The sequence below is a fragment of the Sphingobacterium cavernae genome (genome assembly GCF_008520265.1).
GTDB classification, from domain to species: domain Bacteria; phylum Bacteroidota; class Bacteroidia; order Sphingobacteriales; family Sphingobacteriaceae; genus Sphingobacterium; species Sphingobacterium cavernae.
Map to the genome: position 1 here is coordinate 1 of NZ_VIQM01000021.1, position 57,671 is coordinate 57,671.

52 protein-coding genes and 1 tRNA gene (1 of these 53 running past the window's edge) are annotated in these 57,671 nt (G+C 35.8%); 47 read left to right on the forward strand and 6 right to left on the reverse strand.

Annotated elements, in window-relative coordinates; translation table 11 throughout:
* Window positions 1–574 precede the first annotated feature (574 nt).
* The 38 genes from FLS47_RS02765 (at window position 575) to FLS47_RS02950 (ending at window position 44,285) form a co-directional block, all read left to right on the forward strand.
* A complete protein-coding gene (locus FLS47_RS02765; RefSeq protein WP_149912872.1) occupies window positions 575–1,288 on the forward strand; it encodes a helix-turn-helix transcriptional regulator in 714 nt (237 codons plus the stop codon).
* A gap of 56 nt (window positions 1,289–1,344) precedes the next feature.
* Window positions 1,345–1,803: a GyrI-like domain-containing protein gene (locus FLS47_RS02770; RefSeq protein ID WP_149912873.1), complete on the forward strand. Its 459-nt coding sequence runs from the start codon at window positions 1,345–1,347 to the stop codon at window positions 1,801–1,803.
* A gap of 6 nt (window positions 1,804–1,809) precedes the next feature.
* Window positions 1,810–2,181 carry a DUF1801 domain-containing protein gene (locus tag FLS47_RS02775; protein ID WP_149912874.1) on the forward strand — a complete coding sequence of 124 codons (372 nt, stop codon included), beginning with the start codon at window positions 1,810–1,812 and terminating at the stop codon, window positions 2,179–2,181.
* Window positions 2,182–2,686: 505 nt separating this feature from the next.
* Window positions 2,687–3,256, forward strand: coding sequence for a DUF1990 family protein (locus FLS47_RS02780; RefSeq protein ID WP_223225103.1), 570 nt, complete (start codon window positions 2,687–2,689; stop codon window positions 3,254–3,256).
* Window positions 3,257–3,588: 332 nt separating this feature from the next.
* The gene (locus FLS47_RS02785) at window positions 3,589–4,674 is read left to right on the forward strand and encodes an SH3 domain-containing protein (protein ID WP_149912875.1); all 1,086 of its coding nucleotides are present in this window, start codon (window positions 3,589–3,591) and stop codon (window positions 4,672–4,674) included.
* Between the two features lie 158 nt (window positions 4,675–4,832).
* Window positions 4,833–5,357 carry a hypothetical protein gene (locus tag FLS47_RS02790; protein ID WP_149912876.1) on the forward strand — a complete coding sequence of 175 codons (525 nt, stop codon included), beginning with the start codon at window positions 4,833–4,835 and terminating at the stop codon, window positions 5,355–5,357.
* Window positions 5,358–5,795: 438 nt separating this feature from the next.
* Window positions 5,796–6,254, forward strand: a complete 459-nt coding sequence (locus FLS47_RS02795) for a GNAT family N-acetyltransferase (RefSeq protein ID WP_149912877.1) — start codon at window positions 5,796–5,798, stop codon at window positions 6,252–6,254.
* A gap of 175 nt (window positions 6,255–6,429) precedes the next feature.
* Complete coding sequence (locus FLS47_RS02800; RefSeq protein ID WP_013407824.1) at window positions 6,430–7,953, forward strand: glycosyltransferase family 39 protein; 1,524 nt, start codon at window positions 6,430–6,432, stop codon at window positions 7,951–7,953.
* Between the two features lie 762 nt (window positions 7,954–8,715).
* Window positions 8,716–11,244, forward strand: coding sequence for a hypothetical protein (locus FLS47_RS02810; RefSeq protein WP_223225110.1), 2,529 nt, complete (start codon window positions 8,716–8,718; stop codon window positions 11,242–11,244).
* A gap of 5 nt (window positions 11,245–11,249) precedes the next feature.
* On the forward strand, window positions 11,250–11,591 hold the full coding sequence (locus tag FLS47_RS02815) for a hypothetical protein (protein ID WP_149912880.1): 342 nt from the start codon (window positions 11,250–11,252) through the stop codon (window positions 11,589–11,591).
* A gap of 366 nt (window positions 11,592–11,957) precedes the next feature.
* Window positions 11,958–12,722, forward strand: a complete 765-nt coding sequence (gene map, locus FLS47_RS02820; RefSeq protein ID WP_149912881.1) for a type I methionyl aminopeptidase — start codon at window positions 11,958–11,960, stop codon at window positions 12,720–12,722.
* A 350-nt stretch (window positions 12,723–13,072) separates the two neighbouring features.
* Window positions 13,073–13,525 (forward strand): NAD(+)--rifampin ADP-ribosyltransferase, encoded by a 453-nt coding sequence (gene arr, locus FLS47_RS02825; RefSeq protein WP_149912882.1) that lies wholly within the window; start codon window positions 13,073–13,075, stop codon window positions 13,523–13,525.
* Between the two features lie 23 nt (window positions 13,526–13,548).
* Window positions 13,549–13,962, forward strand: a complete 414-nt coding sequence (locus FLS47_RS02830; RefSeq protein ID WP_149912883.1) for an ester cyclase — start codon at window positions 13,549–13,551, stop codon at window positions 13,960–13,962.
* Window positions 13,959–14,123, forward strand: a complete 165-nt coding sequence (locus tag FLS47_RS18210; protein WP_188347345.1) for a hypothetical protein — start codon at window positions 13,959–13,961, stop codon at window positions 14,121–14,123. The genes FLS47_RS02830 and FLS47_RS18210 overlap by 4 nt, the downstream gene beginning before the upstream one ends.
* Before the next feature lie 43 nt (window positions 14,124–14,166).
* Entirely contained in the window at window positions 14,167–14,526 is a 360-nt protein-coding gene (locus FLS47_RS02835; protein WP_149912884.1) for a DUF4180 domain-containing protein, read from the forward strand.
* A complete protein-coding gene (locus FLS47_RS02840; protein ID WP_149912885.1) occupies window positions 14,526–15,182 on the forward strand; it encodes a formylglycine-generating enzyme family protein in 657 nt (218 codons plus the stop codon). Before FLS47_RS02835 ends, FLS47_RS02840 begins: the two co-directional genes overlap by 1 nt.
* A 188-nt stretch (window positions 15,183–15,370) precedes the next feature.
* A complete protein-coding gene (locus tag FLS47_RS02845; protein WP_149912886.1) occupies window positions 15,371–16,498 on the forward strand; it encodes an FAD-dependent monooxygenase in 1,128 nt (375 codons plus the stop codon).
* The gene (locus FLS47_RS02850; protein ID WP_149912887.1) at window positions 16,499–16,927 is read left to right on the forward strand and encodes a DUF3995 domain-containing protein; all 429 of its coding nucleotides are present in this window, start codon (window positions 16,499–16,501) and stop codon (window positions 16,925–16,927) included. It abuts the gene before it with no gap.
* Between the two features lie 40 nt (window positions 16,928–16,967).
* Complete coding sequence (locus FLS47_RS02855; RefSeq protein ID WP_223225104.1) at window positions 16,968–17,777, forward strand: hypothetical protein; 810 nt, start codon at window positions 16,968–16,970, stop codon at window positions 17,775–17,777.
* Window positions 17,778–18,305: 528 nt separating this feature from the next.
* On the forward strand, window positions 18,306–18,746 hold the full coding sequence (locus FLS47_RS02860; protein WP_149912888.1) for a hypothetical protein: 441 nt from the start codon (window positions 18,306–18,308) through the stop codon (window positions 18,744–18,746).
* Between the two features lie 85 nt (window positions 18,747–18,831).
* A complete protein-coding gene (locus FLS47_RS02865; RefSeq protein WP_149912889.1) occupies window positions 18,832–19,263 on the forward strand; it encodes a hypothetical protein in 432 nt (143 codons plus the stop codon).
* A 148-nt stretch (window positions 19,264–19,411) separates the two neighbouring features.
* Entirely contained in the window at window positions 19,412–20,062 is a 651-nt protein-coding gene (locus FLS47_RS02870; RefSeq protein ID WP_149912890.1) for a two-component regulator propeller domain-containing protein, read from the forward strand.
* Window positions 20,063–20,255: 193 nt separating this feature from the next.
* Window positions 20,256–20,714 (forward strand): NAD(+)--rifampin ADP-ribosyltransferase, encoded by a 459-nt coding sequence (gene arr / locus FLS47_RS02875; protein ID WP_149912891.1) that lies wholly within the window; start codon window positions 20,256–20,258, stop codon window positions 20,712–20,714.
* A 263-nt stretch (window positions 20,715–20,977) separates the two neighbouring features.
* Window positions 20,978–21,898 carry an NAD(P)-dependent alcohol dehydrogenase gene (locus FLS47_RS02880; protein WP_149912892.1) on the forward strand — a complete coding sequence of 307 codons (921 nt, stop codon included), beginning with the start codon at window positions 20,978–20,980 and terminating at the stop codon, window positions 21,896–21,898.
* A 152-nt stretch (window positions 21,899–22,050) separates the two neighbouring features.
* Window positions 22,051–23,463: a sensor histidine kinase gene (locus tag FLS47_RS02885; protein ID WP_149912893.1), complete on the forward strand. Its 1,413-nt coding sequence runs from the start codon at window positions 22,051–22,053 to the stop codon at window positions 23,461–23,463.
* Window positions 23,464–24,183 (forward strand): response regulator transcription factor, encoded by a 720-nt coding sequence (locus tag FLS47_RS02890; protein WP_149912894.1) that lies wholly within the window; start codon window positions 23,464–23,466, stop codon window positions 24,181–24,183.
* A 312-nt stretch (window positions 24,184–24,495) separates the two neighbouring features.
* Window positions 24,496–27,597, forward strand: a complete 3,102-nt coding sequence (locus tag FLS47_RS02895; RefSeq protein ID WP_223225105.1) for a SusC/RagA family TonB-linked outer membrane protein — start codon at window positions 24,496–24,498, stop codon at window positions 27,595–27,597.
* Between the two features lie 71 nt (window positions 27,598–27,668).
* Complete coding sequence (locus FLS47_RS02900; protein ID WP_149912895.1) at window positions 27,669–29,474, forward strand: RagB/SusD family nutrient uptake outer membrane protein; 1,806 nt, start codon at window positions 27,669–27,671, stop codon at window positions 29,472–29,474.
* A 32-nt stretch (window positions 29,475–29,506) separates the two neighbouring features.
* Entirely contained in the window at window positions 29,507–30,466 is a 960-nt protein-coding gene (locus tag FLS47_RS02905; RefSeq protein ID WP_188347341.1) for a BT_3987 domain-containing protein, read from the forward strand.
* Window positions 30,467–30,504: 38 nt separating this feature from the next.
* A complete protein-coding gene (locus tag FLS47_RS02910) occupies window positions 30,505–31,464 on the forward strand; it encodes a hypothetical protein (protein WP_149912897.1) in 960 nt (319 codons plus the stop codon).
* A gap of 22 nt (window positions 31,465–31,486) precedes the next feature.
* Entirely contained in the window at window positions 31,487–33,793 is a 2,307-nt protein-coding gene (locus tag FLS47_RS02915) for a GH92 family glycosyl hydrolase (protein WP_149912898.1), read from the forward strand.
* 54 nt (window positions 33,794–33,847) lie between these two features.
* Entirely contained in the window at window positions 33,848–34,525 is a 678-nt protein-coding gene (locus FLS47_RS02920) for a basic secretory family protein (protein WP_223225106.1), read from the forward strand.
* Between the two features lie 388 nt (window positions 34,526–34,913).
* Complete coding sequence (locus tag FLS47_RS02925) at window positions 34,914–37,328, forward strand: glutaminase family protein (RefSeq protein ID WP_188347344.1); 2,415 nt, start codon at window positions 34,914–34,916, stop codon at window positions 37,326–37,328.
* Between the two features lie 465 nt (window positions 37,329–37,793).
* The gene (locus FLS47_RS02930; protein ID WP_149912901.1) at window positions 37,794–39,233 is read left to right on the forward strand and encodes a circularly permuted type 2 ATP-grasp protein; all 1,440 of its coding nucleotides are present in this window, start codon (window positions 37,794–37,796) and stop codon (window positions 39,231–39,233) included.
* 15 nt (window positions 39,234–39,248) lie between these two features.
* A complete protein-coding gene (locus tag FLS47_RS02935) occupies window positions 39,249–40,163 on the forward strand; it encodes an alpha-E domain-containing protein (protein WP_149912902.1) in 915 nt (304 codons plus the stop codon).
* Window positions 40,164–40,174: 11 nt separating this feature from the next.
* On the forward strand, window positions 40,175–41,152 hold the full coding sequence (locus tag FLS47_RS02940) for a transglutaminase family protein (RefSeq protein WP_149912903.1): 978 nt from the start codon (window positions 40,175–40,177) through the stop codon (window positions 41,150–41,152).
* Window positions 41,153–41,401: 249 nt separating this feature from the next.
* Window positions 41,402–42,466 carry a PLP-dependent cysteine synthase family protein gene (locus FLS47_RS02945; RefSeq protein ID WP_149912904.1) on the forward strand — a complete coding sequence of 355 codons (1,065 nt, stop codon included), beginning with the start codon at window positions 41,402–41,404 and terminating at the stop codon, window positions 42,464–42,466.
* A 106-nt stretch (window positions 42,467–42,572) separates the two neighbouring features.
* Window positions 42,573–44,285 (forward strand): protein-disulfide reductase DsbD family protein, encoded by a 1,713-nt coding sequence (locus tag FLS47_RS02950; RefSeq protein WP_223225107.1) that lies wholly within the window; start codon window positions 42,573–42,575, stop codon window positions 44,283–44,285.
* 58 nt (window positions 44,286–44,343) lie between these two features.
* Here the strand turns inward: FLS47_RS02950 and FLS47_RS18375 are convergent, their stop codons facing one another.
* From FLS47_RS18375 to FLS47_RS02965, 3 genes are all read right to left on the reverse strand, one after another.
* Window positions 44,344–45,024: a hypothetical protein gene (locus FLS47_RS18375; RefSeq protein ID WP_223225108.1), complete on the reverse strand. Its 681-nt coding sequence runs from the start codon at window positions 45,022–45,024 to the stop codon at window positions 44,344–44,346.
* A gap of 77 nt (window positions 45,025–45,101) precedes the next feature.
* Entirely contained in the window at window positions 45,102–45,560 is a 459-nt protein-coding gene (locus tag FLS47_RS02960) for an Lrp/AsnC family transcriptional regulator (protein ID WP_149912905.1), read from the reverse strand.
* 127 nt (window positions 45,561–45,687) lie between these two features.
* Window positions 45,688–47,658 (reverse strand): DUF3857 domain-containing protein, encoded by a 1,971-nt coding sequence (locus FLS47_RS02965; RefSeq protein ID WP_149912906.1) that lies wholly within the window; start codon window positions 47,656–47,658, stop codon window positions 45,688–45,690.
* Between the two features lie 133 nt (window positions 47,659–47,791).
* Here FLS47_RS02965 and FLS47_RS02970 point away from each other — a divergent pair, with 133 nt between their 5' ends.
* Together FLS47_RS02970 and FLS47_RS02975 are read left to right on the forward strand one after the other, a co-directional pair.
* Entirely contained in the window at window positions 47,792–48,796 is a 1,005-nt protein-coding gene (locus tag FLS47_RS02970) for a 3-keto-disaccharide hydrolase (protein ID WP_149912907.1), read from the forward strand.
* Window positions 48,797–48,871: 75 nt separating this feature from the next.
* Window positions 48,872–50,263, forward strand: a complete 1,392-nt coding sequence (locus tag FLS47_RS02975) for a M20/M25/M40 family metallo-hydrolase (protein WP_149912908.1) — start codon at window positions 48,872–48,874, stop codon at window positions 50,261–50,263.
* A 68-nt stretch (window positions 50,264–50,331) separates the two neighbouring features.
* On the opposite strand, the gene FLS47_RS02980 is transcribed toward FLS47_RS02975, so the two are convergent.
* The 3 genes from FLS47_RS02980 to FLS47_RS02990 all read right to left on the reverse strand — a co-directional run bounded on the left by FLS47_RS02980 (window position 50,332) and on the right by FLS47_RS02990 (window position 51,770).
* A complete protein-coding gene (locus FLS47_RS02980; RefSeq protein WP_149912909.1) occupies window positions 50,332–50,634 on the reverse strand; it encodes a Smr/MutS family protein in 303 nt (100 codons plus the stop codon).
* Window positions 50,635–50,638: 4 nt separating this feature from the next.
* Window positions 50,639–51,028, reverse strand: a complete 390-nt coding sequence (locus tag FLS47_RS02985) for a group III truncated hemoglobin (RefSeq protein ID WP_149912910.1) — start codon at window positions 51,026–51,028, stop codon at window positions 50,639–50,641.
* A 70-nt stretch (window positions 51,029–51,098) separates the two neighbouring features.
* Window positions 51,099–51,770: an ankyrin repeat domain-containing protein gene (locus FLS47_RS02990; protein ID WP_149912911.1), complete on the reverse strand. Its 672-nt coding sequence runs from the start codon at window positions 51,768–51,770 to the stop codon at window positions 51,099–51,101.
* Between the two features lie 237 nt (window positions 51,771–52,007).
* On the opposite strand from FLS47_RS02990, the gene FLS47_RS02995 reads away from it, so the two are divergent.
* From FLS47_RS02995 to FLS47_RS03025, 7 genes are all read left to right on the forward strand, one after another.
* A tRNA-Pro gene (locus FLS47_RS02995) sits at window positions 52,008–52,081 on the forward strand.
* A 169-nt stretch (window positions 52,082–52,250) separates the two neighbouring features.
* Complete coding sequence (locus FLS47_RS03000; RefSeq protein ID WP_149912912.1) at window positions 52,251–52,883, forward strand: Crp/Fnr family transcriptional regulator; 633 nt, start codon at window positions 52,251–52,253, stop codon at window positions 52,881–52,883.
* Window positions 52,884–52,982: 99 nt separating this feature from the next.
* Window positions 52,983–53,540 carry a YeeE/YedE family protein gene (locus FLS47_RS03005; RefSeq protein WP_149912913.1) on the forward strand — a complete coding sequence of 186 codons (558 nt, stop codon included), beginning with the start codon at window positions 52,983–52,985 and terminating at the stop codon, window positions 53,538–53,540.
* Between the two features lie 8 nt (window positions 53,541–53,548).
* Window positions 53,549–53,962: a DUF6691 family protein gene (locus FLS47_RS03010; RefSeq protein WP_149912914.1), complete on the forward strand. Its 414-nt coding sequence runs from the start codon at window positions 53,549–53,551 to the stop codon at window positions 53,960–53,962.
* Between the two features lie 145 nt (window positions 53,963–54,107).
* Entirely contained in the window at window positions 54,108–54,902 is a 795-nt protein-coding gene (locus tag FLS47_RS03015) for a sulfite exporter TauE/SafE family protein (RefSeq protein ID WP_149912915.1), read from the forward strand.
* Between the two features lie 103 nt (window positions 54,903–55,005).
* Entirely contained in the window at window positions 55,006–56,394 is a 1,389-nt protein-coding gene (locus tag FLS47_RS03020; RefSeq protein ID WP_149912916.1) for an MBL fold metallo-hydrolase, read from the forward strand.
* Window positions 56,395–56,399: 5 nt separating this feature from the next.
* Window positions 56,400–57,671, forward strand: the 5' portion of a protein-coding gene (locus tag FLS47_RS03025; protein WP_149912917.1) for an MBL fold metallo-hydrolase. Its footprint extends 186 nt past the window's final position; the window shows 1,272 of its 1,458 coding nt (coding positions 1–1,272); its start codon is at window positions 56,400–56,402; its stop codon lies beyond the right edge, outside the window.

Below are 57,671 nucleotides of genomic sequence, written 5' to 3' on the forward strand. Positions count from 1 at the left end.
TGAACTTTTTCGTTTATAAACGCCTCAATATCTGACAGTGGAATTTCTTCAAGGGAGGGATATTTGCTAACATGTTTAAGAAATATACTAGCGTAATCCTTGTACGATCTAATGGTATTGCCAGCATATCTCTGCATCAGCAATCTCTTTTCGAAGGTTTCAAGTATGATTTCGCTATTCATATCAGGGAAATAGTATTTTATAATATTTTGTTTCGCTATTTGTGCGGTTTTATTTTTTAAATACAAATATATCAATATCTTATGTAGAAAGAAAAGTCAAATAACGAAACACGTATATAGGGTTGGTTAAGCGAAATTTTCCGTATATTCGTTTCGTTAAAACAGATGTTGTTGTTAGCAATCCGCTGCGCTCCTTGCTAACAATGGCTCGGCGACTTACGTCGCTTGCCGTAAGCCGCCGCTGCGCGGACTGCTTACAACAAGCGACTTGGCTAAATAGCTCCGCTTTTGTATCTTCGATACAGCTTCGCTACTTCGCCAATTCGCCGAGCCATTAGGCGTAATGCTACCAGCGACCGTACAAACCTTAACCGTCAGACAGAAAACAACAAATGAATGACAACGATACTAAACGACTTTCAAGACTGACTGCAATTCTGACACAACTGCAAACAAAACGACTTTTGACAGCTACGGAACTTGCAGACAAATTTTCGGTTAGTATCAGGACAATATACAGAGACATCAGAGCTTTGGAGCAAGCCGGAGTTCCGATTGTAACAGAAGACGGAAAGGGTTATACGTTAATGGAAGGATACAGAGTTCCACCTGTAATGTTTACCGAAGCACAAGCCAACGCTTTGATTACCGCAGAGCAGTTAGTGCTTAAAAACAAAGACACTTCGTTCATTAAAGACTACAAAGAAGCTATTGATAAAATCAAAGCAGTTTTAAAATACAGCATAAAAGACAAAGCCAATTTACTTTCCGAAAGGGTTCAGTTCAGACAAAACAGCAATAACGAAAAAACAAGCAATTATTTATCTGACTTGCAATTTGCTCTGACCAACTTCCACCTGACAGAAATAAAATACACAAACGAAGCTAACCAAAACACAAACAGAACTATTGAACCTTTTGCTTTGTATAGCACACAGGAAAATTGGTTGCTTATTGCATTTTGCCGTCTGCGAAAAGAATATCGGGCTTTCAGACTTGATAGAATTAAGCAGTTGAGAATACTCAACGATACTTTCAAACCGCACAACATTACGTTGGAAGAATATTTTGAAATCTGTCGTGAAAAATATTCTTCACACCCCTGACATACTGTTGTCGCAACCCGATTTTAGCTTTGTGTCTCAACAAAAAATAAATCAAAATGGACAAAGTAAAAATTGAACCTTTTAAGATAATCGGAATTTCGGTAAGAACCACAAACGAAAACGGACAAGCTGCAAAAGAAATTGCGGACTTGTGGGGTAAGTTTATGAATGAAAAAGTTTTGGATGCAATCCCAAACAAAACTGACAACACGGTATATTCTATATACACCGACTATGAAAGCGACCATACAAAACCCTATACGGCAATTTTGGGTTGCAGGGTAGAAAACCTGAACGACATTCCTAACGGAATGATTGGCAAGTCGTTTGACGGTGGAAACTATGTGAAACTATCTGCCAAAGGGGATTTGATGAAAGGGTTGATAGTAAACAAATGGGCTGAAATTTGGGAAATGGATTTAGACAGGGTATTTACCACAGACTTTGAAGTTTTTGGAGCAAAAGCTCAAAATCCGACAGATGCAGAGATTGACTTTTTAATTGCCATAAAATAGCAAAGAATGTTAGAAGAACTTCATAACTATTATCTGAACAAAGAAGAACCAAACAAGAGTTGTTTACTTGCGTTGCGGAGTATTATCCTTGACCAAGACACAAACATTATTGAAACGCAAAAGTGGGGAATGCCCTGCTTTTGCTATAAGAAGAAAATGTTTTGCTATTTGTGGACAGATAAAAAAACGAACGAACCTTATATTCTTATGGTAGAAGGAAAATACCTTGACCACCCCGAATTGGAAGAAGGTGACCGTTCCCGAATGAAAATTTTCAGGGTTAATCCAAACAAAGATTTACCCATAAAGACAATTGAGAGCATTTTACAAAAAGCGTTAGACTTATACAGGAAAGGAACAATAAAAATCAAAGAATGACCGACAGAAAGCACATACGCCTAACGGCTCGGCGACTTGGCGAAGTAGCGAAGCTGTATCGAAGATACAAAAGCGGAGCTATTTAGCCAAGTCGCTTGTTGTAAGCAGTCCGCGAAGCGGCGGCTTACGGCAAGCGACGTAAGTCGCCGAGCCATTGTTAGCAAGGAGCGCAGCGGATTGCTAACAACAAGGGTTTGGCGTAATGGCGGGTGTAGTTCTTCGTATGAAACTTTTTGCTAAATTTGAACATTGGTGCTTCGTATCAAGTGTTGTGCTAAAAAGCCCCCACTACGCCAAGCCCCGAGCCATTGTTAGCAATCCGCTGCGCTCCTTGCTAACAATGGCTCGGCGACTTACGTCGCTTGCCGTAAGCCGCCGCTGCGCGGACTGCTTACAACAAGCAACTTGGCTAAATAGCTCCGCTTTTGTATCTTCGATACAGCTTCGCTACTTCGCCAAGTCGCCGAGCGGTTATGCCTCACCCTAAAGGACGACAAGACAAAAAATGAAGATATATCTAACAGACCAGAAAAATAAGTTCAAACAACACCTTGACTTTTTAAAGACAAAGGGTGTTATGGACTATGATAAAACTCGTCTGACAGAAAAAATTACAACCATTGAAATCAACACGACAAAGAAAATTGACCAACTAAATCTTGACTTTTTGTTCGACTACCAAATCTTTCCGGACAACATTATGACCTTTAAGAACCAGTGGACGGACGAGAATAGAAAAATGAGAATTGGCGACACAATCGCTCAACAAGTTTACATTCCACCGACAAAGACATTTTCGCAGAAGATAATTTTTGGTGTAAGAGTTAACGAAGTCATTGACCAACAAAACAAAAAAGGATTTAGCTACGAAACTCTTGAAGGGCACGTTGAGAAAGGTATTTCGACTTTTACAGTTGAGCAGTTTGACAACAAGCTTATTTTTAAAATTCAGACCTACTCGACACCAGGAAATATTTTGACAAAATTACTTGGACCAATTTTTTCTGTTCCATATCAGACATTTTGTACAAAGACTGCATTGAAAAACGTAAAACGACAATTAGAAAATCAATGAAACTAACGAGAGAAAAAGAAGGGCGAAGGCATAACACGGGTTTTGCGTCAGGCGGGCTGACGTGCAAACTTGGAACGTTGTGCTTCTAATGAACTTTAGTAATAAATTGAAACTTTGTGCTCCGAAACCCGCCCGAACGCAAAGCCCGAAACCGTTGTTAGCAATCCGCTGCGCTCCTTGCTAACAACCGCTCGGCGACTTACGTCGCTTGCCGTAAGCCGCCGCTGCGCGGACTGCTTACAACAAGCGACTTGGCTAAATAGCTCCGCTTTTGTATCTTCGATACAGCTTCGCTACTTCGCCAATTCGCCGAGCGGTTAGCTACAATATTAATGAAGACAATAATCAACATAATATTTTCGACATTGCTACTGATTTTTTACAGTTGTGGCAACAGCAATCAGACAAGTCAAGAGACAGAGCAAAATATCTCAGACAACTCTCAGACAATTGAGAATGAAGATGTTGGCAATAAGATTGACTATGACAATACCAAGGTAATTAGAAATGTTTACGTTACTGACAGAGAAGGAGTCGAACTAAAACAGGAAGCAAATGAAAACTCGACAACATTAGGAATTTATGAATACGGAACAAAGCTTGACGTAATTGAAGAGACAGATAAATGGCTTGGAGTTCGAGAGAGAATTACTAGAGATTTTATTAGAGATGGCAGTAAAATACAAAGTACAGGTTGGGAAAAAATCTATGTCCTGAAAAACAAGACAGGCATAATTAACGAAATAAGTTTGCTTCCTTCTGACTTGAATATAATTTCTTCCTTGACAAGGAACCAAAAAACAGAATATTTTGAGAATGGCAAGCAGCTCAAAGAGTTTCTCTCTCTCGAACTTATTGACAAAACGGTATTTGACAAAAACAAAAGCATTGCTGTTAACTTTATTATTGCTGATTCAAGTGTGATTAAAAAGAAAAATGGAATTATTGAATTGAAATGCCAAAATAAAGCTGTTAAGTTCATTGACAAACCAGACGCAGAAGAAGAAAGACAAGAATTTTATTACGCAGGACAAATTGATTTTTTAAACCAATATATAATCGGTGGTTCATATTGGGAAAGTTTGGACTATAGATTCATTGACAAAACAAGCGGAGAAGAAACTGCTATTTTTGGCGAGTTTCCATATATTTCACCTGATAAGAAGAACATAATCTGTATATACACCAATCCATATGAAACGACCGCTGATTTAGAACTTTACTCAATTTCCAACAATAAACCTAAACATATAATGAGTGTCAGTTTTAAAAATTGGATGCCTACAGTTGAGACAGGAGAAATGTATTGGGGTATTGACGGATATTTATATTTGACAGTTAATCACGTAAATTCATTTTGGACGGCAGACGGACACTTAAATGAGAAATGCCAATATATAAGAATAAAAATACTGTAGCTAACAGGCGTTTGGCTCAATGGCGGGTGAAGCGGGTAATTGAACATTCTGCCTCACATCAACTTTTGTGGTGTATTGACAGTTTTGTGCTACGAAATCCGCCACTGCGCCAAGCGCCAAAACGTTATAGGTAAGCGTAAAAGACGATACAACGACAAATGAGTATAGACTTTGACAACATATTTCAACATGTAATTCCTATGGACGACTTTCGACTGAAATGGCGTTTTACGGAAGAGAAATATGACAAGTTGCCCGACCAACATCTTGACCAACTAAAACCATTGGACAATGAAGCTGCCAAGTTTTTGTGGGACTATATCGCAAAGACAAATTTGCACAACGACACGCCATTTAAAAAAGACTTCTTTCGGACAATTGACAAGGCAAGAATTTTAGAGGGCAATGAAAAGGATATTAAAAAATGGCTTTATCAAAGAGGACTTCCATTTGAAAAACCTGTTTTCCTTTCCTGGCAACCAACAGACGCAATGATTGTTCCTTGGAAAATTTTAATAAAATACTTTGACAGCTTTTATTATGGTTCATCGGACGACCTGACTGTAATTGACCAAAGTTTAAACTGGGCATTGTTATTTTATCATGAAGACGAAATTTATTTTGGAACTAATAAAGACTTTAAACCAAGTGAAACTTTTGCGGACATTGATTTTATTTGGTAACATAGACACATTGGGCAGAACGCCTACCTATAACACGGGTTTTGCGTCAGGCGGGCTGACGTGCAAACTCGGAGCTTTGTGCTTCTATTCAAGTTCAATGCTGGTTGACAGTTTTGTCCTCCGAAACCCGCCCGAACGCAAAGCCCGAAAACGTTGTTAGCAATCCGCTGCGCTCCTTGCTAACAATGGCTCGGCGACTTACGTCGCTTGCCGTAAGCCGCCGCTTCGCGGACTGCTTACAACAAGCGACTTGGCTAAATAGCTCCGCTTTTGTATCTTCGATACAGCTTCTCTACTTCGCCAATTCGCCGAGCGGTTAGCGGTCAGGCTAGAAAACTACACAGAGAAAAATAATAACAGGAAAAACAATTTTAATTGAGTAATAAAATAAAGACTTCAGAACCGAATAATAAAACCATCGTACAAATTAGTTGAATTATGACAAATCAAAGTTTCAAAATAGAAAAATATACAGACAAAGACAGAGAACAAATTCTCAACATTTGGGAAAAATCAGTATTAGCAACTCACGACTTTCTAAATCAGACTGACTTTGAAGAAATCAAACAACTCGTACAGACATTCAATTTTAATGATTTTGAAGTATACTGTCTAAAACAAAATAACCAAGTTTCAGGGTTTATTGGTCTTGCTGAAAAAAAAATAGAAATGCTTTTCTTTTCACCTGAATATATTGGAAAAGGTCTTGGAAGAAAACTCACAGACTTCGCCATTACAGAATTGAAAGCAGACAAAGTTGACGTAAACGAACAAAACACAAATGCGGTTAAATTTTACAAAAAAATAGGGTTCAAAACATACGAACGAACAGAAAAAGATGACCAAGGAAGAGAATATCCTTTGTTGAGAATGAAACTTGAAACATTAGAAAACTAACAACGAAAAAAAGCCCGAACCGCTAACAGCAGTTTGGCAAAATGGCGGGTTCAGTGCTAAATTGAACATTTGGTTTTCAAATCAACATCAGTGCTAAAATGAAAGTAAATGCTTCTAAATCCGCCACTTCGCCAAGCTGCAAAACGTTAGCGGTAATTTTAACAGACACTTCTCAATGACAAAAAGGACAACAATTTTAATAGGTTTCATAGGACTTAAATTCTTGCTGCAATTTTTGCTATTAAGCAGTGAATATGACTTGCAACGAGACGAATATTTGCATCTTGACCAAGCAAATCATTTGGCTTGGGGTTATCTTTCGGTCCCACCCTTTACATCTTGGACATCTTATATTATTCAATTACTTGGCAATTCAATTTTTTGGATTAAGTTCTTCCCAGCCTTGTATGGGGCATTGACAATTTATATCGTTTGGAAAGCCATAGAAGAATTAAATGGAAATCTTTTTGCATTGATTTTAGGGGCAACTTGTGTTTTATTTTCTGCTCTTTTGCGATTGAATACTTTATATCAACCCAACTCATTTGACGTACTAAGTTGGACAGTTTTATACTTTATATTGCTAAAATATATCAAAACAAATGATTTCAAGTGGCTTTGTATAGGAGCAATAGCTTTTGCAATTGGCTTTTTAAATAAGTACAACATTGTTTTTTTATTAATTGGACTAGTACCTTCATTATTGATTACGGAGCATAGGAAAATATTTTTAAAACCCACTTTGTATTTTGCCATTTTATTAGGTTTGGTTTTAGTCTTACCTAATCTTGTTTGGCAATACAATAATAATTTCCCAGTCTTACACCATTTAAAAGAATTGGCAGAAACGCAATTAGTAAATGTAAATAGATTTGATTTTTTGAAAAATCAGTTGCTCTTTTTTTTAGGTTCACTAATAGTAATCTTTGCATCATTCTATGCATTGCTTTTTTACACGCCTTTCAACAAGTATAGACTATTTTTTTTCTCTATCCTCTTTACTTTAATAGCTTTTATTTACTTTAAGGCAAAAGACTATTATGCTATTGGCATTTATCCAATTTACATTGCTTTTGGTTCTGTTTATATTGCAGATATTTTAAAAGATGGTTGGAGTAAATATTTACAACCAGTTGCAATTGCTGTTCCCTTACTAATATTTATTCCCATTTTTAATGTTGCGTTTCCTAATAAAAGCCCAGAATACATTGTTCAACATCCAGAAAACTACAAAAAATTAGGTTTACTGCGTTGGGAAGATGGCAAAGACCATTTATTGCCACAAGATTTTGCAGATATGCTTGGTTGGAAAGAATTAGCACAGAAAGTAGATAGCATTTATTTAAGATTACCTAACAAAAATAATACGCTTATTCTTTGCGATAATTATGGACAGGCAGGGGCAATAAATTATTATACAAGCCAAGAAATACAAGCAGTTTCTTTCAATGCTGACTACATAGATTGGTTTGATTTAAATAAAAAATATGAAAACTTAATTAGAGTTAAGGAAGCAGAAGAAGTAAATTTAGAATTACAAGAAACATCGCCCTTTTTTCAAAATTCAACCCTTGCAACCTCAATAACTAATCAATATGCAAGAGAGTTTGGGACAGGGATATTTCTTTTTACAGGTGCAAAAATTGACATTAGACAAAGAATTAAAGATGAAATTGCCGAAAAGAAAAACTACCGCTAACAGCCGTTTGCCGCAATGGGGGCTGACGTGGTTAAATCAAGTGCAGTGCTTCTATCAACATTTGTGCTTGGTTGACAGTGAAGTGCTCCGAAATCCCCTACTGCGGCAAGCGCCTGATCCGTTGTTAGCAATCCGCTGCGCTCCTTGCTAACAACCGCTCGGCGACTTACGTCGCTTGCCGTAAGCCGCCGCTGCGCGGACTGCTTACAACAAGCGACTTGGCTAAATAGCTCCGCTTTTGTATCTTCGATACAGCTTCGCTACTTCGCCAATTCGCCGAGCCGTTACAGGCAAGCATAAAGACGACACCGAACCAAGAAAAACAATTCACAAAAATGGCAGACAATGAGTATGATTCATAAAGGCAGTATAATATATTGGAATCCAACCTTTGGTTATGGCTTCATTGAATGTCCTGAGCTTTCAAGTAGTATTTTCTTTCATAAAAGTAATTGTAATTATGAAAACGTGCAGCTTTTTGACAGAGTATCATTTCAAATTTCAATAGCAAATTCAAAAAAGCACAAAGGAAAAAAGATTGCAGTAGAAATAAATCTGATTGGAAGAGGCGAATTCAAAGAAAACTACGATTTGCGCATCGGAACTATTCAGAATTGGAATGGCAAATTTGGTTTTATAGACTATCCCACGGATGGTAAAAAGATATTTCTATTTCACACAAGACTATTAAATTCAAAAAGCATACAAAATGATGATTTAGTTATTTTTAATCCAATTGTATCAAACAAAGACACAACACAATTGTTTGCTTTTTTCGCATATCCAATTTCCATTGAAAAGGACGTTGTTTTTTTAAAATCACAGTACGAAAATTACCAAATACCTGCATTAAAAGATTACATACTGAGTGTTTCTAATCAAAATGAATTAACTCTGACAGAAAGATTTGAACTAGAATTAATAAACCTTGGGTTTATATCAACAATTGAAGACTACTTGAAATTAGTAGACCTTTTAAAAAGATATAGCAAAGATTTTTCCTTTACGGTAGACTACAATTTATTGAATAAATATGTTTCAGCAACATATTTAATTCAACTATGGGAATCTGATATTATCAAGTCATACGACATAAATACAATTAAAGAGTATTTTATCAGAGTAAATGCCAACACAAAAAGAGCGATTATTCCAAAACTTACGGAAACGGATAAAGTTGTAATCATTGAATACTATTTCCTTCACATACAAAACTTAAAAAAACTTGAACGTATAAATAATGATTTAAAGACATTTTTAGACATCATATACCGAAATAAAGAAACAAGAACCAAAACCTTATATGAAAAGGTAAAACAATATTTGCTTTCAACTTTAACACCTGATGAGTTAATTGATTTGTGGTTACACGACTATATTGACGGGTTAAGTGAAAATTTTGTAGTAAATAATTTTAATATAGGTGACAGAAATTCTATAAAACTACTTCTACAAAAGAAAGACGAAAACGGAAAACTAAAATATGTAGAATTAATGTCCAAAATTTACGAGCAGTATTTTATTGATATTGCAAAGGGCAATTTAGACTTTGAACAAGAATATCCGAACTTAGTTAGGTATTTGAAAATATTTGAGGAAGAGTTTAAAGACCGTTATGTAGAAATAATTAACATTCTTCAAAAAACATTAAAGACATATCAGCAATTTGTATTGTGGATTTTAGGAATAAACTTAGAGTTTAATGCGTATTCTTTCGTTCACAAAAACATTGAAGATATAAACCATTATTATAGATTAAAGTTTCTTTTACGGTATTCGAATGAAAATCAAAATATTGATATTCAAAATTTAGATTTCGTTCATATTGATTTAAACGGATTGAAAGATTTCGCAATCCATTACAAATGGAATGATGTAATTTATCCAACAAAAATAATAGGAAGAGAAGAAATTCATAGTTTCTTGAATGATGTAATTGATTACAATTCAAAATTCGAAAAAGATTTAGACCAATTTGATTTGGCTGTTGCTATATACAATTCAATTGAAAAATATAGCGAAGTTCATATACGGTTGTGGTTGAATTTTCTCTTTCTTGATAAAATGTACTATGACTATGTAGGATATAGTAATTGCTTTAAGAATTTGACAAACGAAGAACGAAAGGAATTTCGTTTAAAGGCTAATGAAAGAGAATTTTCAGAAATAATTGAGCAGGAAATTTCGGAAGTAAAGCCTTGTAAAAATTTTGAATTGAATAATGAAACAACAAAGACATACAATGCTTTTGTTGAAAATATATATTTCAGTAATGGGGCAATTAGATTACGATTAGAAAATGGAAATTATACAGAACAGTTTGCACAAGTATATTCAAGTACAGGATTAAACAGAATACCAGCAAGCCATTATTTGAATAAAATATCACTAAAAATAGTTGTAGAAGAAAATTCCAGTAAACACCTCATTATTGAAATAGAGGGTTTAGATACTTTATTTACCCTAATTCATACAGGCGAAATAGAAAAAGCATTAGGGATAATTGTAGAAGGAAATAAAAGTAACAAGCAGAATTATACTTATGTAGAAGATTGGCGACTTAGAAAGGAAGTAATAGATTATCTAAATGCCAATCAATATATAAAAATTGGAACAACAATAGTAAATGAGCCTAAAAATATGTACAGGCGATTAGATGAAGAGTCGGGAATTGATTTATTCGAAAAGACAGAATTATTTACGATAAAAATTGAAGATAAAAATGAGTATGCAATTATTTGGGAGAATATTGACTTTTCGGAAGATAGAGCTACATACATTTTTAAATGTCTTCAAAAAAATCACACCATACAAATTAAAAAAATAGCTGATGCTATTTCGTCATTAGCCCAATTTAGGTCAACTTTGTCAAGTACAAAAGATGAAAAGGAACTGTACATTTTTAAAAACAATTTTGGTTTTATAACTTCCATAAGAAAGCAAAGAGGAAAAAATAAACCATTTTCAAATTGGTTAGAAAAATTAGAAAATGCACTAATACAGAAAACGCCAGAATTATCTACAATTGAAGATTTGGAAGGGTTAAAAAATTGGAAACCAAACATACCACATACAGCGAGAATAAAAAAATCATCACAAATAAACTTCAAATCATCTGCCGTAATCAGAGAAAAAGATTTAGCAAAAACTGACATATTAACAAGTCAAGAAGAAAATAATAATGATGAAAAAATGAAAGAAACTACCAGCATTCATATTGAAGATAAAATTTCATTATTGAATATTTTAAAAGAATTCAATCAACATTTTACTGAAAATTTAAAATTCTAATTGCAATGAACGAAGAAATTTCCATAGAACAACAATTGCAGACAGAACTTTCTCGACTGAAAAAAGCAATTGAATATATTGAACAAGCTGAAAATAGTATTCAAAAAGTTCAGTTAGTTAATAATGACACTCAATCCAAATGCGAGGAAATTCTCAAATCAAATGAGGATTTGAAAAGTGCGATATATGTCGCTAAATCTGAGACAAATAAGAAATTTGAACAAATTATAGGTGATTTGGACAAACTTTCTAAAACCGTTGCTATGCAAAACAAGACAATTGAACAAAATCAAAAAGAAATTGAGCGACTAAAAAGCTTAAAATGGTATCAAAAACTATTTGGATAAAAACAATGCCAGCCTGTAACAGGCGTTTGGCTCAATGGCGGGTGACGTGGTTAATTGAACATTCTACCTCGCATCAACTTTTGTGGTGTATTGACAGTTTTGTGCTCCGAAATCCGCCACTGCGCCAAGCGCCAAAACGTTGTTGTTAGCAATCCGCTGCGCTCCTTGCTAACAATGGCTCGGCGACTTACGTCGCTTGCCGTAAGCCGCCGCTGCGCGGACTGCTTACAACAAGCGACTTGGCTAAATAGCTCCGCTTTTCTATCTTCGATACAGCTTCGCTACTTCGCCAAATCGCCGAGCCATTATGTGTCAGGCAACTAGCGACCATACAACCACGAAGAAACAGACTAATTTAAACGAAATATGTCAATAACAAGAGAAGAAGAACTTATCGGAATGAAAAAAGTAAGTGAGGCAGTTGCTTACACTTTAAAGGAAATGCGGAACTATGCCAAACCCGGTATGACAACAAAACAGTTAGACAACTTTGGTGCAAAAATACTTTCAGACATTGGTGCAAAATCAGCACCATTTTTAACATACGGTTTTCCAGGTTGGACTTGTATAAGCGTGGACAATGAATTTTGTCACGGTATTCCGTCAGACAAAAGAATTCTGAAAGAAGGAGATTTAGTAAACATTGATGTTTCCGCTGAACTTAATGGCTTTTGGTCGGACAACGGTGGCTCATTTGTGCTAGGAGAAGATATTAATCAACATCAAAAATTGGTTGACGCATCAAAAGAAATTTTACAAAAAGCCATTAATAACATCAAAGGTGGAGTTAAGATTTCAGAAGTCGGACATATTATAGAAACCGAAGCGAAAAGAAGAGGTTTTAAAGTCATTAAAAACCTTGGTGGACACGGTATTGGAAAAAGTTTACACGAACAACCTGAGGAAATAATGAACTACAAAAATCGTTTCGACCAAAGACGATTTAGAAAAAATTCTGTTGTTGCCATAGAAACTTTTATTTCGACAATTTCGTCTTTTACGACAGAACTTAATGATGGTTGGACAATGGTCGGAAACAAAGGCGGGTTTATGGCACAACACGAACATACGATTGTGGTTACTGACGGAAAACCAATTGTACTGACAGAAATGAACGAAATTTGGAACTGACAAATGCCCGAACACATAACATCGGTTTGGCAATATGGCGGCTGAAGTGCTTCTATGAAACACTTGTGCAAGGTTCAAGGGCGAAATTCTATTGAACTTTTGTGCTAAAAATCCGCCACATCGCCAAGCCGTAGCCGTTGTTAGCAATCCGCTGCGCTCCTTGCTAACAACCGCTCGGCGACTTACGTCGCTTGCCGTAAGCCGCCGCTGCGCGGACTGCTTACAACAAGCGACTTGGCTAAATAGCTCCGCTTTTGTATCTTCGATACAGCTTCGCTACTTCGCCAAGTCGCCGAGCGGTTAGTGGGCATTGTAAAGACCGACCAGTCCGAACAAATTAACTTTTGACAATGGAGAATAACGACAATAAATCAATTTCAACAAGCGGACAAGGAGCAACACCTTTCGCTCAGACATACTTTCACGGAACAAAGGCAGACCTAAAAGTTGGCGACTTAATTGAAGTTGGTTTCAACTCTAACTACGGACAACAGAAAAATGCCAAATACATCTTCTTGACAGGGACATTAGACGCTGCAATTTGGGGAGCTGAACTTGCATTTGGTGACGGACGAGATAGAATTTATTTAGTAGAACCAACAGGAGAAATTGAAAATGACCCGGACTTGACCGACAAGAAATTTCCCGGAAATCCAACACAATCGTACCGTTCAACTAAGCCATTCAGAGTTGTTGGAGAAGTAACCGTTTGGCAAGGACACCCAGCCGAACAAATAAAGACAATGAAAGAACACCTTAAAAAGCTAAAAGAACAAGGCATTAATTCACTCAATGACGAATAGAAAAGATTAATAGTATTCTGCAAATGAAAAGTAACAAAGAAATAGTTTCGGACTTTATCAATGCAACAAATGAAAAAGATTGGGATAAGGTTCTGACTTTAGTTCATAATGACTTCGTAAGACATAGTTCATCTGAACCAAAGGAGATAAAAACAAATATTGAATTAGTTAAATTTCATCAGGCAGAGTTAGAAACTTTCCCCGATTTACAAGAAACAATAATTTTTGTAATTGAAGAGGGCGACTTGGTTGCTGCCAGAATAAATTTTTCGGGAACACAATTAGGACAACTCATAAACTTTCCACCAACTGGTAAAAAACTAACAGCAGACTTCAATTGCTTCTTTCGTGTGACAGAAGGAAAAATTAAAGAAAGTTGGGTTGAGTATGATAACTTAAATGGACTAATTCAACTTGGACACTACAAGATAAATTGAAGAGAATAACGAGAAAAAAGAACAACGACCCGCTAACAGCGGCTTTGCGTAATGGCGGGTGCAGTGCTTCGTATGACAGTTTTGTGGTAGGTTCAAGTGCAGTTCTTCGATTGAACTTTTGTGCTAAAAATCCGCCACTACGCAAAGCCGCAAAACGTTAGCGGTCATTGTAAAGGACACCGACAAGGAAAAGTAAAACGAAAAATGAAGATTGAAACTCACAATATAAACGACATAAAAATAGCCGAAATAACTTCGGACGAGACAATCATTACCACATCTCAAGATGGGTTGGACTTATTAGGAAACTTATACTATCAAGGCTTTGACAGAATTGTTCTAAATGAAAAAAATATTACACCAAACTTTTTTGACCTAAAAACCGGAATTGCAGGAGAAATTCTTCAAAAATTCTCGACATATCGAGTTCGCTTGGCTATAGTTGGCGACTTCTCTAAATACACAAGCAAAAGTTTAACTGACTTCATATATGAAAGCAACAAAGGCAGACATATCAACTTTATTAATTCAACAACAGAAGCATTAAAAATACTTTCAGCCTAATGAATTTGAACAGCATAAAGATGACTTCAAATATTCTCGTCCAAATGGTTGAAATACCGAAAGGAAGGATTGAATTACGTGATGACAGAACAAAAGAAAAATGGGCTGTAGAAATTGAACCTTTTTTGCTTTACAAGTTTCCTATTACGCAAGACATATATTTTGAAATAACCAATGAAAATCCAAGCACTTTTAAAGAAGCAGTAATTTTTTGCAATAAAATCTCTGCTCAATTTAACCTGACACCTTGCTATTTAATCCAAGATAAAAACGAAGAAATAATCTTTGAAAAAACAGCGAACGGTTTTCGTTTGCCTACAGAAGCAGAATGGGAATATGCTTGTAAAGCAGGCACAACAGGAATAAGATATGGAGAACTTAATGACATTGCTTGGTACAAAGACAATTCGGAAAATAAAACCCATAACGTTGGACAAAAGACACCAAATGCGTGGGGACTTTATGATATGTTGGGAAACGTGTGGGAATGGTGTTCTGACCTATACGACACAGAAGTTTATGGTTCTTACCGCATTTTTCGTGGTGGCGGATTTTGTGACATAGAAAGGAGTGTAATGGCAACGACACGCAGAAGAAGTCACCCATTAAAATTTAAAATTGACGACCTTGGATTTAGAATTGCGAAAAACAAATAAACTAGAACAACGACCCGCTAACAGCGGTTTTGCAAAAAAGCGGGTGAAGTGGTTAATTGAACATTCTACCTCGCATCAACTTTTGTGCTATGTTGAAAGTTTTGAGCTCCGAAATCCGCTTCTTCGCAAAGCCGCCAACCGTTAGCAGAAATTTTACCGAGACACGACGACATGAAACAATAGAACAAATGACAGAAACAGTAAACATAATTGGAGCAGGAATTGGTGGACTGACAACTGCCTTGATACTCAAACAAAGAGGACTTAATGTCAACATTTTTGAAAGCTCAGCAGAAATAAAACCTGTTGGAGCAGGAATAATTTTAGCAAACAATGCAATGCAAGTATTTCAAAAATTAGGCATTCAAGACAAAATTGAAAACGCAGGGAATAGAATTTCTTTTATGAAAATTACTGACGACCAACTTAAACCGCTTTCAGTTGTGAATCTTTCAGAATACGAACAAAAATATAATGTTTCAAATATTGCCATTCACAGGGGAGAATTGCAGAAAATATTGGCTAACGAAATTGGTTTTGATAACATAAACCTTTCAAAAAGACTTTCAACAATTGAAAAAAATAGACTTTTTAAATTAACTTTTGAAGATAACTCAACGATTGAAAGTAAAATTGTAATTGGTGCAGACGGCATAAAATCAGTTGTTCGAAATCAACTTTTTGAAAAAAGCACATTGCGTAACCCAAATCAAATCTGTTGGAGGGGAATTTGTGAAATAGATTTGCCACAAAAATATCATAACGAACTGAACGAAGCTTGGGGAAAAGGCAAACGTTTTGGTTTTGTGAAAATTAGCGATAAAAAAGTATATTGGTATGCTTTGACAAACTCAAAAAATACAAATGCAGACGAAGTAAATTTGACTGAACTTTTTAGCGAATTTCACAGTGACATTTCACAAATAATTTCAGCAACTTTAAAAGAACAAATAATTATAAGCGATATTTTTGACCTAAAACCAATCGACAAATGGCAAAGCGAAAATGTCTGTTTAATTGGTGATGCAGCACACGCCACGACACCAAACTTGGGACAAGGTGCTTGCCAAGCTATAGAAGACGCTTATGTTTTAGGCAAACTTCTTGACAACGGAATAACAATCGAAAATACTTTTAAAGAATATGAGAATTTAAGACGAAAGAAAGCCCATACGATTGTAAATACAAGTTGGACGGTTGGTAAAATGGCACATATAGAAAATAAGTTTGGAATAAGACTACGAAACTTTGCAATGAAAAATATGCCAAAATCAGCCAATAAAAAACAAATGGATATGATTTTTAACTTGAACTAAATGACAACAGTAATAGCAATAATTTTATTTTTAATTTTCTTGTTTATTTCTTCAATTCACTTCTATTGGGCGTTTGGTGGAAAATGGGGAAGCGATGCTGTATTGCCAACCAAAGACGACAACAACACAAATGTGTTAAATCCTACCATTTTACCAACATTAATTGTTGCTATTGGCTTATTAGGTTTTGGACTTTTCATTTTAGTAATGTCGGGACTAATAACTTTTAACACACCTGACTGGCTTTCTAAATATGGACTTTGGACTATTGCAGTTATTTTTACTTTGAGAGCAATTGGAGACTTTAATTATGTTGGTTTTTTCAAGAAAATAAAACACACAAAATTTGGCAAAAATGACACAAAGTATTTTTCACCATTATGCTTGACAATTGGAATACTTACAATAATTTTAGAACTGACAAAATAAAAACTTCTGCTAACACGGGTTTTGCGTCAGGCGGGCTGACGTGCAAAATTCAACGGTAGTTTTTCAATTAAACATTAGTAATAAAACCAGCTTTCGTGCTTCGATTTCCCGCCCGAACGCAAAGCCCCGAACCGTTGGCAATAATACAAGAAATGATTTGAAACACGGATTTTATATAAAATCAAAAAAGGAACAAAATCAGATTCAATTTTTGATTGGATTTTTTGCATTAATAATAATCCTGACTTCCTTATATATTTCCTGGAAATCAGGAATGTATTTATTTGTGATTTTAACTTTCCCAATAACTCTATCTATAATTGCACCTTTCTTTGATACACCTTCCTTAAAAAAAAGCGGAGGTTTAATTTATTATTCACCACTCTTTCTATCTGAAAAACGCAAAAGGGGAATGATTAAAATACACGGAGGAACCTTGTTTGATTATGTTTTTGTAATTGACCAAAAAATGAATGGAAAACAAAGAACAAATTTTATAATTCAGCAATATTTAGAAGGACTTTTAAACCTTATTGAAGAAAATGAAAATAATAAGTTTGAAAATATTAAAATTCGTGGTACTAGTTACATAATCAATGAAAGGACAGCTCAACGAATTGGATTTAAGATTGCCAAAACTGATAATATTCAAAAATTAATATTGTTATACAATTGCTTCAATGTATTAATAACATATTCAATTGCAAAAGGTAAATTATCATTTCCGAATTTGAAAGAAACAAAAACATTCGAAACCAACCTAAAAGAACTTGATAAACGAAAAGATTTTATAAGGAGCTTAAATGATAAACTAAAAAGTACTATTGCCAACAATAGCTATACTCAATAGGGCAGGCAGTAGATTTGGCAAGTTCAGTTTGCACAACTACTTCTAAAAGCTAAAAATTAAAAATATTCGACCTCGTTTAAAACATTCTTAGCGAGGTTTGTTGTTCTATTAAGATTCGCTAATTGATAATTTGACTGGCTTATATTCGCTAATTTCAAGGCTGATAATTGCATTTTTGATAAACAAAAAACAAAAGCAGACCTTGGATTACGGTCATTCTTTGGGTTATTATTATTGGTCTTTTGCGGATGAAATTCAGATTCTAGTATAGTGCGGCCATCATAACATGTTTGTTTGCCTGCGCCATACTTTGACTAATTGTCCTTTGGGAACAAACTTTCTAAACTGGTCTTGTAAATAATTGCGCAATAAAATTTTTACGCCCATGAATACTGTAAGATAATAAAATTTCACTAAATTACAGTTGTGCAACATACACATGGGTTTGGTGCAATGTGGCGGGGGAAGTGGTTGTGTTGTGTAAACCTTGCCTTAAGCAATCCTCTAAACGTCACCACCAATTACAAAATGTCAAGATTGAAGCAAAAATACGGACTATTAATAATCGGAATTATTCTCGGCATCGCTTACGGACTTGTAACAAGATTAGTTTTCGGGCAAAAGGCAACTTTAGCGTCAGTGACATATCTGTTTATAATTCCGACAATTTTGGGAATTATTCCATTAATGTTTGCTGACAATGACAAACTCAAATCTTACATAAACATTATTTTTATTCCTTGGCTTACAATCGCGACTTTCTTCTTGACAATGATCTTATTTGGTATTGAAGATTTTATTTGCTTGTTAGTAATTACAGCACCATTTTTTATTTTAGGTACAATTGGAGCGTTGATTTATAGGGTAGTTCAGATTAACAAACAGAAGAGGAAAGGAAAACTTTTGACTTTAGTTTTACTACCTTTTCTATCTTCTCCAGTCGAAGAATTTATAAAAAGGCCCCTCTAAGATTTACAATGTAAAAAGTGAAGTTTTCATTGACGCAACTCCTGAAAAAATTTGGAATAATATCGTAGAAGTTCAAACAATTGATATGAAAGAATACAATTCAGGCTTTTTCAATTCAATAGGAATTCCTAGACCAATACGTGCAACAGTTGACCACAAAGCACTTGGCGGACGAAGAATAGGGAATTTTGAAGGAGGCTTAATGTTCATCGAAACAATCACAGAATATGACGAGAATAAGAAAGTTTCCTTCAACATAAAAATTGACCCCTCAACAGTTCGGCAAAAAGTATTTGACCAACACGTGCTAAATGGTAACTATTTCAATTTTGTTAACGCAACGTACGAATTGACCGAATTAAAAAACGGACAAGTTAAGCTGAGTCTTTCATCAAGTTATCAGTTGACTTCGACAATTAATTTTTATGGTAAATTTTGGGGAGATATAATCTTAACAGACTTTCAAGACAGACTATTAAATGTAATCGAAAGCAGGTGCCAAACGAAAAGTAAATGATGGTAACAATCGCTTAACACAATGGCAGCTGAAGTGGTTAATTATACATTCTAACTTTCACCAAACTTTATGAATAAACGAAAGTTAGGCTTTCTAGTGCATAGTATCACAAGTCTCAAGACTTTCTGAATTATATTACAATAACCGAATGAACAAAGAATTGATATATCTAATACTAATATTAGCATTAAAGTTTTCCTGTGTTGAAAAGAAATCAACAAAAAAAGAAATTAACAAAAACCAACCAGTAGAAACTTCAAAAACCGACTCATTAAAATTTAATCCAGCAATTCGAGCAATCTTTCAAGATAGCAAAGGCAACTATTGGATTGGTAGTCATAATGAAGGTATAGGCTTTTACAATGGTAAATCATTTAATTTCATTACAACAAAAGAAGGGTTATCCGATAATCAAATTCGATCGATCCAAGAAGATGAGAATGGTAAAATCTGGTTTGGAACAGCAAACGGAATAAGTGTTTATGACGAAGGGAAGTTTATCAATTATCCATCCAAAAATAATAAACCACTGTTTGATTGGCATAAAACAAAAGGAGATTTATGGTTTTATGCGTGGGAAGAAGACGGAATTAATCGTTTTGACGGAATAAATATGAATTATCTAATTTTCCCAAGACCCAAAAATAAACATCCTGATAAATCTTATGGTGTTACAGGGATCTCAAAAGATAAAGACGGTAAAGTTTGGATTGCGACTAGTGTTGGTTATAACTTTATAAAACAATATTGTATTGACAATTTAATAGAAATTCTAACAGCTATCCAAATGAAAAAATAATTGCAACAGGAAAGATTGAAAATCTTAAAGTTTGTAATTCTGCGAATTGTGAAATTGTTGGAATAGGAAATAGTATTGAAGGTATGGACACTGACATTTACACAATAACTATTCTTGGGTTGGATGAGGAAATTTATAGAAAGGAATTTCCAATACACATTGCTGAATATGAACACAAATTCAATAGTTAAAAATGGAAAGAAATAATCAGAATGACCCCGTGAATTTACATGTAGATACCAAAGCGACACCTTTTGCGCAGACTTATTTTCACGGTACAAAGGCAATTTTAAAGATAGGTGATTTAATACAACCTGGATTCAATTCAAACTTTGGACAAAGAAAAAGAGCAAAATATATTTTTCTATCTGCGACATTGGATGCTGCTATTTGGGGTGCGGAACTTGCTCAAGGCGAAGGTAAAGAAAGAATATATTTGGTAGAGCCAACAGGAGTGATAGAAGATGATCCTGACTTGACGGATAAAAAAATTCCAGGAAATCCAACACAATCTTATCGTTCAACAGATCCGTTTAGAGTTGTTGGAGAAGTAACAAATTGGCAAGGCCACACATCAGAACATGTTAAAGTAATGAAAGATGCTTTAGAAAAATTAAAAGAAAAGGGAATTGACTCATTAAATGATGAGTAGCATATATTGCAATACAGCGAAGCATTTGCTCTATAATGACCAAGAGGAAGGTTTAAATACTCGAAGAGAATTTGCTCATGATATTACTTGTTCGAAGATTTACGCATGTTATGACGTAAAATTGCGTTTCTAATTTCATGTCTATTCTAGTTAAATGATTTGCTTTAATTGTGTTATTTATATTTATAAGAAATTATATAAATTGCAGCGTTATAAACCTAAATCTCGTTTGCTTACTATTCTTAAAATCTAAATTTCATAATATGAAAGCAGTCATTTGTACCAAATATGGTCCACCTGAGGTTTTGCAAATTCAGGATGTACCCAAACCAACTCCCAAAAACAATGAAATTCTTGTCCGAATAATTGCATCTGCCGTCAATTCAGGGGATGTCAGGGTAAGAGGGTTGGCTGTACAAGGTTTTTTGAAAGTGATTATGCGGTTGGTTTTGGGTTTTACTAAACCAAGAAAACCCATTTTAGGTGTGGTTTTTTCTGGTGTTGTTGAGGCTGTAGGAGATAAGGTATCTAGATTTAATGTTGGCGATAAGGTTTTTGGTATGACAGGCTTCAAATTCGGAACCCATGCAGAATACATTGCTATCAATCAGTACAGTAATGTACTAGTAATGCCTGAAAATGCCACATATGAAGAGGCAGCTGCAATTGTTTTTGGGGGACATACAGCTATTTATTTTCTTAACAAAATGAAAATAGCTGAAAAGCGCAACCCAATTATTTTAATTATTGGTGCGACTGGTTCCGTTGGAACTTCTGCTATACAGATTGCGAAATATTTTGGTGCGAATATTACGGCAGTATGTAGTTCAAGTGGAAAAGATTTCGTGGAATCCTTAGGCGTTGAGGATATTATTTTGTACGATCGAGAAGATTTTCTAAATCAACCCAATCAATTTGACTTTGTTTTTGATGCGGTTGGCAAAACTACGAAGAAGCAATGTAGAAAGCTGTTGAGGGATGGAGGAGTATATAAAACGGTTGGCGGTCTGGAAACTGCTTCGGAATCTAAAGAGCAGTTGGAGTTATCGAAATTACTTTTTGAAGAAGGACTTCTCAAAGCTGTTATCGACAAAACATATACTCTAAAAGAAATAGTTGAAGCTCATCGTTATGTTGATTCTGGAAGAAAAAAGGGTAATGTAGTGCTGAAAATTACTGATTAAATTAAGATATATAATTTCTATACAATTCAAAATATAAGATGATTTAATGAGTTATTAAAATGTTCTTTTCAAATCCCATAGATAACTAAATATTAACTTCTATATTTAGATGATTTTACCCTACCATTAAAAGCTAAATTACGAAAAAAGAAATGCATGGTCAATCGCATAGCATCTACCGTTTGATTGCAATCATAAGTCTCGTATGTCTTGTGGTAGTACAATTTCAATTGATCTATAACACATTTGAACTCACAAATAATCAATATTATATCAAGGAAAAAGATGTAATTCATCAGAATTATAGTGCCCTAATCCGTAATGATAAACTCTATCCTGGTGCGCAAAAAATAATAGACAAACATATCATTCCACAAATGCCGCTTTTTGAACGATTGTATGAAAACGATCGACGAGCTTATAATAAAAAGATAGCGGAAGTTTGGAATGAGGTAATTACAGAGTTGCGGTTACGACAAAATATGGATACTATTTTTCCAAACATCGTCGAGGAGTTCAACCTGAATGATAAACTAAAATATGGACTCTATGTTGAACATATGAGTCTATCATTTGACGGAGTGAATTATGTGCCTGTCTTTATGCCTAGTGTTGATGGTGTAAGTTCTTCCCACCCGAATGGAGATAGAATCGCCGGGACGCTTGATCGTATTGATAAACAAAATCAAGTATCAGGCTATACTGTAAGCGCGCATACGAAAAACTCATATCAGATTACATTTGCATTGTATGTAGATCAAGATAATAGAGTACTGCAGATTTTTAAGGCTATGCTGCCTACTTTTTTGTTGTCAATATTTTCGATTCTATTAGTTGTTGGAATTTACTTCATTACCTATCAAAATTGGATGAGACAAAAGAAGTTGACAGCGATTACTTCGGATTTTATAAATAGTATTACACATGAATTTAACACACCAATAGCTACTATTTTAGTTGCCAATCAATCACTTGAAAATTCCGTGTTAATGGATGATAAAGTGAAATCAAGAGATTTGATAGCAGTGATCAAACGTCAATCTATTCGCTTAAAAAATTTAATTAATCAATCACTTACCATCTCACAACTCTCTAGTATTAATTTGGATAAGGCTCGTTATTATCTGCCTTCTGTTTTGTTGGAATTATTGGAAGATTATAGTTTAAAATTAGAAGACAATGTGTCGATAATACCCGATATCCAACATGATGTAAGTGAGTTAGACTTGAATAAATTTCTTTTCACCACGATGATATATAATTTGCTGGACAATGGCATTAAGTATAATGAGTCTTCGGAAAAAATAATTCAGGTGAAAGTATATCAGCAGGATAAAGATGTTTTTATATATATCGAAGATAATGGCATTGGTGTTAATTTGGAGAGTTTGAAACATATCTTCAAAAAGTTTTTTAGAGGAAAGCAGCGTGTAGAAGAAGGTGGTTTAGGATTGGGGTTATTCTATGTGCAGCAAGTTGTCAATTTACACGATTGGGATCTTTCGGTAGAAAGTGAAATAGGCAAAGGGACAAAATTTATAATTAAGATTAATACGAGGAGATAGATGTTAGCTAAAATATTATTTGTAGAAGATGAAGTGGATTTAGGTAATGTGGTGAAGCAATATTTAGAATTACGCGGATTCGAGGTTACATGGGTTCAAAGCGGTAAAGATGCATTAGACTATATATTGGCTGGGGAGAGTTATAATCTTATTATTTTGGATATTCAGTTGCCAGACATAAATGGATTTGAAGTAGCTGAAAAAATAAAGCAACAGAAGAAGGATATATTCTTTCTATTCCTGACCTCACGAAATGAAAAGAAAGATAAAATATACGGATTGGATATCGGGGCCGAAGATTATATTACTAAGCCATTCGATATCGATGAATTAATACTACGCATTAAAGTGATATTGAGAAGATCTGGATTTTTTCAAGATCAAGAAGTCCATCCAACGTCTGATCAGTACATATACCAAACGAGTGATGTTACATTTGATAGTAGTCTCATGCAGTTGATTGTTGGCGATACTAAACCAATTGTATTAACTCAGCGGGAAGTAGATCTACTGGTGTACTTTTTCCAACATAAAAATAAAGTTCTCAAACGAGATGAAATACTCACTTCTGTTTGGGGGGATAATGACTATTTTATGGGACGGAGTTTGGATGTTTTCATTTCCAGATTGCGAAAAATTTTAAGTCATTCAACAACCATACGTATAGAAAATATTTATGCGGTAGGATTTATCTTCAAACTTGAAGAAGAACATTCGTAATTAGTCAAAAACACACATATTTTTCTTATTAACAATTTGTTAACAATCCATTAGGAATGGATTAACAACTTGTTGTCTTTACTAATGCTAATTTTATATATCGGCTCTAAACCGTATATACTTAAATTATATTTTACCAATCGTATTATGAAAATAAACAGACAAATATCGCTCATTAGTATTAAAATACTAAATGGTTTTAGCTATCAATTCTCTGTCTTTCATTTAGGTTGGCCTTTTAAAAACCTGACAAATACTACTACCTATTAAAAATAATATTCACCGAAAACAAACTAATCAATTATGTATGAAATGAGAACTATACACATTCTAAAATTTACAATGCTAGGTGTTCAAATCCTATTGACACTTTGTGTTTTGAGTTCTATGGTATTTGCGCAGAGCAACTCTAGTATAGAAATTCAAGGTGTTGTAAAAAATGAATTGAACGAAAATCTGAGTGCAGTGAGTGTTATTAATTTGAAAACCAATCTTGCTGTGACCACCGAACAGTCTGGTAATTTCAAAATAATGGCTGAAAGGGGGGATTCCTTGCGTTTTTCCTATGTTGGATTTGAGGATCAATTTGTAATAATAAACAATAGTATAACATTAACGATAACCATGAAGGCGTTGAATAATAGCCTGAATGAAGTTGTCGTAGTGGGCTATGGTCAACAGCGTAAGATAAACATGGTGGGCGCGCAATCTACAGTAAAAGTGGAGGATCTAAAGCAGCCTGTTGCGAACTTGAGTGCTACTTTAGCGGGGCGAATTGCTGGGCTCGTGGGGGTACAGCGTACTGGTCTTCCTGGAAGTAATTCAGCCGACGTATGGATACGGGGTATTTCTACATTTAATTCCCAAAATAGCGCGTCGCCACTTATCGTGGTGGATGGGGTTCAGGGCAGGGATCTTAATGCTTTTGATCCTGAGGATATTGCGACATTGACAATTCTGAAGGATGCGTCTACGACTGCTGTTTATGGTGCTCAAGGAGCGAACGGTGTAATCTTGATTACCACTAAAAAAGGTCGGGTTGGAAAGCCTACTTTGATGTTTAATTACAATCAGGGTATGGTAGATTTTACCAAAAGACCGGATTTGACAAATGCAGAGCAATATATGCGCTTGCGTAATGAAGCAATGGTGGCATCAGGTTTAGCTCCCGAATATAGCGATGAGTATATTCAAAATACTTTAAATGGAACTGATCCAAACTTGTATCCAAATGTAAATTGGTTAGATGCTCTCTTTAAAAATGCTTCATACAATAGAAGAGCAAATTTTAGTGCTCGAGGAGGAACTGAGAATACCCAATACTATACAGCTATATCGTATTATGATGAATCCAGCTTGTTGAAGACTGATAATTTACAAAGTTATAAGGCAGATACCCGATTCAGAAGATATAATTTCACTTCAAATGTGGATATGAATTGGACCAAAACGACGAAATTTTCTTTTGGAATATTAGGCTATGTCATCAATAATAATTATCCAGGTGTCAATCCTCAAGAGGCTTTCGGTCGCGTGATGCAGACTAATCCTGTATTGTATCCCTTGATGTATCCAGGCAACTATATTCCATCAGTTAATCAGTCTTCTGATGCACAGCCCAATCCTTATGCCTTAATAACGCAGACAGGATATCAAAATAACTTTTCTAGTCAATTGAATTCTAGCGCAAGAATTACACAAGATTTGAGTAGTTGGACTAATGGATTGTCAGCTTATGGAATGTTTTCATTTGATACGAATAATTCGCATAATATCGCTCGTACACGCAATAGAACAACATATTCTATAGATCGTGCTAACCCTTATAATGAGGACGGCTCATTGAATCTTGTGATTATGTCCAACGGTTCAGAAGATTTAGGATACGGCAGAAGCAATAGTGGAGATCGACAATTCTATTTTGAAAGTGGATTTAATTACAGTCGCCAATTTGATAAGCATAATGTAAATGCCCTGTTGTTGTATACACAAACTGATGAAGTATCTGCTTTTGCAGGTGACCTAACCTCTTCATTGCCATATCGTACACAACGTGTAGTAGGTAGAGCTAACTATTTGTACGATGATCGTTATGCTGCAGAATTCAACTTTGCTTACGATGGTTCAGAAAACTTTGTGCCGAGTAGAAGATTTGGGTTATTCCCATCATTTGGTGTGGGGTGGATATTATCAAATGAGAAATTCTTTGAATCTGCTAAAGAAACATTTCAAATGGTCAAGCTTCGTTACTCAAATGGTATTACGGGATCTGGAGGTGGAGGTCGAAGATTTGGTTTCTTAACGATTGTAAGTACAGGTGCAAGTGGATATTCATTCTGGAATGGAACGAGTAATGTAGGTTATGGTGGAGTAGCAATCTCTGATTATGGATATGATGTGACTTGGGCTGAATCACATAAGCACAATGTCGGTATGGAGTTTACGACATTAAAAGGCAAGTTGAATGTGACAGTGGATTGGTTTAAAGAAAATCGCTCTGGAGTATTTTTACAAAGAGGAAGTTTGCCAAATTATCTAGGACTTCAAAATCAGCCTTTTGGTAATTTGGGAATTATCAAAAACCAAGGCTTTGACGGTACTGTAGCGTTAGAAAATCTAGAATTAGGAAAAACCGTCTGGTCATTTAATGGTACGTTCTCGTACAACAAAGACCAAGTTATAGAAAATGACAATCCACGTCAATTATTTCCATACTTGGAGCGTAGAGGAAGGAATTTCTTAGCCGGTTATGGATACGTGGCTGATGGACTATTCCAAAGTCAAGGAGAAATTGATATTCATGCAGATCAATCGGCGTTGGGTGCGCAGCGTGTAGGGGATATTCGTTACAAAGATTTAAATGGTGATGGAGTAATTAATACCTACGATCAAACGAAAATTAGTAATGGAGATGTTCCAAACCTTGTATTTGGTGCGGGATTCAATGTCAGTTACAAGAAAGTTTATTTTGGCGCCTTCTTCCAGGGCATACAAGGTGCGGAAAGAAGAATATCAGGCGATGGTATTATTCCATTCAATAATAGTACAGGCGCTGAACGTAGTAACTTATTTACTATTGCTGAATCGCGTTGGACAGAGGCAAATCCTTCTTCAGACGTTTTCTATCCACGTCTAGGCTACGGTAATTCTGTAAATACCAACAATGCGGTGGCGTCTTCATGGTGGGTGAAAGATATTGACTTTTTAAGACTAAAGACCGTGGATTTCGGTTATTATTTGCCAACAGAAAGATTGAAAACTTGGGGATTAAAAAATGCAAGAGTGTACTTACAAGGAGTGAATCTGTATTACTGGAGTAAATTCAAGTTATGGGATCCAGAATTAAATACAAGTAACGGATCATCTTATCCGAATACGCGTACTATCTCTTTGGGACTTCAAGCTAATTTTTAATGATAATATATTTCGCTATGAAGATTAATCAAACCCAAATCAGTAGGATCAGTAACATTAACGTTAACAACATGAAAACTAAAATATTATCAATATTAATGGCGGGCGGGGTTTTCCTTACCTCATGCTCAGGATTCTTGGATCAAATTCCAGATGATGTTTTGACCGTAGAAGATATATTTCAATCAAGGAACTATGTAGATAATTACTTAACACAAATTTACGCAAATCTCCCTAATGAGATGTCACAAAGGTTTGTAGGTAATCAATATGCAGGTCCTTGGACGGCCGCATCGGATGAGGCGAAATACACATGGGATTTCAATTATGCCAACAATATGAATAAAAGTACTTGGGCGACTACAGATGGTTCAGTTTCTACCTTTTATGATAATTATTATAAGTCCATACGAAATGCTACAGATTTCATCGATAAAATAGATTCTGCAAATCCAGCAGAGGTTAATGATGCGATGAAATCAAGATACAAGGCAGAAGCAAGAGCGCTTAGAGCGATGTACTATTTCTTTTTGATTCGTATTTATGGCCCAGTTCCATTAGTAACAAATGTTATTCCAGTAGACGCTCCGTTGTCGGAAGTGTTGTTGCCTCGTAATAGTTTTGACGAGTGCATTGATTTTATTGTGTCTGAGCTTGACTTAGCCTATGTTGATTTGCCTACCACACCTGTGAATAGCGAATTCGGCAGAATCACAAAGGGAATGGCTAAAGCTTTCAAACAACAAACGTTGCACTGGGCAGCTAGTCCTTTGTTTAATGGAAACGCGGATTACGCAAATCTTAAAAATACAGATGGTAAACAGCTTATATCTCAAACTTACGATGCGAACAAATGGAAATTAGCAGCAGATGCGGCTAAAGAGTTTTTAAATGAATTCGTACCGAATACGTACAAATTGTATGAAGAAAATAATGCTGACCCATTTGTGAAAGCCTATTTGTCTACGCGCAATGTCATGTTGAGAGAGTGGAATGAAGAATGGATTTTTGCACGTACTGATGCCCAAAATTATTCGCAATATGACAAAACCCCAAAACATGTTGGCTATACAACTGATGTACAAGGTGGAGGAGCATTAGGTGCAACACAGAAAATAGTAGATGCTTATCACATGGCTAATGGATTACCTATAACAGATGGTGCTTCAGGCTACGAATTAAATGGTTTTACGGATTACAGAGCGCCATTTGATGCAAGAGCGCGAAGTACATTTAAACCATGGGCAAATCGGGAACCACGTTTTTATGTCGGAATCACTTATAATAGAAGCTATTGGTTGAATCAAGGTTCGAATTCTAGTGAAGTCATTACTGTAATGGAGCTTTCTGGTAATTCTGGACGTAGGCAAAGTACATCAGACGTTTCTCCAACGGGGTATATTATCCGCAAGAATGTTTCGACCAATGGTAACAACCGAGGGTCTGTACAATTAAGATTAGCACAAATCTACTTGGATTATGCGGAAGCATTAAACGAATATGAGCCAACGAACAATGATATCGTCACCTATCTCAATTTAGTACGCCAACGTGCAGGAATTCCGACCTATGGTACTGGTGTTGGTCAGATAGCAAGACCAGCGAATCAAACTGCTATGCGTACGGCTATTCGTAGAGAGCGACAAGTTGAATTAGCATTTGAGAATGTACGTTATTTTGATTGTAGACGTTGGAAAACTGCAGTAGCAGAGTTTGGTGGGGACGTTTTCGGTATGAATATGTTTGCTGATGGAAATGCATTCTATGACAAAACGTTAATTGAAACACGTGTATTTAGACAGCGAGATTATTTATTCCCTATTCCGAATAATGAAATTTTAAAAAATGAGTTGATGGTTCAAAATCCTGGATGGTAATATTTAATAAATGTATAGAAATGAGTGTTATAATGAACATAAAAAATAACTTCTTGCGAGTAGTTGGAGTTATGACTATCGCAGGCTTTATCTTAAGCTCTTCTGTGTCATGTGTGAAAGATGTGGATTATGCGGTGGATAGTGAAGGCTTGATTTACATGGCTCAAGCTTCAGAAAGCAAATCGTATCTTCAGCTTTTTGATATTGATACGATTCAAGATATTTTCATCGGGGCTTCATATGGAGGTTTAAAATATCCCGATAGTGATTTGAGTGTGAAGTTCGCGGTTGATGAAAGTTTGATCAATGCGTACAATCTTGAAAATGGTACAAACTATATTGCTTTTCCACAATCATCGTATTCCATTTCAAGTTTAGAATCTTTAATAAAAGCAGGAGCTTCTAATAGTGATCCACTCAAAATAATGATCACCGCAAAGTCATTACAAATAGGTAAATCATATATGTTGCCAGTGAAACTAATTTCGGCAGGCTCTTCAGCTGTTCATCCGGATCGAAATACAGCCTATTTTCGAATTGATTCACTTATAAGAAGAGAAAGAGATGTTACCAATTTGGGTGCACTGTCCGTAAGTCATGAGAATAATGGTGGGGCTGGACATGGTGAAGGTTCTCCAAAACTCGTCGATAATAACCTAGGAACAAAATATCTAACACAAGGATATACTTCAGGAATGTGGTTTCAGATAAAATACAATACACCTCAAGTTATAGGAGCCTATACGTTTACATCAGGTAATGATGCGAGTGATCGAGATCCAAAAACTTGGCGATTCGAAGCATCAAATGATGGTAATACTTGGACCGTATTGGATAATAAAGTGGAATATTTCTTTAGTGATCGCAATCAAACAAGAAGGTTTGAGACAACAAATACAACGCCATATACGTATTACCGAGTTACTTTAGTATCAAATAATGGGGCTAATTTATTTCAAATGTCTGAATGGAGACTGATTCAATATTATTAAAATCAAAGCTCATCATATAAAATATTTATTATTTCCCTATGTTAAATGTTAGATTAATGTTTTTGTTTGGTCTGTTGCTTCTTTGCGTCTCTTGCAAAGAGGCGGCAGATAACAATCCGCTAGATGAACCCAAAGAAGAAAATCCTGTAGATTCAGAGGACCCAAATGCACCTCCACGTCTTTGGAGAGAAAAATGGCTGGAACACGAATTATTGTTGACAAGACAATATTATAATGATTCCATAGTCATATATCATGATGAGGATATGGATGATGCGGTGACGTGGACACGACGAGCTATCACCAAAATTTGGAATTACACATGGAAAACCTATGGAGGGTTTGGACCTGATATTCGACTTAAAGTGGCATTACATGGAGGAACATACGGAGGAGGACATCCGGGCTATTACCTCAGTAACAGTCATGGTTATATTAATATCATTGATGCAGGTTTAGGAAGGACCCGATGGCTAGATAGTATCGGTGAACCACTCGATCTTATTACCCACGAAATAGGTCATATTGTTGAAGGAACTTCCTATAATACATTAAATTCTCCTGCTTTCCCAATATGGGGCGATAGTAAATGGATGGAAATTTATCAATACGATGTCTATAAAGCGCTAGGTTGGGCAGATAAAGCACAAAGCTGGCATAATAGAATGCTCCTTACAAATGATAATTTCCCAAAAACTGGGACCTATTGGTATCGTGACTGGTTTTATCCTATTTACGAGCAATATGGCGAAGCAAATGTTTTGAATAATTTTTTTAAACTATTGTCTCAAAATTTTCCTACCACAAGTATCCCTAATGGAAGAAAATATACAAGAGATTTAAATTTTGGTGAGTTTATTCATTTCTGGAGTGGGGCTGCAGGGAAGGATCTTTCAGATCTCGCACTCCGTGCATTTGGTGATAAGGATCGGTATGGCAACCTTTGGCAGCCTCAGTTACAAAAGGCAAAAACAGATTTTAACACAATTACTTACTAAATACACTACGATTATTTATATAATGCAAACTATAATTAAATATTTAGCCATTTTTCTTTGCCTACTAATCATAACTATTCCGAATCTATTTGGACAAAATGGACAGATAGAACCCGTAGATTATGTTAATGCCTTAATGGGCACAGACTCAAAAGTTTCTTTATCCAATGGAAATACATACCCTGCTGTGGGAGTTCCATGGGGAATGAATATGTGGACGCCACAAACTGGCAAAATGGGAGATGGGTGGCAATACACATATTCCTCCGATAAAATCCGAGGATTGAAACAAACGCATCAACCGTCACCTTGGATGAATGATTATGGACAATTTTCGTTGATGCCTGTGAGTGGTAAGTCAGTTTTTGATCAAGACGAGCGTGCGAGCTGGTTCTCGCATAAGTCGGAAATTGCGAAGCCCTATTATTACAAAGTATATTTGGCGGATTACGATGTCACAGCCGAAGTGACACCTACTGAGCGAGCGGCTATGTTTAGATTTTCTTTTGGAAAAACAGATAGTGCATTCGTCGTGTTGGATGCTTTTGATCGCGGATCTGAAGTGCAAATTATTCCAGAGAAGAATATGCTAATTGGTTATTCCACACGATACAGTAGAGGTAAATTACCAAATTTCAAAAACTATTTTGTAGTCGTTTTTGATAGACCATTTGCTAATAAAGCTGTTTGGGAAGGTAAAACCAAAAAGGATGGTGTTTTAAAAATTAATGCTGATCACGTGGGTGCGATTGTAGGGTTTAAATCTAAAGGAAAACACGACATTATTCATGCTCGTGTTGCATCATCATTTATTAGTCACGAACAAGCGATTCTAAACCTTAACGAGTTAGGACAAGATTCATTTGACAAAGTAGCAGGTAAAGCACGTAAACTTTGGAACGAGAATCTTGGAAAGATTAAGGTTGAAGGGGGCACAATTGATCAAATGCGAACTTTTTATAGTTGCCTTTACCGCACATTATTTTTTCCAAATAAATTATATGAATATGATGCTAAAGGTAATATCGTACACTATAGTCCATATACAGGAGAGATACTACCTGGTTATATGTTTGGAGGAACGGGTTTTTGGGATACATTTAGAGCTTTGTATCCGTTGCTAAATATGGTCTATCCTTCTATTAATAAAGAAATGCAAGAAGGTTTGCTGAATTGTTATAAAGAAGGAGGTTTTCTACCCGAATGGAGTAGTCCTGGTTTTGCAGACATAATGATAGGAAATAATTCAGCTTCTGTCGTTGCTGAAGCTTATTTGAAAGGACTTCGAGGATATGATATTCAAACTCTTTATGAAGCGCTAAAACATGGAGCAAATAATGAAGGACCGATGACAGCTGTAGGTCGTAAAGGTGTAGCCTATTACAATGATTTGGGTTATGTGCCATATGATGTCGGAATCAATGAAAATGCTGCGCGTACCTTAGAATATGCTTATGATGATTTTGCTATATATAGATTGGCAAAAGCATTGGGTAAACCTAAAGAAGAAATCGAGTTGTACGCAAAACGTAGTCAAAATTATAAGAATTTATTTGATCCATCTACCAATCTGATGCGAGGAAAAAATAAGGATGGACAGTTTCAATCACCATTTAATCCATTGAAATGGGGCGATGCATTTACTGAAGGAAACAGTTGGCATTATTCGTGGTCAGTATTTCATGATGTTCAAGGGTTGATTGATTTGATGGGTGGCAACAAAACATTTGTCAACATGTTGGATTCCGTATTTGTACAACCTCCATTATTTGATGATAGCTATTACGGTGGAGTGATTCATGAAATACGTGAAATGCAGATTGCTGATATGGGCCAATATGCGCATGGGAATCAACCTATTCAGCATATGATATACTTGTACAACTATGCAGGAGAACCTTGGAAAGCCCAATATTGGGCTCGTGAAGTGATGAATAGAATGTATAGCGCGGCACCTGATGGCTATTGTGGTGATGAGGATAATGGACAAACTTCAGCATGGTATGTGTTTTCAGCATTGGGGTATTACCCTGTATGTCCAGCGATGGATGAGTATGTCCTAGGCGCTCCTTTATTCAAAAAGGCGACTATAAAATTAGAAAATGGAAAGTCATTTGTCATTGAAGCACCGAATAATTCGGGCGAAAATAAGTATGTCCATCACGCAACGCTTGGTGGGAAGATACATTCATTAAATTACATTACACATACAGATGTAATGAAAGGTGGTACTTTAAAATTGGTTATGCGCAGTGAACCTAACAAATCAAGGGGAACAAAGGCTTCCTCTTATCCTTATTCATTTACAACAGATAAAAATAAATTTTAATACATCTTAAATATGCAATTTATAAAACACATCGGCCTGACAACGATATGTCTAATGGGAATTATTAATTCAGGATTTGCACAGCGAGAATGGTCGAATATCTCTCGAGATATCAACAATGCCTTGCAGGTGGACACGATAAAGAAGAAACAATTTACATTAATCTATATTAATAAATCGAAGGATTTCGATTCGAATATTGGTGAGCGATTAAAAGAAGTGTTTTTTGTTAACTATCCAAAACAGGTAAAGCTTTACAACAAAAAATCAGCTCCTCAGGTGATTTTTGTGATTGATCCTGAATATGATGGTATAGCGGCAGCAGGAGGTGGGGTTATTCGATTCAATCCTGAATGGTTCAAAAAGAATCCTAAAGATATTGATATCGTAACACACGAAACGATGCATTTGGTGCAAAATTATCCAAATAATGCTGGACCAGGTTGGATAACGGAAGGTATTGCAGACTATGTGCGACACACGATGGGAGTGGATAATGAGGGAGCCAATTGGAGCTTGCCAGAATATCGTCCAAATCATAAATATACGGATGCGTATCGAATCACTGCTCGATTCTTTTTATGGATTGAAAAAAATAAGAAAAAAGGAGTAATGAAATCTTTAGATGCGCAAATGCGCAATAAAACTTATACAGAAGATTTTTGGGTGAAAATGACAGGTAAGAATGTGGATGAATTGTGGAAGGAATATGCTGAAAATCCAAAAATTTAATAGTTATTAAATAGTCATAAATTATATAACGAGCCTGCAAATGTAGGCTCGTTTTCAGTTTTTTAAGATTATACCATACATTTTGTATAATCTTCAATAATTACTTTAATTAATAAATATAATGCGCGATACAATCTTTGCAACTGATAAAAAATGAATGCAAATTGAGACGATCTTATCCGCATATTAAATTTATTCCAGCTTTATTTGTGTTGCTGAATGTTATGCAGTAATTGTTAATAACATTCTTTAATACTTATGAATAACCAATATATATATTCTGAAAATTTTAAATAAAGCTATGTATAGATTCTTTCCAAATCCTATTGGGATAAAGCATACGAAGAAAAGTGTCATTTTGTTCGCGTTTGCTTCCGTTCTTACGTTGATGTCAATCTTTAATCTGCAGGCACAAAAACGAGTTGCGCCAGCCTACCCGCTAATTACGCACAACCCAAACTTTAGCATCTGGTCTATGACTGACCAATTGCATGGATCTACGACTAAACATTGGACGGATGCTGATCATTCTTTGTTAGGTTTGATAAATGTGGATGGCGTTATCTATAGATTTATGGGATTGGAAGCTCCTAACTACAAATCCATTTTAAATACAGCTGAAGAAAAATCCTTTGAAGTGCACTATACAGAACAAACCCCAGTAGGAAATTGGACGGCTGAAAGTTACGATACACATAATTGGAAACAAGGCGCTGCGCCAATTGGAGATAATGGAGATGTAAAAACGCAGTGGAAATCAGATAATATTTGGGTGAGACGTGTGTTTGATATTGCTAATTTGGAATCTATAAATGAATTAATATTAAAACTCAATCACGATGATAATATCGAAGTGTATTTAAATGGAAAAAATGTATATACCAAAAATGGTTGGACCAATAAATTTGATTACATCAAGCTGAATAAAACAGATTTGAAGAGGGGTAAAAATATAATTGCTATTCACTTAAAGAATACTGCTGGTGGACGTTATTTGGACTTTGGTTTGGTAGATAAAATTCAATCAAAAGATTCAAAAATCCTAGAGGCAGTTCAGAAGAATGTGGAAGTTACTGCCACGCGAACTATTTATACTTTTCAAGCAGGTAAAGTGGATTTGAAAGTTACTTTTACTTCACCATTGCTGATGGATGATTTAGCTTTGTTAGCAAGACCTGTTTCTTATATCACATACAGTGTAAAAACAAATGACAACAAAAAACATAATGTAAATGTGTTTTTTGCGGCATCCTCTGATATTGCAGTGTATAGGCCTTCTCAACAAGTCGTGGCTACACAATACGCTAATGAGCAATTGAGTATATCGAAGGTTGGTACTGTAGAGCAACCAATTTTGGCAAAAGGTGCTGATGATATGCGCATTGATTGGGGTTATTTTTATGTGGCCGCACCCAAAAAGGATAAAATAGTGCAATATATTAGTACAGCAGCTCAGGCTATAGAATCGTATAGAAAAGGATCGACATCTACTTCGAAGACAAATGGTACGTCTTTATCATTAAATACAATCATTCCATTCGGTCAAGTTGGCAATACGGAAGTGGAGCGATTTGTAGAATTAGGCTATGATGAGCTGTATGCTATTCAATATTTTAAAACCAATCTGAGACCTTGGTGGAATAATTCGGGCAAAGAGACCATCGAAAATCAACTTACTTTGGCTGCAAATGAATACAAAGAAGTAATAGCTAAATGCGAACGTTTTGATAATGAATTATACGCTGAAGCTTTGAAATCTGGAGGTGAGAAATATGCACATTTGAATGTGTTGGCTTACCGCCAAAGTATTGCTGCGCATACACTAGTCAAAAGTCCGAATGATGAATTATTATGGCTGTCTAAAGAAAATAACAGTGGCGGATTCATAAATACAGTGGATGTTACATACCCATCTGCACCTTTGTATTTGTTATATAATCCTGAATTACTCAAAGGTATGCTGACAGGGATATTCTATTTTAGTGAAAGTGGTAAATATCCTTACCCTTGGGCTGCACATGACTTGGGAACTTATCCACATGCAAATGGTCAGACTTATGGAGAGCCAATGCCAGTAGAAGAGTCAGGAAACATGATAATTCTAACCGCAGCAATAACTAAAGTACAAGGTAATGCGACATACGCTAGAAGACATTGGGAAACTTTGACTACTTGGGCAGAATACTTGGTCAAGGAAGGGTTTGATCCGAAGGAACAGTTATGTACTGATGACTTTGCTGGACATCTTGCACGTAATATCAATTTGTCAGTGAAAGCTATTGTAGGAATTGCCTGCTATGCCCAGATGGCTGATGTGTTGGGTGAGAAAGCTACAGCGCAGAAATATCGCACCATCGCACATGAAATGGTGAAGAAGTGGATTGAAATGGCAGGCGCGGGTGATCATTATGCGTTAACTTTTGATGATAAAAATACATGGAGTTTGAAATACAATTTGGTGTGGGATAAGGTGCTCGATTTGAAACTCTTTCCTCAACATGTTTACGATACAGAAATTGAGTATTATCTAACAAAAACTAAGAAGTTTGGTGTGCCACTAGATAGTCGTAAAGCGTATACAAAAAACGATTGGATTTTGTGGACAGCGACTTTTGCACCTACACGTCAGCAATTTGACGCGTTAATTGATCCAGTTTATGTCTTTTCCTTGGAAGCTCCAACGCGCGTGCCGTTAAATGATTTCTATGACGCAGATACAGGTGTTAGAGAAAATTTCAAAGCTCGTAGCGTGGTTGGTGGTTTTTTTATGAAAACATTAGCTGATCGAATGGCGAAAAAATAGTAAGAATCATAATAAGGTGGTAGATAAATTGTAGGCAAACATTGATTTTTCAATGTTTGCTTTTTTTATTATAAATTTTGAATGACTGTAATCCATCTATTCATTTAGGAAGACTATAATTATCAAAGCATCAGTGAACATGGTTGATTAAATTTTGAAATTTTAACACAAATTTCAAATTCACATAAATATTCAGTGTTAAAATTTCAATATTACTTAGTTTTAATGAGTGAAAGTTCTTCTGTTGAGCTTTAATTCTTCTTTTGTGTGTAAATTTTGCTAAAAAGTGTGGTTTATATGAGTGTTCGTTCTTTTTGTTGTGTAATTTATCTTAATTTTTGATTTGTCAATGTAATATTTTCATTAATAAAATATTTTTTATATCATAATTGTAAATATTTGGTATTTTTTGTGTTAATATTTTTATATTTAACCTAATAAGTTGTAAATATTTAAATTTTAATCATGAGAAATGGGTTGCTTACCTCTTATAGACCGATAGATGGTGTGTATGATGAGATGATTGGGGAAGTTTTGCGTCCTCAGTTTGAAAAATTTATCCATTCTTTGGGTGAAATGGATTTAGATTCTTTGACACTGCGTAATGAAATGACTAAAAAGTTGTTTATGCGCGAAGGAATTACATTCACAGTGTATAGTGATGGCGAAGGAATTGAAAAAATATTCCCTTTTGACATAATTCCGCGCGTAATTCAATGTAATGAGTGGGAACATATAGAATCTGGAGTAAGACAGCGATTAAAAGCATTAAATATTTTCTTAAAGGATATTTATCATCAGCAATTCATACTTCGTGACGGCATCATTCCGTCGAGTTTGGTGTTTTCATGTCCAAATTACCTCCGTCAAATGATGCATATCGATGTTCCTTTTGATATTTATACACATATCAGCGGAATTGACTTGATTCGGGATTCGGATGGTAGTTATTATGTGTTAGAAGATAATCTTCGTACGCCTTCTGGAGTAAGTTATATGCTGGAAAATCGCAAGATGAGCTCACGCATTTTTCCAAATCGCTTAGTCGAAAATAAAGTACGTTCTGTAGGTCATTATCCAGATTTATTAATCAAAAATCTATTGGCGTTGGGTTCGCATTTGAGTGATCGACCAAATGTAGTATTGCTCACACCAGGTATTTACAATTCAGCTTATTTCGAACATACCACGTTAGCGCGTTTAATGGGTATTGAATTGGTAGAAGGTCGTGATTTAGTCGTTCAAAACAATTTCGTGTATATGAAAACGACGCGCGGATTGCGTAAAGTCGATGTAATTTACAAACGTGTGGACGATGAGTTTTTGGATCCATTGGTATTTAAATCTGATAGTATGCTCGGCGTTCCCGGTCTTTATCATGTATACAGAAAAGGAAATGTCAATATCGTCAATGCGCTGGGTAATGGTGTAGCAGATGATAAAGCGGTGTACACGTATGTGCCAGATATGATTCGCTATTATTTGAATGAAGAGCCAATTCTGAAATCTGTGCCTACTTATCAAATGGCGAATGAGGAAGAGCGCGAATATACTATTCAAAATATCACCAACATGGTGGTCAAAAAAACCAATGAAAGTGGTGGTTATGGCATGTTGATTGGGAATAATGCCACAGACGAAGAGATTAGCGAGTACATCAAAGAAATTAGAAAAAATCCAAGACAATTTATATCTCAACCTATAATTAAGCTTTCAAGCGCACCTTGTTATATCAACGGCGAACTGCAACCGCGAAGGGTGGATTTACGGCCATTTGCATTGTATGGGCCAGATGGAATTGAGATTGTACCGGGAGGATTGACACGTGTAGCCTTGAAGGAGGGGTCAATTGTAGTAAATTCTTCGCAAGGTGGAGGAAGTAAAGATACTTGGATTATTGATTAAAAAAGATATTAAAATATGCTGAGCAGAGTTGCGGAAAATATGTATTGGATGAGTCGATATATGGAGCGAACAGGTATACAACTGCGTGTTTTGAACTCCACATATATCTCAGACCAAGATGGATTGGTCAAAGTAGACTGGAATCAAATTGCGAATCACTTTTCCTTAAATTATCCCATGGATAATAATGGCGGTGAAGTATTAGGCGAATTGATTTTTGATGGCCAAAAAGATTTCTCGATTCTGAATAATGTATTTAAGGCGAGAGAAAATGCGCGGAGTGCGCAAGATCATATTAATAGAGAATTATGGCAATCGTTAAATGATTTCTATCATTTGATTAAAGACGATTATCTAAAGGGACAGTTGGCTGTCGATCCAATGACCGTGATGGATCAACTCATTAAACAGGCAATGGTTTATGATGGGATTATCCACAATTCGATGAATAGAGGTGAAGCGTTTTGCTTCATGCAATTGGGTAAATTAATCGAAAGAGGTTTGCAATTGATTGATCTATTGAAATATCATTTGACATTGGATAAAAATGATTGCGAAAAACCTAATGAACAACGTTGGCGCTATTTATTAATAGCGTTGAGTGGGTATGAAACCTATTTGCGTGAACATGTAGGTAATTTGGATCCTAAGTTAGTCTTTAACCAAATTATGAATAACAGCAATTTTCCCTATTCTTTGGATTACAATTGGGAACGTATATCTGTTTATTTGAAGATGATGAAAAAGGAAGAAATTGGATTATATCATCCAGATCTTAATTTTATCTCTGGAAAAGCTTCTTCTTACATCAAATACATTCAAATACCCAATGATTTTGATGGTCAAATCAATTACCTCAATACGGTTGAGAAGTATTATGTTGACATTAACCGTGTTTTGAACAACGATTACTTTGGAAATATCTATTAATATTTTAAAATATGCCTAAATACTACGTTACCCACGTTACTAAATATCAGTATCCATCTGCAGTTACAGATAGTGCAAATCAAATAATTCTATACCCAAAATCTGATGCGAATCAGCAGATTATTTCGCAAATAATTACCACAAAACCGCATGTGCAAATAGATACTTTTTCGGATTATTTTGATAATCAGGTTGGATTTTTTACTGTTATCGAACCACATCAAGAACTGGAAATACGTGTTGATTTGGAAGTTATCACGACAAATGTGCCATTGCGCAAACAAACTTTATCGCTGCAAGAGCAAAAAAAGGAATTGGAACGAATTCAATGGGCGTATCCATTTATGGAGTTTTTACAACTGGAACAAGTTAATGCCAAAGCAGAAATTCAACATGTATTTGATGTGTTGGATGTAGAGAACTTGGATACTTCAGATGTCGTGTCGAGCTTATCAAATTATATATATAATGAATTTGCTTATCGCCAAGGCGTGACGACAGTAGAGACAACAGTGGATGAGATTTGGTCTCTAAAAGCTGGTGTATGTCAAGATTTTGCACATTTATTAATTACAATGCTACGTATGTTACAGATTCCATGTCGTTATATCTCGGGATATATATGTCCAAGTAAAAGCGAGATGCGTGGCGAAGGTGCTACACATGCATGGGTTGAAGTGTATATACCAGGACTGGACTGGGTAGGAATAGATCCTACCAACAATTGTTGGGTGGCTGATCGTCATATTATCATTGCGTATGGACGTGACTTTAAAGATTGTACGCCTGTAAAAGGAACATATAAGGGGCCTTCGGAACAAAGGTTGACTGTATTAGTCGTTATTTCTAATGAACAAAATAAATACCGCGAAGGTACTAATGATCCTTTAGTGGCAATGTACACCACTACAGCAGCACCATCAGTGAACACCACACAAAACTCATATCGTCACTTCTTGGATATGCAGCAACAGCAGCAACAACAATAAATACAACTTTCCCTATAGCCATAGTTTGTTTTTAAGGGTTCGCATTGTCGAGCCCTTTTTTGTGCTATGTAGAATTTTGATGTTTATTAGCATTTTTTATTGTAATCTCTTGTGGAAAAGTATAATTTTTTGTAAATACAGTATTTTTCAATAAAAAATTCAATAATACTATATAAGTGTTGAAAATAATATTGTTTTATCGGAGATTTGCCCCGTTATTGAACGTAAATAATAAGTGTAAAGGAAAATATGTTGGCAAATTCTACCTATAGTAAATGTCTTTCCCCTGAATTGGATAGTAGATTCAATCATTTGTGGTGCCTTGTTGGCAATACGCCTATGCTTGAATTGTATTATACTTACAAAGGAAAAGTTGGGAAAATATATGTGAAATGTGAAAACTATAACCTCACAGGAAGCATCAAGGATCGTATGGCACTTTATATTATGTATAAGGCGTATATGAATTGTCAAATCCGTCCTGATGATATGATTGTGGAGGCTACTAGCGGAAATACTGGTATCGCATTTTCGGCTATTGGAAAAGCATTAGGGCATTCTGTCAAGATTATTATGCCTAATTGGTTGAGCAAAGAGCGTATCGATATCATTAAAAGTATGGGTGCAGATATTCAATTAATTAGTAAAGAAGAGGGTGGTTTTCTAGGTAGTATTAGATTGAGCGAAGAACTTGCTGCGCGCGGTGGAGTTTTCTTGCCAAGACAATTTGAAAATACATTTAATGCAGAAGCGCATGAGATGACAACAGGTAAAGAAATAGCTCTACAATTGGAATCCAAAGGACTAGTTGCAGATGCTTTTGTGGCAGGCGTAGGAACTGGAGGAACGGTGATGGGGGTAGGCAAGCAATTAAGAAATTACAATCCTTTTGTTAAAATACATCCTTTAGAGCCACAAGAAAGCCCAACTTTGACAACTGGCTACAAAGTTGGAGCACATCGTATTCAAGGTATTTCAGATGAATTTATTCCTGCAATTGTAAAATTGGATGAATTGGATGAGGTGGTTTGTGCATCGGACGGTGACTCAATTATCATGGCGCAGAAGTTAGCCAAACAATTGGGATTAGCTGTGGGGATTTCTTCTGGAGCGAACGTGATTGGAGCGATCAAATTGAAGGAGCAATTAGGTGAAGATGCGGTGGTCGTGACATTATTATGTGATGATAATAAAAAATATTTGAGTACAGATCTAGTAAAAGATGAGCCTATAAAAGATGGGTATATTTCAACGGATCTAGAGTTTATTGATTTTTTACCTATAGCAAGATTATCAAAACCATTAATTGGTTAATATATAGATTGTTTCATCCTATTTGTTTAGGAATTGTTTGTGTTAGAATAGATTTAGTCGAGTGATTCACTCGACTGATCTTATTCGCAAGACTAAAGCCAACTTTATGAAATTATTTTTGAAATTTTTAGTTGTTATAACCTTAATCTGGAGTTCTAATAACTTAATGGCGCAAGATTCTTTGGTCAGCCTGACAGACGCTGTGTTTTCGGATGGTAATTCGTCGGATACAGGTTTTGTAGATCTTAGCGATGTAGAATTTTCGGACGGAACCGACGAAGCTAATTCGAATCAAGACACGATCACACAAGACTCTTTGCAAAGTAAAACTGAAGACTTAAGTGTAAATAATTCCGAATCTAAAGATGACGACGCTTCTTTATGGGGAATATTTATTGCCGGATTATTGGGTGGTTTTGCAGCATTTTTTATGCCTTGTATCTTCCCAATGGTGCCATTAACAGTAAGTTTCTTTACCAAAAAAGCAGGTTCTCGATCAAAAGCTGTTTCCCAAGCTTTCATGTACGGCTTGTTTATTATTGTCATTTATGTGGCATTAGGTATGTTGATTACAATTGCTTTTGGACCAGAGGCATTGAACGAACTTTCTACAAATGGTATTTTCAATTTCTTCTTCTTTTTGATGTTGGTGGTGTTTGCCGCATCATTTTTGGGAGCATTCGAAATTACTCTGCCAAGTTCTTTTGTCAATAAAATCGATTCCAATTCGGATAAAAGTGGATTAGTTGGTTTATTCTTTATGTCGGCAAGTTTGGCGGTGGTTTCTTTCTCTTGTACAGGTCCAATCATTGGGACATTACTGGTAGAAGCGGCTACGCGTGGCGAACGTTTAGGTCCTGCAATCGGAATGTTAGGTTTCTCTTGCGCTTTGGCAGTTCCTTTTGTATTGTTCGCAATGTTTCCTTCGATGTTGAAATCTTTACCAAAATCTGGTGGTTGGTTGAATAGTGTGAAAGTGGTTTTAGGTTTCTTGGAATTAGCGTTAGCACTTAAATTCTTATCCAATGTTGACTTAGCTTATAACTGGAATTTGTTGGATAGAGAAGTGTATTTGGCTTTATGGATTGTGATTTTTGGACTTTTAGGCTTATATCTAATCGGAAAAATCAAATTTTCGCACGATAGCACCTTAGAATATATGTCCGTGCCGCGTACGATGATAGCTATAATGGTTTTCACATTTGTGGTGTATATGATTCCAGGAATGTGGGGAGCACCTTTGAAAGCTATTTCAGCATTTTTGCCTCCAGTTGGAACACAAGATTTTGATTTGACTTCAGGAATTTCTCATTCGGGGAGTGCGTCCCAAAGTGCGGATGCTGCATCACGCAAGCATTACACGTATTTCCACAGCAAAGCGACAATCAAAGGCATGGATCCATATTACGATTATGATGAAGCTTTAGCAGCAGCGAAACAACAGAATAAACCTTTATTGGTGGATTTCACGGGTTGGAATTGTGTGAATTGTCGTAAAATGGAAGCTGAGGTGTGGAGTTCACCAAAAATCAAGGATTTGATAAATAATGAGTTTATTTTGGTGGAATTGTATGTGGATGACAAAGTTTTAAAACTTCCAGAATCAGAACAGTATGTCTCGAAGAAGACAGGCAAAAACATAAATACAGTAAGCAAGCGTAATGCTGATTTTCAAATCACACGATTTGAGAGTAATTCGCAACCGCTTTATGCTTTGCTCGATACGAATGGTGAATTGTTAGTTCCGACTAGTGGAGCAGAATATAATATCGACAAATACGAGGCGTTCTTGAAATCGGCCTTAGAAAAATTTAAATAAAATCAACCTAAACATTAATTAATAATCCCAATTACTAGCAATTGGGATTATTAATTAATTATTTATCTCGGCTCCAAATTTCGTGAATTGGATCGCCTTTTGAACTTTTACCACTGTGATGCCATTGACCGTCTTCAATTTTTCCTTCAAAACTCAATGATGCTCCAACTCGGGAATTATCACGGGAAAAGAATGTGATATTTTCTTGATATACACCTTTGTCAAAAGTATATTTACCACCACCAGTTCCGTAAAAACCTTTTTGCGCAGGGTTGATAGCTATCCACTGAAAGAATCCGTCCACCAGAATTTTTATGGTTTTACGATCTCCGCGTTGAATTGTTTGCATACCATCATTGGTTTTACGACCGGTAATGCGCCACAATCCATCTAAACCTTGCGCTTTTACAGCTTGTTTTTGAAAAGGCACACCTTGAATATTGATGGAATTGGTTCCTATTTCTAGTGGAAATTGGTGCGTCTTACCTATATTCTCAGCATTTTTATCATCGTATTCACATACAACCACAAGGTTATTATTTTCTACCTTGTATGTGCCACCTTGTGTACTTTTATAGGTGTCATTACTAAAAATTGAGTGTGAAATATAGCCATCCACCATTAAAATTAAGTGTGAATCATCGCCATTTTTTGCAATGTAAGCGCCTGTCAAATTTTGTGCTAATACTGATGGAATTCCTATAGCAATAGCTAGAATAGTCAGAATAATGTTTCTCATAATCAATGGGTTTATCTCATTAAAGATAAATATTAATTGTTTGAGCCACAAAATTTTAAGTGCTTTTTGACTTTTCTTTAAAAATGGTAAGCAGTTTCACTTTTAGTTTCTGACAAAACAAAATAAGTTTGCACGGTATTTACCTGCGGTAATACAGCTAATTTATGACGTAAAAACATGTGGTAGGCTTCCATGTCTTTGGTGGCGATACGTAACATAAAATCGTACGATCCAGCCATTTGATAGCACTCCATTACTTCAGGGAATTTCGAAACTTCTTGTTCAAATTCATTTAACGTTTCAAACGTATGTGCTTTTAAGAATACCTGCGAAAATGAAATCAAACCTATACCAATCTTATTACGATCTAAAATTGCTACTGTTTTTTTGATGTAACCTGCTTTCTTAAGCTTTTTTACACGTTCGTGAATGGCAGCGATGGATTTGTATAGTTTCTCTGCCAATTCCTTATTGCTTAAGGTGGCGTCTTCCTGCAATAGCTTCAGTAATTTTATATCAGTAGGATCTAAGTTCATTGTAGTTTAGATTTGATTAAAATCAAAAATATAAAAATATGAACATATAACGTAATATTTACAGGTTAAATTTATTAAACCTGTAAATATTACGATTTGACACTGTAAATTCAATATAAATTATTATTTATAGGGTAGAAGGTGCTATGGTAATATCCTGACTTTGCGATTGTATAATATGTGAAAAGAATTCTTTTAAATCGAGGTATTGATTTGGCAAAAACATTGGTTTGTTTAGAATAGAAGATATTTGCACAGTAAGTACACCCTCGGCTTCTTTTATAATATACAGATAACGCGCATCTCGATTAGGTAGCGCTAGGCTTTGGTTCTTGGGCTTATTTTTTACGGTATATGAATCCGGTAATTTTATATTTAATATAAATGATTCCTCAATTGCGGAGCCTAAGTCTACTGGATAAGATCTTTCATCCAGATTGAACGGGTTTTTAGTTGTCCTGCCGGTAATAAATGGAATGAATTTAAGTTCATCACCATTTTTATTTGCAAAATTTTGAAATTCAATTTCTTGCGATTCTGTTAGAACTTGTGAAGGATCATCTAAATTATACATCTCATGCGTGTTTATCTTGTAGTTCGTATTTTTTTCATAAGCGTTTTCTTTGTACTCCTCTATGGAATTGAACTTTTTAATTTCTTCGCGCTTGTTAGTTGCTGCATACCCGATACGCATAGAAGTTAGTGTTCCCCGTAACGTACCATCATCAGTTAGTTCTCCTGTAAAATCATAACTCACTTTGCTTGATAACATAGAAACCAAATCTACCCACTTATAAGCTGTTTTTGTCAGTAGGTTTCCTTTGTGATTAATACATCGCAGAGGTAACTGCCCAAATGGTGCATGAGCATCTGATGCATCCAGAAGATATTCTGAAGAATCTATTTCAATATGAGCTATTACATAGTTGTAGTCGGTAATGGTTGGTCTGAATAAAGCAGGCATTCCATTTTCCCGTGTCGATAAAATTACTGGATTAGCTTCGATATTAGCAGCACGCAACGCACTGATTAGTGCAAAATTAATATCTGCTGCATTCCCATTTTTTTGTTCTAAAGCTTTCTTTACACCATTGTCTGCGAATAGACCATAACTTTTATTCCAATTTATTTGGGATTTTATGTAATTATATAAGATGTTAGCTTTTTCGTAATTCGTCATATCATCTTTGATGATTGTAGGAAGAATCGATTTGAAAAGATTAGTTCTGTTTAATTCTTTACCAAAATTATCAGCCGTATATAATTGTTCTTTAACATTTTCCCAAGTGTTAGCATAATTGTGGCTTGGGCCAAAAGGAATCGAAAATGAAGCTAATTCGAATGTAAGCGTACCCATGAAATTCTTGGGAGTGGTCATATATTCCTCCCTTATAAATGCTGGAATATCTTTAGCGATATATATTGTTTGCGTCCCGCGGATATCTCCTGTCGACGTAGATATTTTGGTGTCATAAGGTAATTGCTTGCGAGAGTCCAATTTTACATACCCTTTCATATTTACATTATAATGGCATATTTCGGGAATTTCGGAAACAAATTCTGAATGTATTTTAGGTATATAGCTCTGAAATTGCCAAGACTCTAAGTTATATAAGTAGGGAGATTCAGTGGAATATTTAAGTTCAATGATGGAGCCTTCTTTGACATTGGCCAATGCTATTTTAACGACATCTCTATTCTCTGATACTTTTTCGATCAAAATATTCTTTTTATCCAGATCGGTTTTCTCAATTTTACCATCATCTAATTTATTGTATGTGGTGCCTTTTACTCCCTCAATTGTCTCTCTACTGCCACTGCTTTTGAACAACGGTACAGTAAAATTTGCATAATCTAGACCTTCTTTGTTTTTAATCAATATTTTAGTGTGGTAATAAAAGCGTAAAACTAATTCTCCCTTAATGCTTTGATATTCAATTCTAGCTTTTCCGTATTCATGCAATACGATTGCTTCGGAATGAGGAGCATAATCTCCTTTATCAAAATCTTCAGCTGATATTTTTCCGTACGAAAAATCTTGAGCAAATCCACTTATAGTTATTAAAACATAAAGTAGGGTTAATAGTGGTTTTAGCATTTTGGTGTAAATGAGTTAATAATTACTTCTAAAGTAATGTAATTTTTTTTAGTTTTCTTGAAAATAATTTTAGGTCTATGTTGGTTAACATAATTAGTATATTTGTTTTCAATTTTTATAAACCATACATTATATGAAAGTTAATAAGTTCCATACGTATACTGTGCTAGCAGCTTTAGCATTAGGTTCATTGTCATCTTGTAATTCTGCGCAAAATGCAGAAAACAAGGAAGAAATACATAATCCTGCAACGCAAACAATACCGGAAGACATGAAAGAATTAATTGGTCGATGGGATATCACTGTTGAAAAGGAAGGTAAGCAAGTGCCATCTTGGTTAGAGGTGAAATTGTCCGGTTTTAACACGTTGGTTGGTTATTTTGTGGCAGATGCGGGTAGTGCTCGTCCTGTTTCGCATATTAAACTGGATGCTGGAAAATTTTCATTCGAGATTCCTACACAGTGGGAAGATGGAACGGGTCTTATCAAACTTGAAGGTGTGTTAGAGGGAGGTAAGTTAAAAGGTAAAATCATAAGTAACAAAGGAAACGAATTTTCGTATACAGGGGAAAAGGCACCTTACTTAGTTCGTACTGCAGAAGGTAAATTAGGTGCTCCAATAGAATTATTCAATGGGACTGATTTGAAAGGATGGAAAACTTCTTCAGATGATAACCAATGGGAAGTGAAAGATGGTATCTTAATCAATAAAAAAGCAGGTGCTAATTTAATCTCTGAGCAATCTTTCGAAGATTTTAAATTAGAAGTTGAGTTTAAATATGGTAAAGATGGCAATTCGGGAATCTATTTACGCGGTAGATACGAAGTACAAATCGAAGATTCACCATTAGATAGACACCCAGGTTCGTTGTATTACAGTGGAGTGTATGGATTTTTGACACCTAGTGCAATCGTTACGAATGGTGCTGACCAATGGAATAAATATGAAATTACATTAAAAGGTCGTATGGTAACTGTTGTTTCCAATGGAAAAACTGTTATTAGCAACCAAGAAATTCCAGGAATCACAGGCGGAGCGTTGGATAGTAAAGAGGGTGAACCAGGGCCGATTTATTTGCAAGGTGATCACACAGGTGTAGAATTTAGAAAAATTACGATTACACCAATTCAATATTAAAATACTGGTGAAAAAATACTTAAATGCTGCTTTTTCTGTTCATGAAAAAGCAGCATTTTTTTAATTTAGGCTATTATGAAAAATAAATTATTATTGCTTTTGAGTTTTTTGATGTGCAATGGATTGGGGTTTGCGCAGCAAGATTCAATAATGTTAGATCAGATTTATCGTCATTCTTTTTTTAATGGAAAAGCTTACGATGATTTGAGGGTATTAACGAAAGAAATAGGTAACAGAATTGCGGGATCACCTAAGGCTGAGCAAGCGGTAGATTGGTCAAAAAACTTGATGGAAACATTACCTTTTGATAAGGTGTATTTGCAAGGTGTAGCTGTTCCGTATTGGGATCGTGGTGACAAGGAAATTGCTAAGATAGTAGGAATAGATGAATCGTTAAGTGTGTTGGCATTGGGTGGTTCAGTAGGAACATCAGTTGATGGACTAACAGCCGAAGTTGTAGAAGTCGAATACTTAGCGGATTTAAGCAAACTTGGCGATGCAGTGCAAGGAAAAATTGTTTTTGTTAATAAACCTTGGGACGAATCGCATGTGGATGCTTTTGTCGCGTATAGTTTGAATAGTAGTCAGCGTTCGCGAGGTCCAGTAGAAGCGGCCAAACGAGGTGCTATTGCTTATTTGTTTCGTTCACTTGGTTCTTCTATTGATGATTATCCGCACACAGGCGGTACACGTTATGCTGCGGGTATAGATAGTATTCCAGCACTAGCTATATCGGCTGTGAGTGCCAATAAACTAAGTGATGCGCTGAAGAAAAATAAGAATTTGAAAGTTTTTTTGAAGCTCAATTCACAGTGGAAACCAAAAGTAAATACACATAATGTCTTAGCCGAATGGAAAGGAACTATTTATCCCGACAAAATAATCACTATTGGCGGTCATATTGACTCTTGGGATGTAGGAGAGGGTGCGCATGATAATGGAACTGGGACAATGGGTACGCTTGATGCTATTCGCACGTTGATGGAATTGGGGTATAAACCAAAGCATACCATTCGTTTGGTGTTTTATATGAACGAAGAGAATGGTGTGCATGGTGCTATTCAATATGGTGTGGAAGCACAACGTAAGAACGAACAGCAAATTGTAGCAATCGAAAGCGATGCAGGTGGATTTTCGCCGCGGGGTTTTGACATCAAGGCTTCGCAGGATGCGGTTTCTTGGATTGTGAATACTTGGAGACCACTATTTGAACAAAAGTACTGGGTTTCTAGGTTTTTAGCAGGCAGTCCTGGTGTAGATTCAGGCGTTTGGGGATCCAAATTTCCTAATACAATTATGTTTAATCTTAGACCTGATCCACATCGTTACTTTGATGTACATCATACGGCCAAAGATGTTTTTGAAGCGGTAGATCGTCGCGAATTGCAATCAGGCGTTGGCGCGTTAGCTTCTTTGCTATATCTTGTGGATACACATTACCAAGTGATACCAAAGAATATCAAGTAAAAATAGCAACAGCTCCTTATGACAATGAGCTGTTGCTATTTTATCCTTTAAAAGAATTTAATATTATTTTATAAACCAATAAGTACCACTACTATATTTTCATTGTGATACGCCGGGTAATATGACGCAATAGTGCCAGCATTTTTATAATCTCTCAATTCTTCGTAAATCGTGTCACGTAAAATCCCTTTTCCTTTGCCGTGAATAAATTTTATTTCTGCATAGTCCCAATAGATGGCTGCATCCAAGGATTCCCTAAAATGCTCAATTGCTAGCGCTAATAGTTCATCAGCATCATAATCTTCCCAATCGTCTAAAAATGCTTCGGCATGTAAATCCACCGTCTTTGGCGGCTTGGATAATGTTCTCATTGGCTTAAAATAATAAAGGTTTATTCGGATTATTGCGAATGAAATCGATTTTACTCTCAAACATTACGGCCATTTTTCTTGCTCTCCAGATCGCTTCATTTGCTTTTTCTCCCGCGAATAAGTTATGTACCGTTTTTTCGAATAACTGGAGCCATTGATCAAAGTGAACCTTACTAATGGGTAAATGCGCATGTGGAGGAAATGGCCTCCCGTCATACGTGTATTCATCCAAAAGTATTGTCTGCCAAAATCTGTACATCTTTTCCAAATGTTGCGGCCACCTGTCTTGAATATTTTGATTGAAGATAATTCCCAACATATCGTCAGCTCTTATTTCAGCGTAGAAAGTGTCGACCATCAATTTTATATCTTCAATATTTTCTATATCGCTCATTCGAATTTATATTAATACTAACAAAATTCTTGTTTTTTTAATTGCATTCCGTCACGTTGAGGTCAATTGATTAGGATTTAATGATTTTCACAATTTCATCGAATCCTCTACGCTCTGCATGTTCAAGCGGTGTCACGCCATCATTATCAGGAATATGCAAATCAGCACCTACATCTTTTAGAGTTTGTACTATTTGTTGATACTTTAAACTTCCATCACCAAGTATAACTGCTTCCATTAATCCTGTCCAGCCTAGTCTATTGACATGATTAATGGGAAAATCTTTCGTATTTGCTAATAATCTTACAGTTTCTACATGTCCTCTCTCACAAGCAGGAATTAGCGCAGATCCATTGTATCGGTTGAATATATCGAATCTTGCACCATTTGCGATAAATAATTTGAGTAATTCGGTTTGCCCCGTTGCTCCAGCATATAAAAACGCACTATCCTTATTGTTAGCTTGCTGGTTGACATCTGCTCCGTGTTGTACTAATATTTTTGCCATTTCGAAATAGTAATGGTTGGTAGCAATCAATAGAAGAGAACGGTTTTCAGCATCTGTAATATTAACGTTAGCTCCTTGCTTTAATGCGGAGACCACAAATGTTGTGTCGTTATTCACCACAGCTTTTATAAGCTTTTGATTATCCATAATTGCTTGAGTTGAATCTTGTGTTTGCTTTGCATTACACGATAGCAACGCATAAATCATATATAGTATGAATGTAAATGATTTCATGTTTTTCAAAAGTTGAGTTTACATTCTAATTTTTTTTTCAGCGGATAGTAAGATACAAAATGAAATTTGGAAGAAGAAATATCATCAATTTGTGTCTGCTTTGATTGTGTAGTTTAATGCGGTTGAAAATTATCTTTCAATAAATCAGTAGGTTCTATATTTATTTGAAATAAATATTTGCAAGTAACCAAAATCGCTGTATATTTGCATCACAATAAACAAAAGGTGATACCTTTTCGGGGTGTAGCGTAGCCCGGTATCGCGCCACATTTGGGATGTGGAGGTCGTAGGTTCGAATCCTGCCACCCCGACAAAAGCCACTGATAATCAGTGGCTTTTTCTATTTTCGGACATATTTCGGACATTTTTCCGTCAATTTAGCTTAAACTTTACTATCAGTTCTGATGTTTAATCATTGGTAACATATGTTACAAAAGAATGAGTGATAAATCAGTAACTTCGTAAACAAATTATAAATTTATGGAAGAATTATTTTACAAAACATATGGTGGTATTTTTGAAGAAGAGCTTTTGGAAGAGATTATTCAAGTATCTAAAGCTATCGATTTCAAAGAAGGGGATGTATTGATTGATTATAATCAATACATCAAGATGATGCCACTTTTATTGTCAGGTGCAGTCAAAGTTATGCGTGAGGATTATGAAAGTGGTGAATTATTACTTTATTACTTAGAGCGAGGGGATACCTGTGCGATGTCTATGACCTGTTGTTTAGGGGAGAAGCAAAGTGAAATACGTGCTATAGGTGAAGTTCCAGGTGTTATATTAATGATTCCTGTTCAGAAGATGTCAGAATGGATCGGAAAATATAAGAGTTGGATGTCCTTCGTTTTTGAAAGTTATAATAACCGATTTAATGAATTATTAAATGCTGTAGATACAATAGCGTTTATGGATATGAATGACCGTTTGTTAAATTATCTTTTCGAAAAAAGTAAAATTGAAAATAATACAATTGTGTATAAAACCCATCAAGATATAGCGAAAGAATTGAATACTTCGCGAGTAGTAGTATCTAGATTGCTAAAAGCTCTAGAGACAGAAGGGCGTATCAAGCTCAACCGAAATAGTATTGAGATACTTGTCAAATAAATAGAAGGCTTTACAAATAACGTAAAGCCTTTTCTAATGTAACAAATGTAACTGATAGGGTAAAAATACTTCAGGATTTTTGTAGAAAATTAATTCATTATGGAAATGATATTGTCACCATGGCCTTGGTATGTAAGTGGGCCACTTATAGCAATCACGATGTTTGTATTGCTTTATTTAGGTAAGAACTTTGGGATGTCGTCCAACTTACGTACGATGTGTACAATGTGCGGAGCTGGTAAAACAGCGTCATTCTTTAAATTCGATTGGCGTAGCCAAAAGTGGAATCTCCTTATGGTAGTAGGTGCTATGATTGGTGGATTTATCGCTTCTAATTATTTGGGAGCGGGTCAATCTCCGGATTTGAATCCTAAAACTATCATACGGCTCGAAGAAATGGGCATTCACAGTGCAGGGAAAGATTATGTTCCTACAGAGTTTTTTGGAAATGAAGCTTTTAGTGACCCTAAAGTATTAGTGTTATTAATTGTAGGAGGTCTTCTTGTAGGCTTTGGTGCGCGTTATGCGGGAGGTTGTACTTCAGGTCACTCGATATCAGGGATTAGTAATTTACAATTACCTTCTTTGATAGCGACAATTGGTTTCTTCGTGGGAGGTATTATTATGATTCACCTTATTTTCCCACTTTTATTTTAATCTAAAACATGAGAAATATAGTTTTTTTATTAGTAGGTGTATTCTTTGGGATACTAATGTTTAAGTCTGAAGCAGCTTCTTGGTTCAGAATCTACGAAATGTTCAATTTTCAATCTTTTCACATGTTTGGTCTGATGGGGACTGCCTTGGCGACTGGTGTGATTTTGGTTCAAATCATTAAAAGAAAGAAAGTAAAGGATATAGATAATAATGTGATAGTCATTCCTGATAAGGACAAATCGATTACACGTTATTTAGTTGGCGGTACGATATTCGGATTAGGATGGGCTTTAGCAGGTGCATGTCCAGGACCTATTTTTGTATTAACAGGAGCTGGATATTTACCAATGTTAGTTGTATTAGCTAGTGCTTTGGTAGGTACGTGGATTTATGGTTTGTTAAAGGATAAACTTCCTCATTAAAGCAGGATATATATTATTTGAAAATTAGATAGGCGAGAAGAAATTCTCGCTTTTTTGTTGTAATAATTTCTCCTTGCTATGTAACAAATGTAACTGTAGGCTTTCTCTCACTTGCTGACCTTTGTATCAACAAATTGAAAAAGTCATGGAAATAATTGGATATATAGCATCCATCTTGATTGGAGTATTATTAGGGTTGATAGGTGGCGGAGGAAGTATTCTTACCGTACCGGTTTTGGTTTATCTATTTGCGGTATTGCCGGTGACAGCTACAGCTTATTCACTATTTATTGTAGGTGCGACTAGTGTTGTCGGGTCTATCACTTATTTCAAAAAGGGGTTAGTTAATATAAAGACAGCTATCGTATTTGGTATACCATCTATCTTTGCGGTCTTCTTGACACGTAAATATATCTTACCTGCGATTCCAGATAGTTTATTTACACTGGCTGGATTCGAAGTGACTAAAGATATTTTTCTGATGATCCTTTTTGCAGTATTGATGGTCGTGGCGGCTTATGCGATGCTGAAAGGTAAAAAGTCAGATGGTACATACGATGTACAACCACAAAAGTTTAATTACCCGATGATTTTGTTAGAAGGTTCATTTGTCGGGGTGTTAACAGGTCTTGTAGGTGCAGGTGGTGGTTTCTTAATTATCCCCGCTTTGGTCTTGTTTTCTAAGTTGCCGATGAAAGAAGCTGTGGGGACTTCTCTAGTTATTATCGCGGCAAAATCATTAATAGGATTTACAGGTGAATTGGGAAATGCATCATTGGATTGGACGTTTTTACTGACGTTAACCTCATTGTCTATTGTGGGAATATTTTTTGGTTCTTACCTAACAAGATTCATCAATAGTGATAAGTTAAAACCTGCTTTTGGTGTGTTTGTCTTGCTGATGGGTGTCTACATTCTTTTCAAAGAAATCTGGTTTTAACATCGTGTTCCTTGTGTAACAAAAGTTGCTGATAGGCACAGGTACATTATCGAAATTTGTATCAATAAGTAAATAAATAGTAAACAATTAAAATTTAAATATTATGTTTTTTCAACACATATACGACAAGACATTAGCGCAAGCAAGTTATATTATTGGATGTCAAGCAAAAGGCGAAGCTATCGTCATTGACCCAAAGCGCGATGTAGATACTTACTTAGAAATCGCGGCTCAAAATAATTTAAAAATCACTAAAGTAACAGAAACACATATTCATGCAGACTTCTTAAGTGGAGCGCGCGAGTTGGTAGCTTTAACAGGGGCTGAATTATTATTATCAGATGAAGGTGGTGCAGATTGGCAATATGAGTTTGCACACATAGGATTGAAACATGGAGATGTGATTACTTTGGGTAATTTGACATTAGAAGTGTTGCACACACCAGGTCACACACCTGAAAGTATTAGTTTCTTGTTGACAGATCATCCAGCGACAGCAGAACCTATTATGTTGTTCACGGGAGATTTTGTGTTCGTAGGGGATGTGGGCAGACCAGATTTGTTAGAAAAAGCAGCTGGTATGACAGGTACACAAGAAAAAGGTGCTAAACAATTGTTCGAGTCGATCAAACGCTTTATGAGTTTAGCAGATCACGTACAAGTATGGCCAGGTCACGGAGCAGGTTCGGCTTGTGGTAAAGCTTTAGGAGCTGTGCCAAGTACAACAGTAGGTTACGAAAAAATCAGAAATTGGGCGTTGCAATATGGTGATAACGAAGAATCTTTCACAAAAGATTTATTAGATGGTCAGCCCGAAGCGCCGAAGTATTTTGCGATGATGAAGAAGTTGAATAAAGTGGATAGACCTTTATTGACTACTGTACCTCAACATAAAAAATTATCAAAAGAAGAATTTTTGAAAGTGTATCAAGAAGGTATGTTGGTGATGGATACACGTAATAAAGTAGAATTTGCCAAAGGTTATTTGCCTAATTCATTAAATATCCAAGGCAACAATTCATTTGCTAACTGGATGGGCTGGGTGCTTAGCTACGATGTTCCATTTGTGCTTATTGCGGATGAATCAGCTATGGAAGATATCACACGCAAGTTGATGCGTATAGGATTGGATAATATATATGGTTTTATTGATTCTGTAACAGATTTGGGCATGGAGTTGCAAACAGCAAACGTGATTGATATGGATCAATTTGAGGCCGCTATTCAAGAAGATAATGTTCAAGTTGTAGATGTGCGGAATGAGAAAGAATTCGTTGCAGGACATATTGAAGGTGCTACACATGCTTTTGTAGGAACGCTAGTGTCGAACTTGGATAAGTTAGATAAATCAAAAGATATCGTGATTCACTGTCAGGCAGGTGACCGTTCAACCATAGCGTATTCAATTTTGAAGAAAAATGGTTTTGAGTCGGTGAGAAACTATGCTGGAGGCATGAAAGAATGGATGACTAATAATAAACCCTTAAAATAATATTTATGAGAAATTTAATTTTCGGAATGAGTTTGATTTTGTCGATGATAGGTTTTAACCTTCATGCGCAAGATCTTATCCTAAAGCGTCTATATGAAGATGGTCTTTCGCAAAGTGGTTACATCCTGATTGATAACCAATCAAAGGAAGCGATTGTGATTGATCCACGTAAAGATGTACAAGAGTTCATCGATACATTGAGTGCGTATGACGCTAATTTGAAATTCGTTACCGAAACACATATTCATGCCGATTATCTAAGTGGCGCGCGTGAATTAGCAAAATTGACTGCATCAACGTTAGCATTGTCTCAAGAGGGACCTGCGGAATGGCAATATAAATTTGATTATCTACCATTGAAACAAGGAGATAAGTTGGCATTTGGAGAATATTTTCTCCAAGTGCTGCATACTCCGGGGCATACGCCAGAGAGTATTAGCTTTTTGCTGTATTCGAATGCCAATAAGCTTAATCCAATAAAAGCTTTTACAGGGGATTTTCTTTTTGTAGGTGATGTGGGGAGACCTGATTTATTAGAGAAATACGAAGAGGGTGATACAAATTCTACAGCTTCTGCTGCAGCGCTTTATCACAGTATCGAAAAGTTCAGAAAGCTACCTGATGATTTGGAAATATGGCCTGGTCATGGTGCAGGTTCATTCTGTGGAAAGACGTTGAGCAATATTCCATTTTCTACATTGAAGGCTGAAAAATTGACTAATCCTGCTCTACAATATTCAGGTAAAGAAGCTGAATTTATAAAATACATATTGGCAGATCAAGTTGTTCCTCCTCCATATTTCAAGTTGATGAAAGAGTGGAATCGTGATGGGACATATTGTAAGTTGCTGGATGACCGATATGCAGTAATTGATGCTTCGGAAATAAAAAATCTGATTGGTAAGGGGGTAAAAGTAATCGACACACGCGTTCGCAAAGAAGTAGGAAAGGGATTTCATCCGAATACTATCCATGTTGAGTTGAATAAAGGATTCAATAATTGGTTTGCACAATTAGTAAATCATAAGGACCAAGTCGTATTTATAGTAGAAAAGGACAACGAGAAGGCATTAGCACATAAGTTGATGCGTGTAGGGTTTGACAATGTGTTAGGCGTGGTAAACGATATTTCGTCTGAGCACTTGAAGTCAATTAAATATATTAAAGCTGAAGACTTGACAAAAGCTGTGCAGAGAAGAGGCATACAAGCTTGGGATATCCGTACAGCTAAAGAATACGCTGAAGGACATATTGCTGGTATAGCAAATTTGCCTTTG

Bases quoted from the DNA above. Each gene is read 5' to 3' on its own strand.
- FLS47_RS02765 (WP_149912872.1), top strand. From the start codon at position 575: ATGAATGACAACGATACTAAACGACTTTCAAGACTGACTGCAATTCTG.
- FLS47_RS02770 (WP_149912873.1), top strand. From the start codon at position 1,345: ATGGACAAAGTAAAAATTGAACCTTTTAAGATAATCGGAATTTCGGTA.
- FLS47_RS02775 (WP_149912874.1), top strand. From the start codon at position 1,810: ATGTTAGAAGAACTTCATAACTATTATCTGAACAAAGAAGAACCAAAC.
- FLS47_RS02780 (WP_223225103.1), top strand. From the start codon at position 2,687: ATGAAGATATATCTAACAGACCAGAAAAATAAGTTCAAACAACACCTT.
- FLS47_RS02785 (WP_149912875.1), top strand. From the start codon at position 3,589: ATGAAGACAATAATCAACATAATATTTTCGACATTGCTACTGATTTTT.
- FLS47_RS02790 (WP_149912876.1), top strand. From the start codon at position 4,833: ATGAGTATAGACTTTGACAACATATTTCAACATGTAATTCCTATGGAC.
- FLS47_RS02795 (WP_149912877.1), top strand. From the start codon at position 5,796: ATGACAAATCAAAGTTTCAAAATAGAAAAATATACAGACAAAGACAGA.
- FLS47_RS02800 (WP_013407824.1), top strand. From the start codon at position 6,430: ATGACAAAAAGGACAACAATTTTAATAGGTTTCATAGGACTTAAATTC.
- FLS47_RS02815 (WP_149912880.1), top strand. From the start codon at position 11,250: ATGAACGAAGAAATTTCCATAGAACAACAATTGCAGACAGAACTTTCT.
- map (WP_149912881.1), top strand. From the start codon at position 11,958: ATGTCAATAACAAGAGAAGAAGAACTTATCGGAATGAAAAAAGTAAGT.
- arr (WP_149912882.1), top strand. From the start codon at position 13,073: ATGGAGAATAACGACAATAAATCAATTTCAACAAGCGGACAAGGAGCA.
- FLS47_RS02830 (WP_149912883.1), top strand. From the start codon at position 13,549: ATGAAAAGTAACAAAGAAATAGTTTCGGACTTTATCAATGCAACAAAT.
- FLS47_RS02835 (WP_149912884.1), top strand. From the start codon at position 14,167: ATGAAGATTGAAACTCACAATATAAACGACATAAAAATAGCCGAAATA.
- FLS47_RS02840 (WP_149912885.1), top strand. From the start codon at position 14,526: ATGAATTTGAACAGCATAAAGATGACTTCAAATATTCTCGTCCAAATG.
- FLS47_RS02845 (WP_149912886.1), top strand. From the start codon at position 15,371: ATGACAGAAACAGTAAACATAATTGGAGCAGGAATTGGTGGACTGACA.
- FLS47_RS02850 (WP_149912887.1), top strand. From the start codon at position 16,499: ATGACAACAGTAATAGCAATAATTTTATTTTTAATTTTCTTGTTTATT.
- FLS47_RS02860 (WP_149912888.1), top strand. From the start codon at position 18,306: ATGTCAAGATTGAAGCAAAAATACGGACTATTAATAATCGGAATTATT.
- FLS47_RS02865 (WP_149912889.1), top strand. From the start codon at position 18,832: ATGAAAGAATACAATTCAGGCTTTTTCAATTCAATAGGAATTCCTAGA.
- FLS47_RS02870 (WP_149912890.1), top strand. From the start codon at position 19,412: ATGAACAAAGAATTGATATATCTAATACTAATATTAGCATTAAAGTTT.
- arr (WP_149912891.1), top strand. From the start codon at position 20,256: ATGGAAAGAAATAATCAGAATGACCCCGTGAATTTACATGTAGATACC.
- FLS47_RS02880 (WP_149912892.1), top strand. From the start codon at position 20,978: ATGAAAGCAGTCATTTGTACCAAATATGGTCCACCTGAGGTTTTGCAA.
- FLS47_RS02885 (WP_149912893.1), top strand. From the start codon at position 22,051: ATGCATGGTCAATCGCATAGCATCTACCGTTTGATTGCAATCATAAGT.
- FLS47_RS02890 (WP_149912894.1), top strand. From the start codon at position 23,464: ATGTTAGCTAAAATATTATTTGTAGAAGATGAAGTGGATTTAGGTAAT.
- FLS47_RS02895 (WP_223225105.1), top strand. From the start codon at position 24,496: ATGAGAACTATACACATTCTAAAATTTACAATGCTAGGTGTTCAAATC.
- FLS47_RS02900 (WP_149912895.1), top strand. From the start codon at position 27,669: ATGAAAACTAAAATATTATCAATATTAATGGCGGGCGGGGTTTTCCTT.
- FLS47_RS02905 (WP_188347341.1), top strand. From the start codon at position 29,507: ATGAACATAAAAAATAACTTCTTGCGAGTAGTTGGAGTTATGACTATC.
- FLS47_RS02910 (WP_149912897.1), top strand. From the start codon at position 30,505: ATGTTAAATGTTAGATTAATGTTTTTGTTTGGTCTGTTGCTTCTTTGC.
- FLS47_RS02915 (WP_149912898.1), top strand. From the start codon at position 31,487: ATGCAAACTATAATTAAATATTTAGCCATTTTTCTTTGCCTACTAATC.
- FLS47_RS02920 (WP_223225106.1), top strand. From the start codon at position 33,848: ATGGGAATTATTAATTCAGGATTTGCACAGCGAGAATGGTCGAATATC.
- FLS47_RS02925 (WP_188347344.1), top strand. From the start codon at position 34,914: ATGTCAATCTTTAATCTGCAGGCACAAAAACGAGTTGCGCCAGCCTAC.
- FLS47_RS02930 (WP_149912901.1), top strand. From the start codon at position 37,794: ATGAGAAATGGGTTGCTTACCTCTTATAGACCGATAGATGGTGTGTAT.
- FLS47_RS02935 (WP_149912902.1), top strand. From the start codon at position 39,249: ATGCTGAGCAGAGTTGCGGAAAATATGTATTGGATGAGTCGATATATG.
- FLS47_RS02940 (WP_149912903.1), top strand. From the start codon at position 40,175: ATGCCTAAATACTACGTTACCCACGTTACTAAATATCAGTATCCATCT.
- FLS47_RS02945 (WP_149912904.1), top strand. From the start codon at position 41,402: ATGTTGGCAAATTCTACCTATAGTAAATGTCTTTCCCCTGAATTGGAT.
- FLS47_RS02950 (WP_223225107.1), top strand. From the start codon at position 42,573: ATGAAATTATTTTTGAAATTTTTAGTTGTTATAACCTTAATCTGGAGT.
- FLS47_RS18375 (WP_223225108.1), bottom strand. From the start codon at position 45,024: ATGAGAAACATTATTCTGACTATTCTAGCTATTGCTATAGGAATTCCA.
- FLS47_RS02960 (WP_149912905.1), bottom strand. From the start codon at position 45,560: ATGAACTTAGATCCTACTGATATAAAATTACTGAAGCTATTGCAGGAA.
- FLS47_RS02965 (WP_149912906.1), bottom strand. From the start codon at position 47,658: ATGCTAAAACCACTATTAACCCTACTTTATGTTTTAATAACTATAAGT.
- FLS47_RS02970 (WP_149912907.1), top strand. From the start codon at position 47,792: ATGAAAGTTAATAAGTTCCATACGTATACTGTGCTAGCAGCTTTAGCA.
- FLS47_RS02975 (WP_149912908.1), top strand. From the start codon at position 48,872: ATGAAAAATAAATTATTATTGCTTTTGAGTTTTTTGATGTGCAATGGA.
- FLS47_RS02980 (WP_149912909.1), bottom strand. From the start codon at position 50,634: ATGAGAACATTATCCAAGCCGCCAAAGACGGTGGATTTACATGCCGAA.
- FLS47_RS02985 (WP_149912910.1), bottom strand. From the start codon at position 51,028: ATGAGCGATATAGAAAATATTGAAGATATAAAATTGATGGTCGACACT.
- FLS47_RS02990 (WP_149912911.1), bottom strand. From the start codon at position 51,770: ATGAAATCATTTACATTCATACTATATATGATTTATGCGTTGCTATCG.
- FLS47_RS03000 (WP_149912912.1), top strand. From the start codon at position 52,251: ATGGAAGAATTATTTTACAAAACATATGGTGGTATTTTTGAAGAAGAG.
- FLS47_RS03005 (WP_149912913.1), top strand. From the start codon at position 52,983: ATGGAAATGATATTGTCACCATGGCCTTGGTATGTAAGTGGGCCACTT.
- FLS47_RS03010 (WP_149912914.1), top strand. From the start codon at position 53,549: ATGAGAAATATAGTTTTTTTATTAGTAGGTGTATTCTTTGGGATACTA.
- FLS47_RS03015 (WP_149912915.1), top strand. From the start codon at position 54,108: ATGGAAATAATTGGATATATAGCATCCATCTTGATTGGAGTATTATTA.
- FLS47_RS03020 (WP_149912916.1), top strand. From the start codon at position 55,006: ATGTTTTTTCAACACATATACGACAAGACATTAGCGCAAGCAAGTTAT.